Source organism: Nocardia sp. JMUB6875 (assembly GCF_041154655.1).
GTDB lineage: Bacteria > Actinomycetota > Actinomycetes > Mycobacteriales > Mycobacteriaceae > Nocardia.
Window position 1 is genome coordinate 1 of record NZ_BAAFGR010000013.1, and the last position, 56376, is coordinate 56376.

Annotated in this window: 56 protein-coding genes (1 of these 56 only partly in view); 25 read left to right on the forward strand and 31 right to left on the reverse strand. The window is 68.2% G+C overall.

Annotated elements, in window-relative coordinates; all coding sequences use genetic code 11:
- Positions 1-538 (reverse strand): TIGR03086 family metal-binding protein (locus tag ACAM49_RS05340; protein WP_369634323.1); only part of this gene is annotated, 538 nt, incomplete at its 3' end.
- A 66-nt stretch (positions 539-604) separates the two neighbouring features.
- Here ACAM49_RS05340 and ACAM49_RS05345 point away from each other — a divergent pair.
- Positions 605-1357 carry a DUF6597 domain-containing transcriptional factor gene (locus ACAM49_RS05345; protein WP_369634324.1) on the forward strand — a complete coding sequence of 251 codons (753 nt, stop codon included), beginning with the start codon at positions 605-607 and terminating at the stop codon, positions 1355-1357.
- Positions 1358-1361: 4 nt separating this feature from the next.
- Here the strand turns inward: ACAM49_RS05345 and ACAM49_RS05350 are convergent, their stop codons facing one another.
- Entirely contained in the window at positions 1362-2000 is a 639-nt protein-coding gene (locus ACAM49_RS05350; protein ID WP_369634325.1) for a hypothetical protein, read from the reverse strand.
- Positions 2001-2147: 147 nt separating this feature from the next.
- The gene (locus tag ACAM49_RS05355) at positions 2148-3599 is read right to left on the reverse strand and encodes a DUF1254 domain-containing protein (RefSeq protein WP_369634326.1); all 1452 of its coding nucleotides are present in this window, start codon (positions 3597-3599) and stop codon (positions 2148-2150) included.
- A 107-nt stretch (positions 3600-3706) separates the two neighbouring features.
- On the opposite strand from ACAM49_RS05355, the gene ACAM49_RS05360 reads away from it, so the two are divergent.
- A complete protein-coding gene (locus tag ACAM49_RS05360) occupies positions 3707-4762 on the forward strand; it encodes an AraC family transcriptional regulator ligand-binding domain-containing protein (RefSeq protein ID WP_369634327.1) in 1056 nt (351 codons plus the stop codon).
- Here the strand turns inward: ACAM49_RS05360 and ACAM49_RS05365 are convergent.
- On the reverse strand, positions 4755-5915 hold the full coding sequence (locus ACAM49_RS05365) for a hypothetical protein (RefSeq protein WP_369634328.1): 1161 nt from the start codon (positions 5913-5915) through the stop codon (positions 4755-4757). The two genes, ACAM49_RS05360 and ACAM49_RS05365, sit on opposite strands and share 8 nt — an antisense overlap.
- Before the next feature lie 22 nt (positions 5916-5937).
- A complete protein-coding gene (locus tag ACAM49_RS05370) occupies positions 5938-6990 on the reverse strand; it encodes an LLM class flavin-dependent oxidoreductase (protein ID WP_369634329.1) in 1053 nt (350 codons plus the stop codon).
- A gap of 71 nt (positions 6991-7061) precedes the next feature.
- On the opposite strand from ACAM49_RS05370, the gene ACAM49_RS05375 reads away from it, so the two are divergent.
- The gene (locus ACAM49_RS05375) at positions 7062-7382 is read left to right on the forward strand and encodes a helix-turn-helix domain-containing protein (RefSeq protein ID WP_040812392.1); all 321 of its coding nucleotides are present in this window, start codon (positions 7062-7064) and stop codon (positions 7380-7382) included.
- On the opposite strand, the gene ACAM49_RS05380 is transcribed toward ACAM49_RS05375, so the two are convergent.
- Together ACAM49_RS05380 and ACAM49_RS05385 are read right to left on the reverse strand one after the other, a co-directional pair.
- Positions 7377-8825 (reverse strand): flotillin family protein, encoded by a 1449-nt coding sequence (locus tag ACAM49_RS05380; RefSeq protein WP_369634330.1) that lies wholly within the window; start codon positions 8823-8825, stop codon positions 7377-7379. The genes ACAM49_RS05375 and ACAM49_RS05380 overlap by 6 nt on opposite strands.
- Before the next feature lie 9 nt (positions 8826-8834).
- Entirely contained in the window at positions 8835-9044 is a 210-nt protein-coding gene (locus ACAM49_RS05385) for a hypothetical protein (protein WP_369634331.1), read from the reverse strand.
- 158 nt (positions 9045-9202) lie between these two features.
- Here ACAM49_RS05385 and ACAM49_RS05390 point away from each other — a divergent pair, with 158 nt between their 5' ends.
- Positions 9203-10141 carry an ADP-ribosylglycohydrolase family protein gene (locus ACAM49_RS05390; protein ID WP_369634332.1) on the forward strand — a complete coding sequence of 313 codons (939 nt, stop codon included), beginning with the start codon at positions 9203-9205 and terminating at the stop codon, positions 10139-10141.
- Here ACAM49_RS05390 and ACAM49_RS05395 read toward each other — a convergent pair.
- Positions 10101-10661 carry a MarR family winged helix-turn-helix transcriptional regulator gene (locus ACAM49_RS05395; RefSeq protein ID WP_369634333.1) on the reverse strand — a complete coding sequence of 187 codons (561 nt, stop codon included), beginning with the start codon at positions 10659-10661 and terminating at the stop codon, positions 10101-10103. The genes ACAM49_RS05390 and ACAM49_RS05395 overlap by 41 nt on opposite strands.
- A gap of 101 nt (positions 10662-10762) precedes the next feature.
- On the opposite strand from ACAM49_RS05395, the gene ACAM49_RS05400 reads away from it, so the two are divergent.
- Entirely contained in the window at positions 10763-11680 is a 918-nt protein-coding gene (locus tag ACAM49_RS05400; protein ID WP_369634334.1) for an EamA family transporter, read from the forward strand.
- A gap of 5 nt (positions 11681-11685) precedes the next feature.
- On the opposite strand, the gene ACAM49_RS05405 is transcribed toward ACAM49_RS05400, so the two are convergent.
- The gene (locus tag ACAM49_RS05405) at positions 11686-13527 is read right to left on the reverse strand and encodes a serine/threonine-protein kinase (protein ID WP_369634335.1); all 1842 of its coding nucleotides are present in this window, start codon (positions 13525-13527) and stop codon (positions 11686-11688) included.
- 100 nt (positions 13528-13627) lie between these two features.
- Between ACAM49_RS05405 and ACAM49_RS05410 the strand changes: the two genes are divergently transcribed.
- The gene (locus ACAM49_RS05410) at positions 13628-14320 is read left to right on the forward strand and encodes a hypothetical protein (RefSeq protein ID WP_369634336.1); all 693 of its coding nucleotides are present in this window, start codon (positions 13628-13630) and stop codon (positions 14318-14320) included.
- 50 nt (positions 14321-14370) lie between these two features.
- Positions 14371-14826, forward strand: coding sequence for a VOC family protein (locus tag ACAM49_RS05415; RefSeq protein WP_369634337.1), 456 nt, complete (start codon positions 14371-14373; stop codon positions 14824-14826).
- Between the two features lie 3 nt (positions 14827-14829).
- Here the strand turns inward: ACAM49_RS05415 and ACAM49_RS05420 are convergent, their stop codons facing one another.
- The 3 genes from ACAM49_RS05420 to mca all read right to left on the reverse strand — a co-directional run bounded on the left by ACAM49_RS05420 (position 14830) and on the right by mca (position 17025).
- Complete coding sequence (locus ACAM49_RS05420; protein ID WP_369634338.1) at positions 14830-15729, reverse strand: alpha/beta hydrolase; 900 nt, start codon at positions 15727-15729, stop codon at positions 14830-14832.
- Between the two features lie 124 nt (positions 15730-15853).
- Complete coding sequence (locus tag ACAM49_RS05425; RefSeq protein WP_369634339.1) at positions 15854-16147, reverse strand: hypothetical protein; 294 nt, start codon at positions 16145-16147, stop codon at positions 15854-15856.
- Positions 16144-17025, reverse strand: coding sequence for a mycothiol conjugate amidase Mca (gene mca / locus ACAM49_RS05430; protein WP_369634389.1), 882 nt, complete (start codon positions 17023-17025; stop codon positions 16144-16146). Before mca ends, ACAM49_RS05425 begins: the two co-directional genes overlap by 4 nt.
- Positions 17026-17181: 156 nt before the next feature.
- Here mca and ACAM49_RS05435 point away from each other — a divergent pair, with 156 nt between their 5' ends.
- Together ACAM49_RS05435 and greA are read left to right on the forward strand one after the other, a co-directional pair.
- Positions 17182-17598, forward strand: a complete 417-nt coding sequence (locus ACAM49_RS05435) for a DUF4307 domain-containing protein (RefSeq protein WP_369634340.1) — start codon at positions 17182-17184, stop codon at positions 17596-17598.
- Between the two features lie 244 nt (positions 17599-17842).
- The gene (greA, locus tag ACAM49_RS05440; protein WP_369634341.1) at positions 17843-18334 is read left to right on the forward strand and encodes a transcription elongation factor GreA; all 492 of its coding nucleotides are present in this window, start codon (positions 17843-17845) and stop codon (positions 18332-18334) included.
- Between the two features lie 130 nt (positions 18335-18464).
- Here the strand turns inward: greA and ACAM49_RS05445 are convergent, their stop codons facing one another.
- Entirely contained in the window at positions 18465-19610 is a 1146-nt protein-coding gene (locus ACAM49_RS05445; RefSeq protein ID WP_369634342.1) for a cystathionine gamma-synthase, read from the reverse strand.
- Positions 19611-19700: 90 nt separating this feature from the next.
- Here ACAM49_RS05445 and ACAM49_RS05450 point away from each other — a divergent pair, with 90 nt between their 5' ends.
- Entirely contained in the window at positions 19701-20876 is a 1176-nt protein-coding gene (locus ACAM49_RS05450) for an acyl-CoA dehydrogenase family protein (RefSeq protein ID WP_369634343.1), read from the forward strand.
- 73 nt (positions 20877-20949) lie between these two features.
- Entirely contained in the window at positions 20950-21294 is a 345-nt protein-coding gene (locus ACAM49_RS05455) for a DUF6401 family natural product biosynthesis protein (protein ID WP_040812418.1), read from the forward strand.
- On the opposite strand, the gene ACAM49_RS05460 is transcribed toward ACAM49_RS05455, so the two are convergent.
- Positions 21291-22301 carry a hypothetical protein gene (locus ACAM49_RS05460; RefSeq protein WP_369634344.1) on the reverse strand — a complete coding sequence of 337 codons (1011 nt, stop codon included), beginning with the start codon at positions 22299-22301 and terminating at the stop codon, positions 21291-21293. The two genes, ACAM49_RS05455 and ACAM49_RS05460, sit on opposite strands and share 4 nt — an antisense overlap.
- A gap of 257 nt (positions 22302-22558) precedes the next feature.
- Positions 22559-23131, reverse strand: coding sequence for a transglycosylase SLT domain-containing protein (locus ACAM49_RS05465; protein ID WP_369634345.1), 573 nt, complete (start codon positions 23129-23131; stop codon positions 22559-22561).
- Between the two features lie 666 nt (positions 23132-23797).
- Between ACAM49_RS05465 and ACAM49_RS05470 the strand changes: the two genes are divergently transcribed.
- Together ACAM49_RS05470 and ACAM49_RS05475 are read left to right on the forward strand one after the other, a co-directional pair.
- A complete protein-coding gene (locus ACAM49_RS05470) occupies positions 23798-25330 on the forward strand; it encodes an HD domain-containing phosphohydrolase (protein ID WP_369634346.1) in 1533 nt (510 codons plus the stop codon).
- Between the two features lie 89 nt (positions 25331-25419).
- Entirely contained in the window at positions 25420-25845 is a 426-nt protein-coding gene (locus ACAM49_RS05475) for a nuclear transport factor 2 family protein (RefSeq protein WP_369634347.1), read from the forward strand.
- Between the two features lie 10 nt (positions 25846-25855).
- On the opposite strand, the gene ACAM49_RS05480 is transcribed toward ACAM49_RS05475, so the two are convergent.
- Together ACAM49_RS05480 and ACAM49_RS05485 are read right to left on the reverse strand one after the other, a co-directional pair.
- Positions 25856-26983 (reverse strand): AbrB family transcriptional regulator, encoded by a 1128-nt coding sequence (locus tag ACAM49_RS05480; protein ID WP_369634348.1) that lies wholly within the window; start codon positions 26981-26983, stop codon positions 25856-25858.
- A gap of 73 nt (positions 26984-27056) precedes the next feature.
- Positions 27057-28445 carry a cystathionine beta-synthase gene (locus ACAM49_RS05485; RefSeq protein ID WP_369634349.1) on the reverse strand — a complete coding sequence of 463 codons (1389 nt, stop codon included), beginning with the start codon at positions 28443-28445 and terminating at the stop codon, positions 27057-27059.
- 81 nt (positions 28446-28526) lie between these two features.
- On the opposite strand from ACAM49_RS05485, the gene ACAM49_RS05490 reads away from it, so the two are divergent.
- Together ACAM49_RS05490 and ACAM49_RS05495 are read left to right on the forward strand one after the other, a co-directional pair.
- Positions 28527-28991, forward strand: coding sequence for a hypothetical protein (locus tag ACAM49_RS05490; RefSeq protein WP_369634350.1), 465 nt, complete (start codon positions 28527-28529; stop codon positions 28989-28991).
- Between the two features lie 128 nt (positions 28992-29119).
- Entirely contained in the window at positions 29120-30337 is a 1218-nt protein-coding gene (locus ACAM49_RS05495; RefSeq protein WP_369634351.1) for an acetyl-CoA C-acetyltransferase, read from the forward strand.
- Between the two features lie 111 nt (positions 30338-30448).
- Here ACAM49_RS05495 and ACAM49_RS05500 read toward each other — a convergent pair whose 3' ends face one another.
- From ACAM49_RS05500 to ACAM49_RS05515, 4 genes are read right to left on the reverse strand one after another with little or no spacing between them, the layout of a single operon-like run.
- Positions 30449-30706, reverse strand: coding sequence for an HPr family phosphocarrier protein (locus ACAM49_RS05500; protein WP_369634352.1), 258 nt, complete (start codon positions 30704-30706; stop codon positions 30449-30451).
- Positions 30707-30735: 29 nt separating this feature from the next.
- Positions 30736-32766 carry a fructose-specific PTS transporter subunit EIIC gene (locus ACAM49_RS05505; RefSeq protein ID WP_369634353.1) on the reverse strand — a complete coding sequence of 677 codons (2031 nt, stop codon included), beginning with the start codon at positions 32764-32766 and terminating at the stop codon, positions 30736-30738.
- A 10-nt stretch (positions 32767-32776) separates the two neighbouring features.
- On the reverse strand, positions 32777-33727 hold the full coding sequence (locus ACAM49_RS05510; protein WP_369634354.1) for a 1-phosphofructokinase family hexose kinase: 951 nt from the start codon (positions 33725-33727) through the stop codon (positions 32777-32779).
- A complete protein-coding gene (locus tag ACAM49_RS05515) occupies positions 33724-34491 on the reverse strand; it encodes a DeoR/GlpR family DNA-binding transcription regulator (RefSeq protein WP_369634355.1) in 768 nt (255 codons plus the stop codon). The genes ACAM49_RS05510 and ACAM49_RS05515 overlap by 4 nt, the downstream gene beginning before the upstream one ends.
- 103 nt (positions 34492-34594) lie before the next feature.
- Between ACAM49_RS05515 and ACAM49_RS05520 the strand changes: the two genes are divergently transcribed.
- Complete coding sequence (locus ACAM49_RS05520) at positions 34595-36277, forward strand: phosphoenolpyruvate--protein phosphotransferase (protein WP_369634356.1); 1683 nt, start codon at positions 34595-34597, stop codon at positions 36275-36277.
- Here the strand turns inward: ACAM49_RS05520 and ACAM49_RS05525 are convergent.
- Positions 36270-37541, reverse strand: a complete 1272-nt coding sequence (locus ACAM49_RS05525; RefSeq protein WP_369634357.1) for an anaerobic C4-dicarboxylate transporter family protein — start codon at positions 37539-37541, stop codon at positions 36270-36272. The genes ACAM49_RS05520 and ACAM49_RS05525 overlap by 8 nt on opposite strands.
- A 170-nt stretch (positions 37542-37711) precedes the next feature.
- Between ACAM49_RS05525 and ACAM49_RS05530 the strand changes: the two genes are divergently transcribed.
- From ACAM49_RS05530 to ACAM49_RS05550, 5 genes are all read left to right on the forward strand, one after another.
- Complete coding sequence (locus ACAM49_RS05530) at positions 37712-39571, forward strand: aspartate ammonia-lyase (protein ID WP_369634390.1); 1860 nt, start codon at positions 37712-37714, stop codon at positions 39569-39571.
- Complete coding sequence (locus ACAM49_RS05535) at positions 39568-40353, forward strand: hypothetical protein (RefSeq protein WP_369634358.1); 786 nt, start codon at positions 39568-39570, stop codon at positions 40351-40353. Before ACAM49_RS05530 ends, ACAM49_RS05535 begins: the two co-directional genes overlap by 4 nt.
- Positions 40334-42244, forward strand: a complete 1911-nt coding sequence (locus tag ACAM49_RS05540; RefSeq protein ID WP_369634359.1) for a fumarate reductase/succinate dehydrogenase flavoprotein subunit — start codon at positions 40334-40336, stop codon at positions 42242-42244. Before ACAM49_RS05535 ends, ACAM49_RS05540 begins: the two co-directional genes overlap by 20 nt.
- The gene (locus tag ACAM49_RS05545; RefSeq protein WP_369634360.1) at positions 42241-43035 is read left to right on the forward strand and encodes a succinate dehydrogenase/fumarate reductase iron-sulfur subunit; all 795 of its coding nucleotides are present in this window, start codon (positions 42241-42243) and stop codon (positions 43033-43035) included. The genes ACAM49_RS05540 and ACAM49_RS05545 overlap by 4 nt, the downstream gene beginning before the upstream one ends.
- Before the next feature lie 66 nt (positions 43036-43101).
- A complete protein-coding gene (locus ACAM49_RS05550; RefSeq protein ID WP_369634361.1) occupies positions 43102-43440 on the forward strand; it encodes a DUF1330 domain-containing protein in 339 nt (112 codons plus the stop codon).
- Positions 43441-43518: 78 nt separating this feature from the next.
- Here the strand turns inward: ACAM49_RS05550 and ACAM49_RS05555 are convergent, their stop codons facing one another.
- The 6 genes from ACAM49_RS05555 to ACAM49_RS05580 form a co-directional block, all read right to left on the reverse strand.
- On the reverse strand, positions 43519-44412 hold the full coding sequence (locus ACAM49_RS05555; protein ID WP_369634362.1) for a Bax inhibitor-1/YccA family protein: 894 nt from the start codon (positions 44410-44412) through the stop codon (positions 43519-43521).
- 159 nt (positions 44413-44571) lie between these two features.
- Positions 44572-45507, reverse strand: coding sequence for an LLM class F420-dependent oxidoreductase (locus ACAM49_RS05560; protein ID WP_369634363.1), 936 nt, complete (start codon positions 45505-45507; stop codon positions 44572-44574).
- 5 nt (positions 45508-45512) lie between these two features.
- The gene (locus ACAM49_RS05565) at positions 45513-46658 is read right to left on the reverse strand and encodes a class I SAM-dependent methyltransferase (RefSeq protein WP_369634364.1); all 1146 of its coding nucleotides are present in this window, start codon (positions 46656-46658) and stop codon (positions 45513-45515) included.
- Positions 46659-46729: 71 nt separating this feature from the next.
- The gene (locus ACAM49_RS05570) at positions 46730-48148 is read right to left on the reverse strand and encodes an MDR family MFS transporter (protein WP_369634365.1); all 1419 of its coding nucleotides are present in this window, start codon (positions 48146-48148) and stop codon (positions 46730-46732) included.
- 70 nt (positions 48149-48218) lie between these two features.
- Positions 48219-49895, reverse strand: coding sequence for a DUF885 family protein (locus tag ACAM49_RS05575; RefSeq protein ID WP_369634366.1), 1677 nt, complete (start codon positions 49893-49895; stop codon positions 48219-48221).
- 46 nt (positions 49896-49941) lie between these two features.
- Positions 49942-50859, reverse strand: coding sequence for a ribonuclease Z (locus ACAM49_RS05580; protein ID WP_369634367.1), 918 nt, complete (start codon positions 50857-50859; stop codon positions 49942-49944).
- A gap of 108 nt (positions 50860-50967) precedes the next feature.
- On the opposite strand from ACAM49_RS05580, the gene ACAM49_RS05585 reads away from it, so the two are divergent.
- Both ACAM49_RS05585 and ACAM49_RS05590 read left to right on the forward strand, forming a co-directional pair.
- A complete protein-coding gene (locus ACAM49_RS05585; RefSeq protein WP_369634368.1) occupies positions 50968-51387 on the forward strand; it encodes a DUF6153 family protein in 420 nt (139 codons plus the stop codon).
- Positions 51388-51442: 55 nt separating this feature from the next.
- Positions 51443-52045, forward strand: a complete 603-nt coding sequence (locus tag ACAM49_RS05590) for a DUF305 domain-containing protein (RefSeq protein ID WP_369634369.1) — start codon at positions 51443-51445, stop codon at positions 52043-52045.
- Positions 52046-52094: 49 nt separating this feature from the next.
- Here ACAM49_RS05590 and ACAM49_RS05595 read toward each other — a convergent pair whose 3' ends face one another.
- Positions 52095-52382 (reverse strand): hypothetical protein, encoded by a 288-nt coding sequence (locus ACAM49_RS05595; RefSeq protein ID WP_187703184.1) that lies wholly within the window; start codon positions 52380-52382, stop codon positions 52095-52097.
- A gap of 146 nt (positions 52383-52528) precedes the next feature.
- Complete coding sequence (locus ACAM49_RS05600; protein WP_369634391.1) at positions 52529-54046, reverse strand: APC family permease; 1518 nt, start codon at positions 54044-54046, stop codon at positions 52529-52531.
- Positions 54047-54338: 292 nt separating this feature from the next.
- Between ACAM49_RS05600 and ACAM49_RS05605 the strand changes: the two genes are divergently transcribed.
- Positions 54339-55211: a hypothetical protein gene (locus tag ACAM49_RS05605; RefSeq protein WP_369634370.1), complete on the forward strand. Its 873-nt coding sequence runs from the start codon at positions 54339-54341 to the stop codon at positions 55209-55211.
- A gap of 9 nt (positions 55212-55220) precedes the next feature.
- Here ACAM49_RS05605 and ACAM49_RS05610 read toward each other — a convergent pair whose 3' ends face one another.
- The gene (locus ACAM49_RS05610) at positions 55221-56000 is read right to left on the reverse strand and encodes a hypothetical protein (RefSeq protein ID WP_369634371.1); all 780 of its coding nucleotides are present in this window, start codon (positions 55998-56000) and stop codon (positions 55221-55223) included.
- Between the two features lie 73 nt (positions 56001-56073).
- On the opposite strand from ACAM49_RS05610, the gene ACAM49_RS05615 reads away from it, so the two are divergent.
- Positions 56074-56376: the 5' end (the start) of an alpha/beta fold hydrolase gene (locus tag ACAM49_RS05615; protein ID WP_369634372.1), read on the forward strand. It continues 630 nt past the right edge of the window; only the first 303 of its 933 coding nucleotides appear in the window; the start codon lies at positions 56074-56076; the stop codon falls past the right edge of the window.

The window sequence follows — 56376 nt, forward strand, 5'->3', positions numbered from 1 at the left end:
CCGACACCGAGGATGATGGTGGAGTGGCGGCGGGGACGGGGACTTCGGGGCCGTAAATGCCCATTTGGCGGCCGGTTTCGGCGGTGTTCGTGACCTCCTCGTAGAGGTAGGCGAGCAGGTCCGGGTCCCAGATCGGTTGTTGGGCGGTGGCTTTCGCCAGATCCCAGCCGTGGATGACCAATTCGGTGAGGACCATGCCGCCCGCCAGGTGGGCCGGGAGTTCGCCGGTGTCGAAGGGGGCCGAACCGGTCCACGCCTCGGGGACGCTCCAGGCGGCCGCGGTGGCGGTGACTCGCGATTCGAGGGCGCGAGGCCAGTCGTCGGGGGTGTGGCCGGTCTCGGGGCCGTCGGGGGCGGGCGTGGGCTGCTTGTTACCGGCCCCTTCCAGTACGGGGCTCCAGTGCAGCAGGTGGCTGATCAGCGCGCGGACGTCGAACTCCCGGCAGGGGGTCGGAGCGTCCAGCTGATCGGGCTTGATCGCGTCGATAATGGTGACCATGGTTTGTGCGGCGCGGGCGGGAAGTTCGCTGGGGTTCATGCCTTCGAGTCAAGCAACCGCCCCGGGCCGGAGGATTGAACAAACGCGACAGAATCCGGTTCGGCGGTGAGAGATTCCCGGGAGCTGGCCGGTGCGTGGCGGCGTTCGCAACGCCACGACCGCATCGCCCCCTCACCCGATCTCGCGGCGTACGTCGATCATTTCTGGACGGTCGAGTGGCACTACGAAACCCCTTACCGTCAGCTGATCGTCCCGCTGCCCAATGTGCATCTCACCTTCGGTGACGGCGGTGCCGTCGTGAACGGTGTGCGCACCCGCTATCAGACCAGGGTCCTGGCGGGCGACGGCCAGGTCATCGGCGTCGCCTTCCGCCCGGCGTGTTTCCGCCCCTTCCTCGACGCCCCGCTCACCACCATCACCGACCGGGAATTGGCTGCGTCCCAATGCCTTCCGGCCGCTCCCCCGGAGGCACCGACCATCGCCGCGATCGAGGACTACCTCCGCGCCTGCCTGGCGGCCTCCGCCCGGCCGCAGCCGGACGGTGCGCCGATCGCCGAGGCCGCCCTGGGGGCGATCATCGGCGACCCCGGCGTCACCACCGTCGCGACCTTGGCCGACCGCTTCGGCGTGAATATCCGCACCCTGCAACGCGCCTTCGCCGAACACGTGGGCGTCCCGCCCAAATGGGTGATCCGCCGCTACCGCCTCCACGACCTGACCGAACGCCTGGCCCGCGGCGAGGAACCCCGCTGGTCGGCCCTCGCCGCCGAACTCGGCTACGCCGACCAGGCCCACCTCATCCGCGACTTCAAATCCATCTTCGGCGAATCACCGGAGTACTACCGCCAGCGGTACTAGCGGTTCAGATCGCCTCGATCTGGCGTAGGCGATGGACCGGCAGCCGACCGTCGAATCCGGTGGGCTGGACGGCCTCCAACACGCCCTGCGTGCAGCCGTTGGTGAATCCGGTCCACGCGCCGGAGAGTCCGCCCAGCGCGGCGCCGGTCACGATGCCCATCGGGCCGCCGAGCACGCCGGTCAACGCGCCGGTGATGGCGCCCACCAGCGCGGGCAGGACGGCGGCGGGCAGTCCGCGCTCCAGGCAGGCGTCACCGAGTACACCGCCCTGTCGAACCAGATCGGCGACAACGGTCGCGCCCTCGCGCAGTCCGCCCTCGACGCTTGCCGTCAATTGTCTACCGCCGCTGTCGATCACGAGTTTCAGGGCGCGGGTCTCATCGTCGACCCGCAGCGCCAATGGCAGTCGCTCGAGCCAGCGCCCCGACTCGTCCACGACATCCACGGCATGACCGGCCTGGTCCTCGACAAACCGGCCCGCGGTCAGCGCGACGACCGCCCCGGCCTGCTCGAGATTGAGCGCGAGGATCTGCGCGGCATTCGTCACCGGTCCGGCCTCGGCCAGCTCGGACGGGCCGATCGTCAGCGCGCTGACGAGCAGCGACGGCAGCATCACCGCCGGAAGCCACCGCACCTGACGCATCGCCTCCTCCGGAAAGCCCCGTGGCACGAACCGGACCCGACGCTATCGGAGATACCGGCGGATTCCGGCCCGGCGGTTCAGCGTGTCCGGAAAAATCCCGGGCCGTTCGGGCAGGAGAGGTGAGCTGCCCGAACGGCTCCCCGGGGGTCAGGTGGTTCGGGTGACGGCGGGCGGGTTCCAGGTGCCGTCGATAACAGGCTGGCCCGGCCAATAGGTGCGGAGCAGCAGGTTGAAGGGGCCGGACGCGGGGGCCGGAAGCCAGTTGGATTCCTTTGCCGGACCCGGGTTTTCGCGCTGGACGTAGATGTCCACGGAGCCGTCGGGGTTCTTGGTGAGGTGTTCGCCGCGCACGGCGTAGCGGTTGATCGGGTTGTCGATGAAGAAGCCGCGATCGTTGTACATGGTCAGCGACCAGAAACCCTGTACGGGCGGGATCTGGTCGGCGGCGAAGTGCAGGACGTATGGGTTCGCGGAATCCAGCTGGGTGTTCTTCGCGTCGACGGTGGTGGCGGGATAGATGGCGTCCTGCGGCAGGTTCGCGCCCAGACCCACCCAGTCGACGGACGCGCGGCCGGCGTAATCGGTTCCGTAGTCGCCGATTCCGCTACGGTTGATTTTCCAGCCGTTGACCTCATCCTTGCCCGGGATGACCTCGATCTGCGAAAGCGCCTTGGGCCATGCCTGTTCCCAGCGGGTGCGATCGGCGGCGGGCAGGGAGCCGAGGTCGAGTTTCTTGTCCGGCGTCCAGCCGATGGTGGCCATCTTGTCGAGGAACGGCTTGTCGTCCGGACGGGGCTGGTTGTGAGAAAGACTGTCGTAGTACAGATCCCAGTACTGCTGGGGCGTCAGGTCGTGAATGTACTTGGCGACCTCCACATCCTTCGGCCAGTCCGGGTGCGTTTCGCTGGTCTGCGGCGGCGTGTAGGCGGTGCCGTACGCGCTGAGCGGGACTATCGACATCTCCTTCTGGATGGCGACGACATTCGGGACGTCCTCAGGACCGTCGACCATGATGCGGCCGAGCATCCAGCCCGAGTCGGTGGGCAGCCGGTATTCGTGCACACCCTCGGGCAGACCGCCGTGGAAGTTCGGGCCGACGATCGCGAATTTGTAAGCGCCCACATTCGCGCCGAGCGTGCGCGAGCCCGGCGCGGCATCGACATTGGTCCACATGTCCAGCAGCGGGAACAGGTGATACCGCCCGTGCATATCGGGCACGCTGACGATCAACGGCTCCTTGGACACGTCGAAGAGCATGGACGCGTAGAGCGTGTCGACATTCGGCCGCACGACCTTGGTGAAGTTCGCGTCGGGCAGGAAGTTCAGCGGGGCAAGCTGATTCATCGGCGCGACACCCAGCGACGGGTCCGGGGCGGGCACATTGGTCTGCTGCCGCCGCGTCACCTCCATCGTCACCAGCGGATAGCTGTAGACGTAGGCCTGCACCGCCAGATCATCGGCGGACGGCGCGGCCGACGAACTCGTCGCCGAGGACGAATCCGAGGAATTCGACGAGCAGGCCGCCGTCACCGCGAGCGCGGCTACCAGTCCCACCGCCATGACCACCCGGGTCCGCCGGGCTTTCGAACTGCTGAACACGCATCCTCCTGATTGGATTCACTGTCGAGCGCAGCAAGAACAATGGTGCGAATGTCGCGATCTAGCGAACATCTAGCTACATACTGGGGCCATGGTCGGAGCTCGGCTTGACTTCAGGAGACACCTTCTTGATTCACGGGGACATCGCGCTGATTCGCGGCACCGCGCTACAGGGCTATCCGGAACTGGTCACCGAACTGGGCGCGAACCCCGACACGCTCCTGTCCGCCATGGCGATCTCCCGCACGGCGGTCGGCGACCACGACTCGTTCCTGAGTTTCCGAGCCGTCCTGGCCGCCCTGGAAGCCGCCGCCGAAACCACCCGGACCATTGATTTCGGGCGACGGCTGGCCGCCCGCCAGGGCATCGAGATCCTCGGCCCGCTGGCCGCGGCGGCCCGCACCGCACCGACCACCGGCGCCGCCTTCGCGGCCCTGAGCCGGCATCTGGCCGTCTACACCTCCGCGATCTCGGCGGGCATGACACGGCCCGCCGAAGCCTCCGCGGTGCGCTGCGAATTCCGGGTGCTCGTCGAAGGATTGCCGCCGCACCCGCAGAGCATCGAGCACGCGCTCGGCATCGCGGTGCGCACGGCCCGGACCATTATCGGCCGGACCTACACCCCGATCTCGGTGCATCTCCCCCACCGCCCGTTGGCACCCGAACACGACTATCGCGAATACTTCGGCTGCCCAGTGCGTTTCGCCGAACCCTTCAGCGGCTTCCTGATGCGCCCAGAGGACCTCCTCCGCCCACTGGCCGCCGACACCGCCGTCCGCACCGTCGTCGAGACCTACCTCGACTCGCTCACCCCGCCACCCGGCCGCAGCATCACCGGACCGGTCCGAGCACTCATCCGGCAACTCCTGCCCACCGGCACAGTGGACCGCCACCTCATCGCCGCCCAGCTGGCCGTCCACCCCCGCACCCTGCAACGCCGCCTCGCCGAGGAGGGCATCACCTTCACCCAGCTCATCGACGAGACCCGCCGCACCGAGGCCGAACGCTACCTTCGCGACACCGACCTCCCCCTGGGCCGCCTCGCCACCCTGCTGGGCTTCAGCGAACAGAGTGCCTTCTCCCGCGCCTGCCACCGCTGGTTCGGCACCTCGGCGACCAACCACCGCAACAGCATTCACACTCGACGGACGACAGCTACATGAAGCTGCTGTCCATGCTCAGGCCCAGCGCGGCGTCGCCGCCGGTGATGATGGGCTGGCAGTTGCCGTAGCCGACGCCGCCGCCCACCGGGTCGGTGACACGCACGACGGTGTCGCGGATCTGGTGCAGCCGGCGGGCATTGTCGTAGGTGGAGCAGTCGGCTATGCGCTCGCCGTCCAAATGCGTTCCGGGGCCTTGCCATTCGCCGTGGTAGCGGCCGTCGAAGCCGTGGTAGAGGCCCGCGCCGAGATGGAAGCCGGTGTCGGAGACGACCTCGATGTCGAGGGTGCGGGTGACACCCTCGACGTCGGTGGCGTGGATGCGGCCGCCGAGCAGTCGGCGATTGTCCTTGTGGAAGCGCAGTTCCGGGGTGAGGTCGCGCCAGCGCACGGTGCGGCCGTCCGGGTATTGCAGGCCGCCCATGACGGTCTTGGAGGAATAGCCGGTGACCTCGATGATCTGGTAGTGCAGGTGCATGCCGTAGCGGCTGCCGTCGGGTCGTTCCAGCAGGATCGGGGACCAGATCATGCGGAACGACACCTCCGGCGGCAGCTCCATCGCCTGCACGTCCGGGCGGGGCTGACCGACGTCGTAGCGCACACCCCACGAGTGATCACGCGTGGAAACCCAAGTGTCCGGCGTGATCTCGGTGCGCTCGCCGTCGATGTCAACCCAGCCCGAGGCGACGCCGATCTGGTGGTAGCGCACCAGATCGGCCGACACCCGGTAGCCGGTGCGCATATGCGTCCGGTCCTCCAGTTGCGGCGGCAGTTCCGCGGTGAAGGTCCAGTCGAATGCGATCGGCTGAATCTCGTTGGGCTCCAGGATGAATCGAATGCTCTTCAACGCCTCGACCACCTCGTACCGCACCGGCCCGACGACCGTGCGATCCGGTTCCGGCAGCAGTTCGCGATTGCCGCGCACGGTGATCTGCTCGACGCCGCGCGAGATCCCCGCGTACCCGTCCATGACATTGCGGTTCAGGTACTTGCCGAGCCCGAATCCCAACTGCAGACTGCCATCCCGCGCCGCCGCCATGGCGCACACCTTCTCCGTCCAGGACAGATCATTGCTGGCGACGGTGCCGAAGGTATCCGCGATCTGATGGTTGAAACCCTCATCCGCGGGAAGCAGCGGGCCGATCGATTGAGTCATGAATCGGGCTTACCGGGACGATTCACACCCGTCCACAGGCGATCCCGCTCATCGGCCGCAGCGCCGGGGCGATCTCCTCACCCAAGCGGTGCAGGGAGTCCTCGACCCATTGCCGAGGCAGGCCACCCCAGTCCACGAGCGCCTGGACGCGGTCGAAGCGCAGGACCTCGTGCAGTTCGGCGAGTTTGGCGGCGACCTGTTCGCTGGTTCCGATCATGAGGTGCTGGCCGGGCCGCAGGCCGTGCTGGAATTGCGCCGGGGTGACGGTGAATCCGCCGCCGCCGGGGTGTTTGGGGCGCAGGAAGTCGTAGTAGTAGGGGTAGGTCGCCGCGGCGGCGGCCTCGGTCGGCGCACCGAAGTAGTGGAGCGCGACGCCCAGCCGGAGCCGATCCGCGTGGCCGGACTGCTCACCCGCTTCGCGGTAGATCTCGGCGAGCGGAAGCAGTCGTTCGTACGGGCCTCCGATGTAGCCGAGAATCATTGGCAGCCCGAGCCTTCCGGCGCGAGCGGCACTCGCGGGAGTACCGCCGACACCCAGCCACACCGGTAGCGAATCCTGCACCGCACGCGGGGTGACGGCCGCGTCGTCCAGGTCGGGCCGGAATTTCCCGCGCCAGGTGATCGTCGGCTCGGATCGGATCCGCAGCAACAGGTCCAGCTTCTCGGCGAACAGTTCGTCATATCGACCCATGTCCGCGCCGAAGAGCGTGAACGGCTCCGGATAGGCGCTCCGCCCGGCAGTGATCTCGGCCCGCCCCGCGCTCAGCAGATCCAGGGTGGCGAAGTCCTGGTAGACGCGAACCGGGTCCAGCGCCCCCAGTGTTGTGACCGAGCTGGTCAGCCGAATTCGCTTGGTACGCGAAGCGATCGCGGCCAACACCACAGCGGGCGAGGACACCGCGAAGTCCTCGTTGTGATGCTCGCCAACCCCGATGTGGTCCAGCCCCAGCCGATCGGCCAGCACTCCGAGCTCCACTATCTGTTCGATCCGCTCCGCGACGGTGCGTGGCGTTCCGTCCACGGTCCTCGGTTGCACATCGCTCAGCGACGCGATCCCGATCTCTATCCGACTCATATCGACGACACTATAGATTTCATAGTGCACTATCAAGAGTGATGGTAACTACGTCATGTAAAGATGGGGGCATGAGCGAGCCGGACTTCCATTCCGCGATCGAGCTGATCGGCAAGCGCTGGACCGGCGTGATCCTGCAGCATCTGCTGGCCGGCCCCGCCCGGTTCAACGAACTGCGCGAACGCATTCCGCGCATCACCGACGCGATGCTGTCGCAGCGGCTCAAGGAGCTCGAGGCCGCGGAGGTGGTCGAGCGGCAGGTCACCGTCGCCCGGCCGGTCGAGATCCGCTACGCCCTGACACCGATCGGGACGAAGCTGGAACCCGTGCTCGCCGCCGTCCTGACCTGGAGCAAGGAATGGGCGGCGGCGCACACGCGACCGGAGCTATGAGGACAGCTTCGCCTCGCCGTTGGAGGCGGGCTCGACCTTCAGGGCGGGCAGCAGGGATTCACGCGCCATCGAGGTGAGCGTGCCCGCCTGCTGGATGATCTCGGCCAGCGCCGAGGTGACACCCTGCGCGCCATTGAGCACGGTGAACTGCCCCACGTGCTCGAACGGCTTGGCCGCCGCCGCAACGATTTCCGGCAGATTCTCCGCGACCTGCTGGGCGATCACCGCCTCCTGGTTCTTGCTCATCGCCTCGGCTCGCTGCTGGATGCCGGCCGCCTCGGCCGCCATGCGGGCGCGCACCGCCTCGGCCTCGGCCAGCCCGCGCGCCTGAATGGCGTCGGCCTCGGCCTGACCGGTGAGCCGGGTCGCCTCGGCCTGCGCGGCCGCGCGCACCTTGATGGCCTCGGCCTCGGCGATGGCCTGCATCTTCGTCTGCGCCGCAGCGGCTTCCGCGCGCAGCCGGGTCTCCTGCGCGTCCGCCTCGGCCTGGCTGATGCGGGCGTCGCGGCCCGCGGTGGCGAGCGTGGTCTGCCGGTAGGCCTCGGCGTCGGCGGGCTTGCGGATCTCGACCTGGAGCTGCTGCTCCTTCTGCTGCGCCTCCAACTGCGCGACCCGGGTCGCGACCTCGACCACCGCCTGGCGGGCGGTCGCCTCGGCGAGCGGACCCTGCTGCTGGGATTCCTTGGTGGCCCGATCCACCTCGGCCTGATATCCGGCCTTCTTGATCTGGGTGTCGCGGACGGCGAGCGCCACCTGCGCCTGGGCCGCCTGCTCCTGCGCGATGGCCTCGCGCTCGGCCTTGGCGCGCGCGATGCGGGCGTGCTGCTCGACCTCCACCTGATGCGGAACCGCCAGGTTGGCAATGTAATTCGACTCGCTGGCAATAGACTGGATCTGGAACGAGTCGATCACCAGGCCGAAGGATTCCATCTCGTGCGAGCAGCGGTCGCGGACCTGTTCGGAGAACTTGTCCTGATCGCTGATCATGTCCTCCACGGTCATCGAGCCCGCGATGGCGCGCAGGTGACCGATGAAGACGTTCTGCACCTTGGTCTCCAGCTCGTCCGCGGGCCGGTCCAGGAAGCGGCGGGCGGCATTGGCGATCGAGCCGTAATCGTCGCCGACCTTGTACATCACCACCCCGGTGAGCGCCAGATTGATCTTCTGGCGGCTCACGCACGGCACCACGATCTGGGATTCGTGCGCCTCCAACGAGATTCGCCGCACCTTGGTCAGCCCGGGGGCGACCAGGCAGCCGCGCCCGGTGACGATGCGGAACCCCATGCTCTCCCCCGAGCCGCCCGGCCCGGTCCCGGCCCGGAAGCCCGAGATGATCAGCGCCTCATCGGGTTCGGCGACCCGCCAGGCCATACGAAACAGAGTGAACAGCAATGCCAGCAAAAGGACTGCGGCCCCGACCACGACAAAGACCAGGACGTCCACGATGCACCTTCATTTCACGGGAACGACTTCGACAGTGCGACCACCCAGACTGTCGGTCACCAGCACCTGGGCATGCTTGGGAATCGTCGCTTCACTGTCGGCGGCGCGGGCCAGGAACCGTTCGGTCCCGAACCGCACCTCGATCACGACCTCGCCGAGATGGCCGGGCGTGATAGCGGCCGTAACCCGCGCGTATTTGCCGATCACGTCCGCCGCCATCAACCCCACCCCCCGGAACCGCAGATGTTCGACAACCACACGCTAGGCCCGCTCCGAACCGCCGACAACATCTTTACGAAATCCTTGCGGGCGGCCGAATTCGCACCATTCGCACCGTGATCGAATCGTGTCGGGTGCGGTGGTTAACATCGTTTTCGATGCATGCCGACCTGATGCTCGACGCACTGAACGGCCTGTCCGTGGGTGACGCGGTCGGGGCCGAATTCCCGGTGCTCCGCCGCCCGCTGACCGACCTCCACACCGGCGAGCTGCCACCCGGCCGCTGGGAGTGGACCGACGACACCGAGATGGCCTGCTCGGTCGCCGCCGAACTGCTCGAACACGGTGCGATAGACCAGGATCGGCTGGCCGCCGCCTTCGCCGAGCGCATCGACCAGCGCCGCGACTACGGCTTCATGACCGTCGATTCGCTGGGCCGTATCCGCGGTGGCGCGCCCTGGCGGGAGGTGAGCGCGGGCGCCTTCGGCGGCCAGGGTTCGTGCGGCAATGGCGCGGCCATGCGGGTCGCGCCGCTGGGCGCCTTCTACGCCGGTGACCCGGAAAGGGTTGTGGCGGAGGCGATCCGGTCCGCCGAGGTGACCCACGCCCATCTCGAGGGCCTCATCGGGGCGATCGCCGTGGCCCTGGCCGCCGCCACCGCCGCGCAGGCCCGCCTCACCGGAATCCGCCCGGCCCCGGACGAATTCATCACCACGGTCCTCGAACGCCTGCCCCGCAGCGAGACGGCCAGCCTGATCCACCGCGCCCGCGCACTACTCGGAGCCTCCGCCGAACAGGCCGCCGCCGAACTGGGCACCGGCATCCGGGTGACCGCCCAGGACACCGTCCCCTTCAGCTTGTGGGTCGCCGCAACCCATCTCGCCGATTACCGCGCCGCGATCGCCACCTGCGTGGCCGCGGGCGGCGATACCGATACCACGAGCGCCATCGTCGGCGGCATCGTCGCGACCCACACCGGCGGCCCACCGCCCACCTGGCTGGCCGCCCGAGAACCATTGCCCGACTGGCTCGAACAGGCCAGGCACCGGCGCGCCGCTACCGATCCGAAGCGGCGTTGGTGGTCACTTCGCCGGTAACGGTGCCCGTGGCGGTGTCGCGGTCGAGCTGATCGCCGAAATGTTCGCTGAGACGGCGTAGTTCGGCCGTGAAGTGCTCGTATTCGGCGGGTTCGTAGTCGGGCAGGATGCGGGCCTCGTTGGCCAGGTGCAGGCGGAAGACGCGGTCGACGACCTCCATGCCGTGGTCGGTGAGGCGGACGCGGACCGAGCGGCGGTCGCGGTCGTCGCGGACGCGTTCGACCAGGCCCTTGGCCTCCATGCGGTCGATGCGGTTGGTGACCGTGCTCGAGGTGACCATGGCCGACTTCAGCAGCGCGCCCGCGGTGAGCTCGTAGGGCGGGCCCGAGCGGCGCAGCGTGGTGAGCACATCGAACTCGAACACCTCGAGGTCGTGCTCGGCGTAGAAGTCCTTGAGCGCCTTGTCCAGGACGCGGGCCAGGCGCTGGATGCGGCCGACGATGCCGACGGGCCACAGGTCATCGGCCAGATCGGGCGATTCCGCGCGCCACAGCTCCACGATCAGGTCAACGCTGTCCATGCGATCGATCCTTATCTCGATGTCGAGAGAGTTGACATCGACATTGTTCGGATGGTTTTATCTCGACATCGAGATTACCTGATGAAGAGGAGCCGCGACACATGGTCGCCATCGCACACCCCACAGCCGCCGCACACACCACCCTCACTCCCGTCCGCGTGCCGAGCTCCGTCCGCGATATCGCCCTCACCGCGCTCGCCCCCGCCGCCTTCGGCACCGTCTACGCCGCCACCTCCGAACTGCTGCCGCCCGACCGGCCGCTGCTGGCCGGCGTCATGCGCGCCCTGCCCGCCGGACTCGTGCTGCTCGCCGTCACCCGCACCCTCCCGCGCGGCGAATGGTGTTGGAAGACAACCGTTCTCGCCATGCTCAACTTCGGCGCGTTCCTCCCCCTCATGTTCTTCGCGGCCTACCGCCTGCCCGGCGGCCTGGCCGCCACCTTCGGCGCGCTGCAGCCGCTGATCGTCGCCGGTCTCGCCCTGCCACTGCTCGGCAGCCGGACGCCCCGCGCGGTCCTGCTCGCCTCGGTCGCGGTGGTCGGCGGCGTGGGCCTGATGACCATGACCGCGAGCACCATGCCCGATCCGGTCGGCGTGGCCGCCATGCTGGCCGCGATCTCCCTGGTCGCCCTGGCCATCGTGCTCGGCAAGAAGTGGGGTTCGCCGGTCCCGCCGCTGACCATGGCCGGTTGGCAGCTGACCATCGGCGGCCTGGTGCTGGCACCGCTCACCCTGGCCATCGAGGGCCTGCCCGCCACCCTGACCGCCTCGAACATCCTGGGCTTCGCCTACATCGGCCTGTTCGCCACGGTCATCGCCTACACCCTGTGGTTCCGCGGCATCCAGCGCCTGGCTCCGACCTCGGTCTCACTGCTCTCGGCCGCCAACCCGCTGGTCGCGACCGCCATCGGCTTCCTGTTCCTGAACGAGTCCCTGACCGGTTGGCAGACCGTGGGATTCGCCGTCACCCTCGTGGCACTGGTGGCCGGGCAGACGATGCCCGCCCGGACACACCGGTAGGTCCGTCAGTGTCCGGACTTGGCCAGCGCCACGGTATTGACGACGAGCAGGCCGACCAGGGTGGCCGCGAAGGCGATGGCGGCGGTGGTCGCCGAATTGGAACCCGCGGGCACGCCGGAATCGTCGAGATGCTGTCCCTGGGAATAGAGGAAGAAGCCGATGGCCATGCCGCCGAGCGCCCAGCCCACGGTCAGGGACCGGAACAGGATGTGCGGGCGCAGGAACACGGTGAGGGCGGGCAGCGCCGCCAGCGCGGCGGCCGAGATCATCAGCCAGCCGTAGTCGTTGCGGAGGAAGTGCCAGACGTCCTGGTCCGGCAGCCGGATGAAACTCACTGCCGCGCAACCGGACAGCGACAGCAGCAGGGTCACGATCGACGAGGGGTCGCGGGGCAGCCGGAACCCGATGTCCGGTGTGTCGCCGAGCATCAGCGCGGTGGCCGCGAGGACCCCGGCGAGGGTCAGCGACGCCGCGCCGAGGGCGGCACACTCTTCTCCCGAGGCACCGCGAATCGCATCCCCGACCAGCGCGTAACTGTCGCGGGTCCACACATGGTTCAACCGCAGCAGCACGACTACGCTCCACGCCCCCGCCGCGGCCGTTCCGACGATGAGCATGGCGCTGACCTCCCGGGGCAACCCGGGAAGCAGCGTCCGCAACCCCGCCGAGGATCCGGTGATCCACCCGGCGATCACGAGGCACCACATGAAGTAATGCCCCTGGTAGATAACGTAATCCACGTTCTGATCGACCTCGTTGTATCGAACGAACGGCGCCAGCAGGCCTACCGAGGACAGCACCGCGCCGATGATCGACAGCAATCCGGCCAGCAGGATGACGAAATCCGGTACCCGCTCCCGCAATCCGCGGCGATCGGCGGCGAGCTGCGCCCGCGCGGCCCGCACTCTCGGCGGGTGCGCCGAGCGAATCGTCTTTTCCGCGTGGACATTCCGCGGTGATCCGGCATCGGCCGGCCGCGGTGTGTCGAGCGCGGCCCGCGCGGCCGCCGCGAAGGCGGCGCAGTCGGGGTAGCGGTCATCGGGGTCCTTGGCCATGGCCGTCGCGATGACCTCGTCCAAGCCCGGCGGCAGGTCCGGCCACAGTTCCGAGGGCCGCGGCGGCGGCGCGGTGAGGTGGGCCGAGATGACGGCGGCCTGATCCGAACGCGGGAACGGCACTCTGCCCGTGAGGATTTCGAAGAACGCGCAGCCCAGCGAGTAGATGTCGGCCCGATGGTCGGCGGGCGTCTCGCCGAAGCGCTCCGGTGCGGCGTAGGCGACGGTCGCGGTGGTGCCGGTGAGGGTCAGGGTGTCGTCGAAGGCGCGCGCGATCCCGAAATCGGTGAGCACCGCGCGCCCGGTCTCCCGATCCGACTGGTCCACCAGGATGTTCGCCGGTTTCACATCGCGATGCACGACGCCCTGGCGGTGCGCGTAGTCCAGCGCGCTGCCCGCGTCGGCGATCAACCGCACCGCGGCGTGCGCGTCGAGCCGTCCGCCCGCCCGTTCCATCAGCGCGGTGACATCACCGCCGTCGATGTATCGCATGCAGAGCCACGGGATTTCGTCCTCCGGCGCGCTGCGGTCGTAGATCGGCACGATGTCGGGATGCTCGAGCCGGGCCGCGAGCGCGGCCTCCCGATCGAAGCGCGCCCGCCCCTTGGAATCGAGCGGCAGGGCCGTGCCGATGGCCATCCCGCCGAACACCTTCAACGCGACATCCCGGTCCAGGCGCGGATGCCGGGCCAGGTACACCACCCCCATACCGCCCGCCCCGAGGACCCGCTCGATCCTGAATCCAGCGAAATCCGCTCCCGGATCGAGCCGCATCACCGATGCCCCTGTCACTTCGTGTCCGCCAAGCCGAATTCCCGTATACCAGCAGACCATTCGCAACGCCACCGCACCGGCCCGCACGGCCGCCCACCGCGGCGCGCATGATTGACCCATGCTTCCCACCGACCACCTGGATCGGGCGGACCCCCGCCCCGCCGTGATCGACACGCCCCTCGGCATCGTGGGGTTCTCGGTCGCGCTCGGCGACGAGCAGCTGCCGAGCGCGCCGGATACCGTGTGGCGCTTGCCGAACGGCGCGCAGCTGCACCGCTGGCAGCGCCGCGCCGCGACGGTCGATCTGCTGATCGGCAGCCTCGAACTGCCGGCCTGGGACGGCGGCGCCCCGGTCCCGATGTGGGCCGGGATCTGGCAGGTCACGGCCCACGCCGGGGTGCCCGCGCTGACGGTCGGGGCCGAGCTGACCGACCTGCCCGTCGGCGCGCACGGCGGCCCCGACTCCGCCGAATGCCTGGCCGCGGTCAGCGTCGAGAACGAGCATTTCATGGTGTCGATCGGCGGCGCGGACACCGAACTGCTGGCCATGCAGGCCGCCGACGGCCGCCTGCTGCCCGCCGACTGGGCCGACGTGCTGCCCGCCGACGGGGACGACACGCACACCGAATACGGTGTGCGCTACCGCGATCCGGCCGCCATCGCCTGGCAACTGCCCGGCCTGGCCGACGGCGAGATCGCCCGGCTGTGCGTCGCGACCGCCTGGTGCCCGCGCGACGACGACCGTCCCGCGGCCTGGTTCGCGATCGACGTTCCGCTCGACACCGTCTACCTGCACCTCACCGGTCACTGATACCCGCGCCCGGCCCACGCCGGGCGGGATCGCGCTGTAGCCTGCCACCCATGCGCATCCGCCACGTCAAACTGCCGGTCACCGATCTGGCGCGCAGTGTCGCCTTCTACTGCGACCTGCTGGATCTGCGGCTCGCCGGGGAATTCCGGGAGCAGGGCGAACTGCGCGGCGCGCAACTCATGCACCCGTCGGGCTTCGGCATCGCGGTGCGCGAGCGCGAATACTGCGCCGGGCAGCCGGATCTCGCGGGCTTCGATGTGTTCGCGCTGGAGGTGGAGTCGGTGGACGAACTGCACGCCTTCGCCGCCCGCGCCGACGAGCTGGAGTACACCCGCAGCGAGGTGTTCGACCGCGGTGAGTACGGCGCGGCGCTCGACATCATCGATCCGGACAACACGGTCGTCCGGCTGCTGGCCAACAACCCGTTCCACGCCGATCGCTTCGTCGGCGTGGACATGGACGGCAAGGGTGGTTTCACCCTCTACGACACGCCGACGCTCGGCTGACCCTCAGGCGAGGTGCTTGCGCAGGAAGGCCGCGATCTCCTCGGTGGCCGCGGCCGCCTCGGGGGTATCGCGCATCAGCGGGTAGGCGTGCGGCAGTCCCGCACCGACATTCAGCGTCACATCGACCCCCGCGGCCTGCGCGGCCACCGCAAAGCGCTCCGAATCGCTGAGGATCAGCTCGGCGGTCCCGACCTGGATCAGCTGCGGCGGCAGACCGGTGAAGTCACCGAAAAGCGGTGAGGCGGCGGGATTCCGAGGATCGGCGCCGGACAGATATCCGGCGTAGATGCCCCTGAGCATGTCCGGATTGAAGATCACGTCCTGCCCGTCGCGCTCGGTCACCGAGGCGCCGGAAGCGGTCAGATCCAGCACCGGGGAGATCAGCACCGCTGCCGCGGGCAGCGCCGCACCCGCGTCGCGCAGCTCCAGCTGCAACGCCGTGATCAGGTCGCCGCCCGCCGAATCACCGGCCAGGGCAATCGAACTCGCGGGCACGCCCTGCTCCTTGCGCAGCCACCGCCACAGCGCCCGGACATCCTCCAGGGCCGCGGGGAACGGATGCTCGGGCACCAGCCGGTATTCCGGGAACAGCACCCGCACCCCGGCCGCCCGGCCCAGCCGCGCCGCGAACTCGCCGTGGCTGGCCAGCGAGCCGATCGAGAAGCCGCCGCCGTGCACGTAGACGAGGACGCGATCCGCCGCCACACCCGGCGCGTCCACCCAGTGTGCGGGCACGCCCGCGTGCGAAACCTCGGTCACCCGAACATCTTCGGGAATGTCGTAGCGCTTCGCAGCAGGCAGGAAATTGGCCCGTAGTTCCTCGATCGACGGCCGGGTCGCGGGCCGGGCCGCCCGCTGCTGCACGAAAAGCTCGATGAACTCCTGCATCTCCGGGCTCGGCATGACGATTCCTTTTCGACTCGTTTCGTTCTCATGCTCGGAAACTTCGCGCGGCGGGCATTTGTTCCGCCCCCGGAAACGACACGACCCCGGTCATGGTGGCCGGGGTCGTGGAATGCCAAGGGAGTCAGGCGGTGCCGTTGGTGGCTTCCGGTTTGGACTCGCTGCGCGGCTCGGCGTCGTCATCGTCGTCCCGCGCGGCGACGCCGTGTTCGGTGCCCTCGTCCGCCTCCTGATCCGGTTCCGGATGCTCCGGGGAGAACTCGGCGGGCAGGTTCTTGATGTGCTTGTTCATATTGCGAACCAGCAGGATGGTGCCCGCCAGCAGCACCAGCACGATGACCAGACCCAGCGGCGAGGCCTTGCCGAACTCGGGTCCGGTGGGCGAATTGGTGCCCTGGGCGAGCAGCATCAAAGTCATCGGTCGCTGTCCTCGGTGTCTACGTCGTCGATGCCCGCGAACAGGTCGGTCTCCGGAATCGCGGTCTTGACGCGGGTCTTGGCCAGCTCGAATTCCTCGGTGGGCCACAGCCGCTGCTGCATCTCCGTCGGCACCGCGAAGAACGCGCCGTTGGGGTCGATCTGGGTGGCGTGGGCGCGCAGGGCGTCGTCCCGCTGCGGGAAGTACTTGGCGCATTCGACCTGGGTGGTGACCCGGCCCATGATGTCGCCGCGCTCGGCGGCGTACTTGCGCATGCGGTCCATCCACTCCTGCATGGGGAACGGTTCGCCGATGCGCTCGTACTCGTCGGCGAAGACCTCGAGGCGGGTGAGGCTGAAGCCGTGGTTGTAGTACAGCTTCAGCGGCTGCCACGGTTCGCCCGCGTCCGGGAACTTGTCCGGATCGCCCGCCGCTTCGAAGGCCGCGACCGAAACCTTGTGGCACATGATGTGATCGGGGTGCGGGTAGCCGCCCATCTCGTCATAGGTGGTCATCACGTGCGGCCGGAATTCGCGCACCACGCGCACCAGCGCCTCGGTCGCCTCTTCCAGCGGGACCAGCGCGAAGCTGCCCTCGGGCAGCGGCGGCAGCGGATCCCCTTCGGGCAGACCGGAATCCACGAATCCGAGCCAGGTCTGGCGCACGCCCAGCGCCTCGGCGGCGGCGGCCATCTCCTCGCGGCGGACCTCGGTGATGCGGTCCTTGACGCCGGGGGTGTCCATGGCGGGATTGAGGATGTCGCCGCGTTCTCCGCCGGTGAGGGTGACGACCAGCACGTCATTGCCTTCGGCGGCGTAGCGGGCGGTGGTGGCCGCGCCCTTGCTGGATTCGTCGTCCGGATGCGCGTGCACCGCCATGAGGCGAAGACCACTCACTTCTCGTTCACCTCACCGATCACGTTTTTCACCTCGTAGCTATTCAGCCGAGTCCAGGCACGGGCGTCAGATATGCATTCCCTATAGTTCCATCCGATCGTTGTTTGTTCCGACCTACCCCCCGGGAGCGTCCCCGAAATGAGTGAAAGACCGGCCGACCGGTACGGGATCGCGCCTCGGAAGACCCGCCGCTGGCTGCCCTACGCGCTCGGAGCGGTCGTCATTCTCGCCGGTCTCGGGGTCGCCTACCTGGGGTATCGGACCTACGGCCCGCAGGACATCGAACCGGAGCGCCTCGGCTACACGATCGTCGACGACTCCACGGTCAGTGTGGATTTCAAGGTGACGCGCAAGGATCCGGGCACCCCCGTCGTCTGCTTCGTGCGCGCCATGGACGGCGACACCGACGAGGTCGGCCGCCGCGAGGTGCTGGTCCCCGGCTCCGACTCCGGCACCGTCCGCGTGGTCACCGAGATCAAGACCACCCGCCGGGCCGGCGCGGGCAATGTGTACGGATGCACCGAGAAGGTGCCGGCATATCTGCGCGCCGGGTGAAAAGTCCGGTACACGACCCGCTTTGACGCTTCTACCTGCGCCTTTCCGAATCGTGCTAAAATGACGCGATACACGGTTCCGGAGTTCGGAGCCGTGTTTGCTGCATTGACGGCCGGCGCTGTCGGGACTCTCCCCAGGGATCGCTCTGGCTGTCCACTGCTGTCGTGCCCGTCTTCGGATGGCCACGGTAGCGGGCATCAGGGAATCCCGGCTTGCCGGGGACAACTACTAGGGAGTGATCGAGATGACTGAGACCGTGACTTGGCTGACCCCGGAGTCGCACGAGAGGCTCAAGAGCGAGCTCGACGCGCTCATCGCCAACCGTCCTGTCATCGCGGCCGAAATCAACGAACGCCGTGAAGAGGGTGACCTCAAGGAGAACGGCGGTTACCACGCGGCGCGTGAGGAGCAGGGCCAGCAGGAGGCGCGCATCCGCCAGCTGCAGGAACTGCTGAACAATGCCAAGGTCGGCGTCGCGCCGACCAAGTCCGGTGTCGCCCTGCCCGGCTCGGTCGTCAAGGTCTACTACGACGGCGACGAATCCGACACCGAAACCTTCCTCATCGCCACCCGCGAAGAGGGCCTCGGCAGCGCCGACCTCGAGACCTACTCCCCCAACTCCCCGTTGGGTGGGGCGCTCATCAACGCCAAGGTCGGCGAGACCCGCGAATACCAGCTGCCCAACGGCAACGTCATGAAGGTGACGCTGGTATCGGCGGAGCCGTACCACAGCTAGTCAGGACCCCGTCAACGCAGCGGCCCCGGTCCAGACGGATCGGGGCCGAAATGCTTGACAGGGACCAACCGGTCGCGAACGACGAAGCGCCGCACCAATTCCTTGGTGCGGCGCTTCGTGTTTCAGCCGGTCAGGCCAGCGCCCGCTCGACGTCTGCCAGCAGGTCGCTGATGTCCTCGACGCCGACCGAGAGGCGGACCAGGTCGGCCGGGACCTCGAGGGCGGAGCCCGCGGTGGAGGCGTGAGTCATGGCGCCCGGGTGCTCGATGAGCGACTCCACGCCGCCGAGGGATTCGGCCAGGGTGAAGATCTTGGTCTTCGAGCAGAAGTCGAGCGCCGCTTCCTTGCCGCCGTGGACCCGGACCGAGATCATGCCGCCGAAGCGGCGCATCTGCTTCTGGGCGACGGTGTGGCCCGGGTGCTCGGGCAGGCCCGGGTAGATGACCTGCGCGATCTTCGGGTGGTTCGCGAGGAACTCGGCGATGGTCTCGGCATTGTCGCAGTGCCGGTCCATGCGCAGGGCCAGCGTCTTGATGCCGCGCATGGTGAGGAAGGCATCCGTCGGGCCCGGAACCGCGCCCGCGCCGTTCTGCAGAAACGCGAACTTGGTGTCCAGCTCCTGGTCATTGGTGATGAGCGCGCCGCCCACCACATCGGAGTGTCCGCCCAGGTACTTGGTGGTCGAGTGCAGCACGATGTCCGCGCCCAGCAGCAGCGGCTGCTGCAGGTAGGGCGAGGCGAAGGTGTTGTCCACCACCAGCTTCGCGCCACCGGCGTGCGCCACCTCGGCCAGCGCCGCGATATCGCCGATGTTCAGCAGCGGGTTGGTCGGCGTCTCGACCCACACCAGCTTGGTGTTCGGCCGCATGGCCGCCGCCACCGCGTCCACATCCGAGACGGGCGCGACCGAGTACTCGATCCCCCACTGGGTGAACACCTTGTCGATGAGCCGGAACGTGCCGCCGTACGCGTCGTTCGGAATCACCATGTGGTCGCCGGGCCGCAGATTCGCCCGGATCGCACAGTCGGTGGCCGCCATACCCGAGGCGAAAGCCCGCCCGTAGGTACCGGATTCGAGCGCCGCGAGGTTCGCCTCCAGCGCGGTCCGGGTCGGATTCCCGGTGCGCGCGTACTCGTACCCGCCGCGCATCCCGCCCACCCCGTCCTGGGCGAACGTCGAACTCGCGTAGATCGGCACGTTCACCGCACCGGTCTGAGGGTCCGGATCGAACCCGGCGTGCACCGCCCGTGTGGAGAAACCCAGCTGATCGCTCATGCGAACAGCCTAGGGACACCGCCGCGACGTCCCCGCCCCGGGGTTTGCGGCAGCACTCCCCAGCGTCCATCGCAGAGCTATGGTGGGCCAATGGTCACCGTAGACGAGCTCTTCGCCATCGACTCCCTGCTCAATGAAGAAGAGCGCGCGATCCGGGACACCGTGCGCGCGTTCGCCGGGGAACGGTTGCGGCCGCACGTGGCGGAGTGGTTCGAGGCGGGCACGTTCCCCGCCCGGGAACTGGCTCCGGAGCTGGGGAAGCTCGGACTGCTGGGGATGCATCTCGAGGGTTATGGGTGCGCCGGAACCTCGGCGACCGCGTACGGGCTGGCCTGTTTGGAGCTCGAGGCGGTGGATTCGGGTGTGCGGAGCATGGTTTCGGTACAGGGGTCGCTGGCGATGACGGCGATCCACAAGTACGGGTCCGAGGAGCAGAAGCTGCGGTGGCTGCCGGAGATGGCGGCCGGGCGGGTGATCGGATGCTTCGGGTTGACCGAGCCGGACTTCGGATCGAATCCGGGTGGGATGCGGACCCGGGCGCGGCGCGATGGCGACGACTGGGTGCTCGACGGGTCGAAGATGTGGATCACCAACGGGTCCGTCGCGGATGTGGCGATCGTGTGGGCGCAATCCCGGGAGGGTGAGCGGGACGTGATCCGCGGCTTCGTGGTGCCCACGGACACACCGGGATTCAGCGCACGGGAGATGAAGCACAAGCTGTCGCTGCGCGCCTCGATCACGGCCGAACTGTCTCTGGATGGCGTGCGCCTGCCCGCCGACGCCCAGCTGCCCGAGGCCCGCGGCCTCGCCGCCCCGCTGGGCTGCCTGTCCGAGGCGCGCTTCGGCATCATCTTCGGCGCCCTCGGTGCGGCCCGCGACTGTCTTTCCGCCGCAATCGATTACGCCCGCACCCGCGAGGTCTTCGACAAGCCGCTGGCGGCCTACCAGCTCACCCAGGCCAAGCTGGCCGACATGGCACTGGAACTCGGCAAGGGCCAGTTGCTGGCGGTGCACCTGGGGCGATTGAAAGACCGCCATGAGATCAGCAACGAGCAGATCAGCGCGGGCAAGCTGAACAGCACCCGCGAGGCCATCAAGATCGCCCGCGAATGCCGGACCATCCTCGGCGCGAACGGAATCACCCTCGAGTACCCCGTATTGCGGCACGCCAACAATCTGGAATCGGTCCTGACCTACGAGGGCACCGCGGAGGTCCACCAACTGGTCCTCGGCGAGGCCCTCACAGGGTCGAAAGCCTTCCGCTGACCAGCACTTCCGACAATTGCGTGATATGTCACAGCGGATCCGCCGGGCACCGGTCGAGGGTTAGCATCACCGGGTGTTTGTGCCCGGCTCCGCGTTGCTCGTCGTCTCAGCGCGCAAGACCCTGAACCGCCTGCAGCGCACCCACGGAGCCCCCGCCGCGGAAGCCGCGGCGATCTTCCCCGGTGTCAGCGCGGCGATCGACCAGCACGCCGCCGCCATCCGCGACATCCTCGACATGGGCGTCGAGAACTCCAGCCAGGTCCCCACCAGCGTCCTGCTGGCAGGCTACGCCCGAGGCATCCTCGAAGACCTCCGAGACGCCGAGGCCGACTTCCCCATGTCCCTCCTCGACTGGCAAGACGCCGACTGGCTCCACCTCCGCCTAGCCGCCATCTGCGCCCTCTCCCGCCCCGCCTAGATCATTCCGCCCTGGTTGCCCGGATCCTGTTCACCGGGCCGCGGCCCGCCAGGACGCGAAGGGTGCTGACCGGGAGGCATCGGCTGCTGCGGCATCTGTCCGCCCTGCGGCGGCATCTGGCCGTATCCACCCTGCGGTCCGTATCCCGGTGCCCCGTAACCCATCTGACCGCCTTCGGGCTCCCGCCACTTGCCCGGAGGCATCTGGCCCTGCCCGGCCATCATCGGCTGCCCCATCGCCGCCCGCTGCGCCATCATGGCCTCCTGCGCCTGCCGCTGCCGAGCCGCATCCTCCCGCGCCCGCTGATAAGCCTGCGCATGCCCCTTCACCTCAGGCATCTCCCCCTCGATGGCATCCAGCCACCCCTCCCACCGCTGCTGCATCGGCCGAACCAACCCACCGCCGAACCCCACGATGAGCACACCCGCGATGGTCGCCAGCACGGTAATCAGAATCGGCATGGTCACCGAAGTCCCCACCCCGATCTGATTCAACGCCGCGATAATCCCGATCCCCCAAATGAACACGGCCGCAACACGTCCCAGCATCCGACCGTATTCCAGCCCACTCAACATGTTCGACACCATGTCCTGCACCACCCGCGCGATCGCCCCCGCGATACACACGATGACGATCCCCACCGCCAACCGCGGCAGCCAAGCCACGATCCCGTTCAGCATGGTGGACACCGGATTAGGCCCGAACACCCCGAACCCGAGCTGCAGAGTGATCAGCAATATCGCGTAGTACGCCAGCTTCGAGATGATCCCCGTCGCGTCATACCGCCCACGCGCGAGCATCTCCTTGATCCCCCCGCGCTCGACGAGCCGATCGAACCCCACCCGGTTCAGGACCCGCGTCACCAGCCGAGCCACCACCTTGGCCACGAACCACCCGATGACCAGAATCACCAGGAACCCGACAAACTTCGGCACCCAGGTCGCGACGGAACTCCACGCGTCCGAAAGCCCCTTCTGGATATCGATAGCCAATACCGCAGTGTGCATGACCCCTGCCCTTCGCTATCCGTCCCGGCCGGGTGCCGGAAACTGCCCCAAGGGGTCGTTATACGCCTAGTTGATCTTCGAATCCGACTGTTTGCGAAAGTGTTGCCAAATCGGATGCTCCGGATTAGCCACAGATACAAATGCGGCGATGGCCCACCCCTCATCAGGCAGGCCATCGCCGTCATACATCAAGCGGCTTCATCGGCGCTCGCGTTACTCGTTCGGCGCCGGGAGCCCCGGCACGCGACCGAGAGTCCTCAGTAGGCGCTCGAGACGTTGTCCATCGAGCCGTACCGGTGGGCCGCGTAGTTGCAGGCGGCCACGATGTTGGCGACCGGATCCCAGATATCGGTCGAGGTGCCTTCCACGTGGTAGGCGTTGAAGGTCGGGTCGATCACCTGGAGCAGGCCCTTGGACGGGATGCCCATGGCCGCGTTCGAGTCGTACAGGTTGATCGCCTGCGGGTTGCCACTGGATTCGCGCAGGATGTTGCGCAGAATGCCGTCGTAGCTGCCCGGGATGCCCTTCTGGGCCATGATGTCCAGCGCCTGACGGATCCAGCCGTCGAGGTTGTTCGCGTAGGCCGGGGCCGGAGCCGGCGCGGGCATGGGCGCCGGGGCCGCGGCGGCCGGAGCGGGGGCCGGGGCGGGCTGCTCGTTGGCCGGAGCGGCCTTCACACCCGGCGCGGCCGGAGCGGCGGCGGCCAGGGTGGCCTGCAGCGAGACCGGCTTGACGTCGTCGCCGTTGGCGGCGCCGGCGGCGGTGATGATGGAGCCGAAGACCCCGAGGGCGAGGGCGGCGGCGCCGGCCGTACGAGCGGCGGCTACCACCTTGCTACGTCTAGCAGGGTCACTGAGAGCAGTCATAACATTCGTGGGCATGGCGAATTTGGATTCCTGTTCGGTTTCGGGCTCGCGGGCCTGAAGAAGGCAGCGCATTACCACGCGGGCGTCTCACGACGCTCACCTGCGCACTGCGGGCTGTTGTGGTTGCTGTTGTGAAACCCGTTACGGGTCAATGGAATTGGCGTACTGCATGGAGAGCAGCGGAGACGTTCGCGGCCTCCCGGCCGCCGAGCCTCATCACACCGAGGTGGTGTCTACGTTCCGCATATGTGTTCACATCTCCTTGCGCCATCCAGACTTGTGGTCTGTTTCCGACAAGGTCACAGCTTGATTGCGCATTGTTAACACAGTCTGAACCAAAGATGAACGAACGGTGAACTGACCCGTGTGGCAACTCCGGGACCTGCATTAATACAAGCGCTGACCTGGTCATTCAATTCGAAACACAAAGTGTTTCAGATCACAGAGAAATTTAGCCCCAAGATCGCGATATACGTTTATTTGCCCGATTTCCGCACCATTCATCGGCGTTTCGCATTCCTCGAGTAACACTTCAGCAATTCACAATTGTTTACTCAAATCACATTCGTCACATTTGTCACGCGAGGTAAAGACCTGCGGTGTAACGAACCCCGGATTAGGGTGCTGACCATGGCATCTATCCGGGTCACCGAGGTATTGGCGGCCCTCTCGCTCACCACCGATCTGGCCACCGGAATGCCATTCGAGAAGGGCCTCGCGGTATGCCTGGTGGCCGACTCGGTCGCCGCGCGGCTGGGCCTGGACGAGGCCGATCGCCGGGTGGTCTTCCACGCCGCCCTGCTCGGGGCCGTCGGCTGCACCAGCCGGGCCTCGGAGAACGCCGAGGCCTACGTCGACGACATCGCCTTCCAGCGGGCCTTCCACACCCTCGATCCGGGCGATCCGGGCGTCTTCGCCGCCCAGCTGAACACCTTCGGGGACTGGGCGCCGGGCAGCCAGGTCGCGCTGGCCCGCCGCTATGCCACCGAATCACCCGCCGGCGCGCCGTTCGCGGTCCGCTCGGTGTGCGAGGTCAGCCGGGCGCTGGGACCGCGGCTGGGGCTGCCCGAGGCGGCCGTACGGGCACTCACCGAGGTCAAGGAGCGCTGGGACGGGCTGGGCGCCCCGGATCGGCGCTCCGGCGACGAGCTCTCGCTGCCGGGCCGGATCCTGCATCTGGCCGAGCAGGCCGTGCTCGCCTTCCGCGGCCGCGATCGCGGTGCCAGCCTGGCCGAGCTGCGCCGCCGCGCGGGCGGGCATCTGGATCCCGATCTGGTGGCGGTCTTCGCCGCGGATCCGGACGCCATCTGGGGAGTGCTGGAGCAGCCGGATCTGCTGGCCGCGGTGGTGAGCGCGGAACCCGGGCTGCCCACCGTCATCCGGCCCGAGGACCGCGACCACCTGTGCCGGGCGCTGGCCGTCGTCGTCGACCTGAAAGGCCGCTACCTGCTTGGGCATTCGGCGCACGTGGCCGAATTATCCGATGCGGCAGGCGAACTCGCGGGACTGTCGGCCACCGATCGGGCCAGCCTGCGCGCGGCCGCGCTGCTGCACGATATCGGCCGGGCCGCGGTGTCCAGCTCGATCTGGGATCACCCGGGTCCGGTCGGGCCCGGCGACTGGGAACGCATTCGGCTGCACAGCTATTGGACCGAACGCGTGCTGCGCCGCTGCCCCAGCCTCACCGATCTGGCCGAGGTGGCCGCGGGCCATCACGAGCGGCTCGACGGCACCGGCTACCACCGCGGCGTGCGCGTGCACGACCTCTCTCCCTCCGCGCGGCTGCTCGCCGCCGCGGACGTTTTCGCCGCCATGACCGAGGAGCGGCCGCACCGGCCCGCGCACAAGCCAGCCGAGGCCGCCGCCCACCTGTCCGCGGAGGCCGCGGCGGGCCGCCTGGACCGGGACGCCTGCGCGGCCGTGGTGGAGGCCGCAGGTCTGCGCCCACCGCGCACCGAGTACCCGTGCGGCCTCACCGAACGCGAGGTCGACGTGCTGCGCCTGGCCGCACGCGGCCTGTCCAATCGCCAGATCGCGGCGGAACTCGTTGTCTCCGAACGCACCGTGGGCCACCACCTGGCCCACATCTATGACAAGTGCGGCTATCGCACCCGCGCCGGGGCCGCGGTCTTCGCCATGGAGAACGGCCTGCTGCCGGGTTAGCGGGATAGGTCGATCGACCGATGTGAGCGGGGTGCGGGCGGAACGACCATTGACACACCCAATCGGTCGTAGCACCCAGGAGCATCCCAATGTCCCCTTCCGCCAACCCCACTCACGCCGACACCGTCGCCGCCATGTACCGCGCCTTCGAAACCGGTGACATCGCAGCGATTCTCGATCGACTCTCCGACGACGTCTCCTGGGATGCCGACTGGCCGGACAATTCCGCCCAGCTCGCCGGGGCGCCGACGCTGCAGCCCCGGCGCGGCCCGCGGGAGGTCTCCGAATTCTTCGCGCAACTGTCGGAGTGGAAGTTCCAGGAGTTCAAGGTGATCGACATCATCGGATCCACCGGGCAGGTGGTGGCCGAGATCGAGATCGACGCCGTGCTGCCCAACGGCAACCGGGTCATCGACCAGAACCTGCACCTGTGGAGCTTCGACGCGTCCGGTCAGGTCACCAGACTGCGGACCTATTGCGACACCGCCAAGATCATCACCGCCATCAGCGCGTGACGAGGGGTAATCAGCTGCCCCGCAACGCGATCGGTGCGGGGCGGCTGGTTTCGTATCTCCGGATGCGCGAGATGAGCAACGGCAGCAGGGCCATCATGACCAGCAGGCGGATGGTCTGCACGCTGGTGATGAGCGGCAGGTCGGCGTTCATCTTGTCGGCGGTCGCGAGCACGGCGTTGATGCCACCGGGCGTGGTCGCCAGGTACAGATCCGACAGTTCCAGATCCACCAGGTAGGCCAGCCCGAACGCGAGCGCGGCGACGATCGCGGACAGCCCCAGCATGGCGGCGGTCATCGCCGGGATCATCCGGGCCATCTCCCGGACCACTTCGCGGGTGAAGCGGGTGCCGACCTCGAATCCGATGAGTACGAACAGCAGATCCTTGAACAGGTGCGTCGGCGCGTAGCCGTGACTGATGCCGAGCGCGGTCACCACCGCGGCGAGCAGCATCGGACCGAGCAGCGCCGCGTTCGGCAGCCGCAGCCACCGGCCGACGCGAATTCCGATGAGGCACAGCACAACCGCGATCGACAGCCCGGCCAGCTGATCACCGCGCCCGACGATCATCCAGTACGGCAGTGAGGGATCGGTGACCGAGCCGCCGAGAGTGGCCGGGCCGTAGGAGATCCCCTCCTCCTTGTCGAGCAGGGCGGCGATCGCGGGCGCGCTCACCGCGACCAGCGCCACCCGCAGGTATTGCATGAACGCCACCCGCCGCGGATCGGCGTCGAGCTCATCGGCCGCCGCGACCACCGCCGCCGCGCCGCCGGCCAGCATCCCCAGCGTCGCCGTCGGCAGTTCGACCTTGGTGGCGCGCGCGAAAACCATTGCGATGCCGACGCTCACGACCACCGTGGCCGCGGTGACCGCGAGCACCGGCAGCAGGCTCCATCCGATCGAGGTCAGCAGCGACACCTGCAGATAGCTGCCCATCAGCACGCCGAGCATGCCCTGTACGCCCAGATTCACCTCGCGCGGCAGCGGTGCGGGCAGCCGCCCGGCCAGCGCCAGGCCCGCACCCACCACGATCGCCAGAATCATCTGCGGCGCGGGAAATCCGATCCGATCCAGCAGCGCCGCGCCCAGCAGCACGGCGGCCGACAGTGCGACCCAGGCGACCAGCTGTCTCGGCTTCATACGAGCCGATCATGCTCGACCCTCGTGAACAGCCAGTAACAGCGCAGTTATCCGCCCGGATCGCCGCTGTGATCTACGCCAGCACGCCCGTGCTCAGGTGACCCAGCAGGTCGTGACGGGTGATGACACCGACCGGCTTGCCGTCCTCGACGACCATCAGGGCGTCGGTGGATTCCAGCAACTTGGTGGCGGCGGAGACCGGCTCGCCCGCGCCGATGAGCGGGAAGGCCGGGCTCATGTGCTTGGAGACCGGATCGGTGAGCTTGGCGCGGCCCTCGAAGACGGCCGAGAGCAGATCGCGCTCGTTGACCGACCCGGCGACCTCGCCCGCCATCACCGGCGGCTCCGCGCCGACGACCGGCATCTGCGAGACGCCGTACTCGTGCAGGATCTCGATGGCGTCGCGCAGGGTCTCCTGCGGGTGGGTGTGCACCAGGTCCGGCAGCTCACCGGACTTGCCGCGCAACACCTCTCCGACATGGACCTCGTCGGTCTTGCCGTCCAGGCGCGAGCGCAGGAAGCCGTAGGAGCTCATCCACTGGTCGTTGAAGATCTTCGACAGGTAGCCGCGGCCGCCGTCGGGCAGCAGCACCACGACCACGGCATCCGGATCGCGCTCGGCGACCTTGAGCGCCGCGACCACGGCCATACCGCAGGAGCCGCCGACCAGCAGGCCCTCCTCGCGGGCCAGGCGGCGGGTCATCTCGAAGGAGTCCGCGTCGGAGACGGCGATGATCTCGTCCGGGATGGCCGGGTCGTAGGCCGAGGGCCAGAAGTCCTCGCCGACACCCTCGACCAGGTACGGGCGGCCGGTGCCGCCGGAGTAGACCGAGCCCTCCGGATCCGCGCCGATGATCTTGACCTTGCCGCCGGAGACTTCCTTGAGGTAGCGGCCGGTGCCGGTGATGGTGCCGCCGGTGCCGACGCCCGCCACGAAGTGGGTGATCTTGCCCTCGGTGTCGCGCCAGATCTCGGGACCGGTGGTCTCGTAATGGGATTCGGGGCCGCCCGGGTTGGAGTACTGGTTCGGCTTCCACGCGCCCGGGATCTCGCGGACCAGGCGGTCGGAGACGTTGTAGTAGCTGTCCGGATCCTCCGGCGCGACCGCGGTCGGGCAGACCACGACCTCGGCGCCGTAGGCGCGCAGCACGTTCCGCTTGTCCTCACTGACCTTGTCCGGGCAGACGAACACGCACTTGTAGCCGCGCTGCTGCGCGACCAGGGCGAGGCCCACACCGGTATTGCCGGAGGTCGGTTCGACGATCGTCCCGCCGGGCTTGAGCAGCCCTTCCTTCTCTGCGGCGTCGATCATCTTGACGGCGATGCGGTCCTTCGAGCTGCCGCCCGGGTTCAGGTACTCGACCTTCGCCGCCACCAGTCCCGAGTTCGGACCCACCACGGAGTTCAACCGAACGAGCGGGGTGTTTCCGATCAGATCGACGACATGGTTAGCGATGCGCATACCCCTCATCGTTGCAGAAAGGTGACACGCGCCTTCGCGCACGTCGGACATATCACGATTGCCGGAAATTACCATCGGCCCATGAGGATGCCGCCGAGCTTGCCCGCCGCCTCCCTACTACTCCCCCTCGGCACCGCGACCATGATCGTCGCCGCCGTTCCCGCGAACGCCGCGACCGTGGAATTTCCGCAGGTCCCGAGCATGTACCACGATGCCGTCGCCTGCGGCGGCAATATCCGCTCCTGGGCCGACACCGATCCGAAGTGGCCTGGGCGCGCGATCATCAACGTCCAGGCGCTGCCGGTCGGCGGCTTCGATCCGGGCGAGTACAGCTTCGCCCCGATGTGCGAAACGGTGGCCACCGTCGCCTGGCGGAACATGAACACCGGTGCCGCGGGCGAACTTCGAGTTCCGATCCTTGCGGGTTTCTACGGCAGCGAGCACTATGCGCTGTTCCAGGACACCGGGCCCGGCCACATCGTCGTCACCGTCTACACCGACATGCCGAACATCCCCGCGCAGAGCGCCTTCGACGTGCCGGGCTGACTCGCGCACATTGTGAGTGAGCGATATCCCACAGCTCAGTGGTTGGGATTCCGGCATACCGGATGTTCGTCACGCCACAGGCCCGTCGTAAATTCGAAGAGGATCACCCCAGCAAAAAAGGAGTCCTCATGGCTGAGGCCGTCATCGTTTCGTACGCCCGCTCGCCCATCGGCCGCGCTGGCAAGGGTTCTCTGGTGAGCATGCGCCCGGACGACCTCGCCGCGCAGATGGTGCAGGCCGCCCTCGACAAGGTGCCCTCGCTCGCCGTCTCCGACATCGACGACCTGCACCTGGGCTGCGGCCAGCCCGCCGGTGAGGGCGGCTTCAACATGGCGCGCGCCGTGGCCGTCCAGCTCGGCTACGACTACCTGCCCGGCGTCACCGTCAACCGCTACTGCTCGTCGTCGCTGCAGACCACCCGGATGGCCTTCCACGCCATCAAGGCCGGCGAGGGCGACGTGTACATCTCCGCCGGTGTGGAGACCGTCTCGCGCTTCCCGAAGGGCACCGCCGACGGCTGGCCCGACACCCACAACCTGAAGTTCGCCGAGGCCGAGGCCCGCACCAAGGCCACCGCCGAGTCCAACGCCACCTGGACCGACCCGCGCGAGAACGACATCCTCCCGGACGTCTACATCGCCATGGGCCAGACCGCGGAGAACGTCGCCACCTACACCGGCATCTCCCGCGAGGACCAGGACCGCTGGGGCGTGCGCTCGCAGAACCGCGCGGAGGAGGCCATCAAGTCCGGCTTCTTCGAGCGGGAGATCACCCCGGTGACCCTGCCCGACGGCACCATCGTCACCACCGACGACGGGCCGCGCGCCGGCACCACCTACGAGAAGATCTCGCAGCTGAAGCCGGTCTTCCGTCCGGACGGCACCATCACCGCCGGTAACGCCTGTCCGCTGAACGACGGTGCGGCGGCGCTGGTCGTCATGTCCGACACCAAGGCTCGCGAGCTGGGTCTGACCCCGCTGGCCCGCATCGTGGCCACCGGCGTCTCGGGTCTGTCGCCGGAGATCATGGGCCTCGGCCCGATCCAGGCCGTGCGCAACACCCTGAAGAACGCGGGTATGACCATCAACGATCTCGACCTGTACGAGATCAACGAGGCCTTCGCCGTTCAGGTGCTGGGTTCCGCCCGTGAGCTGAACATGGACGAGGACAAGTTGAACGTGTCCGGTGGCGCGATCGCCCTCGGCCACCCGTTCGGCATGACCGGTGCCCGCATCACCGCGACCCTGATCAACAACCTCCAGACCCACGACAAGCAGTTCGGTCTCGAGACTATGTGCGTCGGCGGCGGCCAGGGCATGGCGATGATCATCGAGCGCCTGAGCTGACGCTCAGACACTGAATTGGGCCGTACGACCTAAGGGTCGTGCGGCCCAAGTTGTTTGGGGGGAAGGTGGGGATTCCCCACACCCCAAGTGGGGGCAAGCCCCTACACCCCCTCAAGCGTCGAGGTCGGAGCTGACCAGGTCGGCGATCTTGTCGAGGGTGGCCTGATCATCGCTGGTGACGATGACCTCGGTGCCCTGGGTCGCACCCAAGGTCATGATCATGAGGCCGGAGGCCGCGTTCACGGGGGCGCCGCCGACCAGCGAGAGGGTGACGGGAACGCCTGCGGCCGCGGCGGTTTCAGCGATGATGGCGGCCGGGCGGGCGTGGAGGCCGACGGACGAACCGACTGTGACGGTCTTGCTGGGCATGATCGACTCCTTCTTTGTGGGAGGGGTGGTTACGCGGCGGCGAGCGCCGCGGGGGTTTCGGTGGTGACCGGGGTCTTGCGGAGTTGCTTTGCGGCGGTGACGCATACGGCGCCGATGACGGTGCCGGCCGCGAGGGCGATGAGGAATCCGGCGATGCCGCCGACGGCGAAGAAGACGAAGATGCCGCCGTGGGGAGCGCTGAGGGTGGTGCCGAAGGCCATGACCAGGGCGCCGGTGACGGCGCCGCCCGCCATCATGGAGGGGATGACGCGCAGCGGGTCGGCGGCCGCGAACGGGATGGCGCCCTCGGAGATGAACGAGGCGCCGAGCAGCCATGCGGCCTTGCCGTTTTCGCGTTCGGCGGTGGTGAACAGCTTGGGACGCAGGGTGGTCGCGAGCGCCATGGCCAGCGGCGGCACCATGCCCGCCGCCATGACCGCGGCCATGATCTTCAGCGAGGCGGTGTCATTGACATTGAGCCCGGCGACGGCGAACGAGTAGGCGGCCTTGTTGACCGGCCCGCCCAGGTCGAAGCACATCATGAGGCCCAGGATGATGCCGAGCAGGATGGCCGAGGTGCCCGAGAGGCTGTTGAGCCAGTGGGTGAGTCCGCTGGTGATGGCCGCGAGCGGCTTGCCGAGCAGCACGAACATGATCACGCCGACGATCAGCGACGCGAACAGCGGGATCACCACCACCGGCATGAGGCCGCGCGCCCATTGCGGGACACCGAGTTTGGCGATCCACAGCGCGGCGAAACCGGCGATGAGACCGCCGACCAGGCCACCCAGGAAGCCCGCGCCGACGAAGACCGCGACCGCACCGGCGGTGAAACCCGGTGCGAGACCGGGCCGGTCGGCAATGGCGTAGGCGATGTATCCGGCCAGCGCCGGGACCAGGAAGCTGAAGGCGAGCGAACCGATCTGGAACAGCACCGCGCCCAGGTAGGTCGCCAGACCGCCCGCGGGCAGATCGGTCAGGGAGTTGTCGAGCACGATGGTCTTGGCGGTGCCCGCGATCTCGTAGCCGCCGAGCAGGAAGCCGAGCGCGATGAGCAGGCCGCCCGCCGCGACGAACGGAATCATGTAGCTGACGCCGGTCAGCAGGATCTGGCGGAGTCGCGTACCCCAGCCGAGCGAACCGGAATCCGGTGCGGCGGAACCCGTCTCGGCCTTCGCGGCCCCGGACACGACGCGAGCGCCGGGATCGTTCGCGGCTTCGAGGGCCTCGGCGACCATGGCATCGGGCTCGTTGATGGCCCGCTTGACGCCCGATTCGATGACGGGCTTACCCGCGAAGCGTTCCCGGCCTTTGACCCCGACGTCGGTCGCGAAGATGACCGCGTCGGCGAGATCGATCTCCGCAGCGCTCAAAGGCGTACTGCCACTGGAACCTTGGGTCTCCACCCGCACCGTGATCCCGGCGCGCTTCCCGGCCGCGACCAGGGAATCGGCCGCCATGTAGGTGTGCGCGATGCCGGTGGGGCAGGCGGTGATCGCGACGATGGTCCGCGGCGTCGTCGACTCCGGTGCCGAATCCGCTTGCGGAGCGGCCGGTTCGGACACAGCGTTTGCCGGAGTGTCGGCGGCCGGTACGGGGGCCTGCGCCGGTTCGATGACCTCCCCCACCAGCTCGACAATCTCATCCGGCGTGGCGGCCGACCGCAGCGCGTCCAGGAATTCGGGCCTGACGAGTGCTCGGGCGAGAGCCGACAGCAGCTTCATGTGCTCGGCGGCCGCGCCGTCCGGGGCCGCGATGAGGAAGACGAGATCGGCCGGGCCGTCGGGCGCCCCGAAGTCGACCTTGCGGCCGAGGCGGGCGAAGGCGAGCGACGGCTTCTTGACCGCGCCGCTGCGGCAGTGCGGGATGGCGATGCCGCCGGGAAGCCCGGTGGCCGACTGGCTTTCGCGGGTCAGGGCGGCGTCGCGCAGCGCCACGGCCGAGGTGGCGCGCCCCGCGCCGGCGAGGCGCTGGGCCAGCGCCTCGATCACGTCGGCTTTCTCGCCGCCGAGGTCGGCGTCGAGCGCGATCAGGTCGCTGGTGATGATCGGGTCGGACATCGCGGGTCCTTCAGTGGTGGGGCTGGAAGTCCAGGGCCGTGACGGCCACGGCGCTCGGGTCGGTGTGGTGCGGGCCCGGCAGGCCGGTCCCCGGGAGGGCGGCCGCGGCACTGCCGTAGGCGACCGCGCGACGCAACCGGTCTTCCGGTGCGGCGCCGTCCAAGTCGGCGAGCAGGTACCCGCCGAGCGACGAGTCACCGGCGCCCACGGTGCTGCGGGCGGTGATGGCGGGCGCGGTGGCGTGCCAGGCTCCGTCGGCGGTGACCAGCACGGCTCCGGCCGCGCCGAGCGTGGCCAGCACGGTCTCGACGCCGCGCGCCACCAGCGCCGACGCCGCGCGTGCGGCCGCGGCCGGATCGTGCAGCGCCTCCGGATCCGCGCCGGTCAGCTGTGCCAGCTCCTCGGCGTTCGGTTTGATCAATTGCGGTGCGGCGGACTCGAATTGCCCGGCCATGGCGAGCAGCGGTCCGTCGGAGGTGTCGACCGCGACCCGGGTTCCGGGCAGCAGCCGCAGCAGCTCCACATACCAGTCGGTGGGCACGGCGGGCGGCAGTGAGCCGGACAGCACCACCCAGGCGGCGTCGCGCGCGAGCTCGACCAGCAAGTCCGCCAGCGCCTTCCGTTCGGCGGCGGTCAGCGGCGTGCCCGGTTCATTGATTTTCGTTGTGGTGCCGTCGGTCTCGGTGATGGTGAGGTTGGTGCGCGCGGGACCGCCGCACGGCACCGCGCGGTAGTCCAGGCCGGTCTCGGTGAGCGCGCGCAGCAGCGGATCGCCCGGGCTGCCCGGGAGCACCGCGATGGTGGCCGCGCCCGCGCCCGCCAGCACGCGAGAGACATTGACGCCCTTGCCACCCGGATACGAGGTGGCCGCGCGGGCGCGCTGCAGATCGCCGCGGCGCAGCGGTTCGGACAGCGCGACGGTGTGGTCGATGCTGGGATTGGCCGTCAATGTGACGATCATGCGGTCACCACCTCGATACCGAACTCGGACAGTTCATTTCGCACCGCGGGCAGCAGCTGATCATCGCTGACCAGCACGTCGATATCCGCGATGGCGGCGAAGCGGATCAGATCCTCGCGCCCGATCTTGGTGGAGTCGGCCACCACCACGACGCGATGCGCGCTGGCGACCATGGCCCGCTTGACCGCGGCTTCATCAGGATCCGGCGTGGACAGGCCGTGCCCGATCGTCAGCGCGTTGGTTCCGATGAAGGCCACATCGACCCGGAAATCGGCGAGCATGTGCAGCGTATCCGCGCCGACGGCGGCCTGGGTGACGCCACGCACGCGCCCGCCCAGGATGTGGGTGCGGACGCCCGCCGAGCCGCCCAGCCGGACCGCGATGGGCAGGGAATTGGTGACGGCCACCAGTTCCCGGTCGCCGGGCAGCGCCGCCGCGATGCGGGCCGTCGTGGTGCCCGCGTCGAAGAGCACGCTGCCGCCGGTGGGCGGCAGGAAGGCCAGGGCGGCCTTGGCGATCCGGTCCTTCTCGGCGGCGCGGGTGTGCTCGCGCTCGCCGGTGCCGAGCTCGATGGCGGTCAGGGCGGCGGCCGGGACCGCGCCGCCGTGGACTCGGCGGATCAGGCCCAGGCGATCCAGGGCGGCCAGGTCGCGGCGCACCGTCTCGGTGGTGACCTCGAACTGTTCGGCCAGTTCGATCACCGATACGCGGCCGCGTTGCTCGGCCAGCGCGGCAATGGCTTGCTGCCGCTCCTCGGCGTACATCCGAACCTCCCTGGTCGTTGTTGACTTATGTTGTTTTATGCCTGAATGTGTTGTTTTGTCAAGAACGACGCGTAGCCTGGGTCACAGTCGGAGGAGAAGTTTCATGACGCGATCACTCTCGGAGAATGCCGTATCGACCGTGCTCAACGGCACTCCCGCGGTGCCCGGCGTGGTCGCCGCCCCGGCGATCCGGCCGGTGCCCAGGGTCCGCATCGACACCGAAACCCACACATCAGTGCCCGATCGGGCATCGGAGTCGGAGGCCCTGCGGGGGGCCGCGGCGGCCGTCGCGCAGCGATTGCGGGAGCGCGCGGCGAGCACGACCGGCGCGGCCGCCGAGGTGCTGTCGGCGAACGCGGCCATGGCGGCCGATCCGGGGTGGCTGGCCGTCACGGAGCAATCCATCGCCGAGGGCGACTCCGCGGTCGCCGCGGCGCTGGCCGCGACCGAGCGGTTCACGACCATGTTCACCGGCCTGGGCGGACTGATGGCCGAGCGGGTGACGGACCTGCGGGACGTGTGCGACCGGATCGTGGCCGAATTGCTGGGCGCGCCGGAGCCCGGAATCCCCACTCCGGCACGGCCTTCGATCCTGCTCGCCACCGATCTGGCACCCGCCGACACGGCCGGGCTGGACCCGAATCTCATTGTCGGCCTGGCCATGTCGCTCGGCGGGCCGACCAGCCACACCGCCATCATCGCCCGCCAGCTCGGGATTCCCTGCGCGGTCGGGGTCGAGGGCCTCGACGAGGTAGCGGCCGGAACCGACCTCCTGCTCGACGGCGCGGCCGGCCGCGTCCTGGTCTGCCCCGAACCCGAGGCCATCGCCACGGCCCTCACCGGCTACCGCGCGGCGGCCGAGCGGGCCGCGGGCTGGACCGGGCCGGGCGCCACCGCCGACGGCCATCGCGTCGAGGTGCTCGCCAATGTGCAGGACGGCGCCGGAGCCCGCGCCGCGAGCGGCGGCCCGGCCGAGGGAGTCGGCCTGTTCCGCACCGAATTGTGTTTCCTGGACCGGGAATCCGAGCCCACGATCGCCGAACAGGCCGCGCTCTACGCGGAGGTCCTCGATGCCTACCCGGACGCCAAGGTGGTCGTGCGCACCCTCGACGCCGGGTCCGACAAGCCCTTGCGCTTCGCCCCGCACGCCGACGAACCGAATCCGGCACTCGGCGTGCGCGGCATCCGAATCACCGCGCGCGACACCGGCATCCTGGACCGCCAGCTCGATGCCGTGGTCGCCGCCGCGCAGGGCCGCCGCCACGCCCCGTGGGTGATGGCGCCCATGATTTCCACTGCGGCGGAGGCGAAGTCGTTCGGCGCGCGGGTCCGCGCCCGGGGCCTGGTGCCCGGCGTCATGATCGAGGTTCCGGCCGCCGCTCTGCTGGCCGCGGCGATCCTCGAGCACGTCGACTTCGTCTCGATCGGCACCAATGATCTGGCGCAGTACACCATGGCCGCCGACCGCATGTCCCCGCAGCTGGCCGCCCTCACCGATCCGTGGCAGCCCGCGGTGCTGCGTCTGGTGGCGGCGACCGCCGCGGCCGGACAGCGGCTCGGCAAGCCGGTGGGCGTGTGCGGTGAGGCCGCCGCCGATCCGCTGTTGGCCTGTGTCCTGGCCGGTTTCGGCGTCACGTCCCTGTCCGCGGCGGCCCCGGCGGTGCCCGCGGTAGGGGCGCGACTGGCAGCCGTCACCATGGCGGATTGCCGCCGCGCCGCCGCGGCCGTGCTGACCACGACCGATCCGCGATCGGCCCGCGAGGCGGCGGCGCGAATCCTCAGCTGACCAGTGCGGCAAGCGGATACCCCACGGCCACGGCCACGGCGGTGGTGACGAGGCCCGGCAGCATGAAGCTGTGGTTCAGCACCAGTTTGCCGAATTTCGTTGTGCCGGAGAGGTCGAAGTTCACCGCCGCGATGCTGGTCGGGTAGACCGGCAGGATGAACAGCGCGCACAACGCCGGAAGCATCGCGACCAGGTGCGGCGCCGAGATCCCCAGGGCCAGGCCGAGCGGCAGCATGATCTTGGTGGCCGAGGCCTGGCTCAGCACCAGCGCCGAGACCAGGGCGAGGACCACCGCGAAGAGCCAGGTGTGCTGCTTGGCCAGATCGCCCAGGTTGCCCACGATCATGTCCTGGTTGGATTTGATGAAACTGTCACCGAGCCAGGCCAATCCGAAGACGCCGACCAGGGCCACCAGGCCCGCCTTGGCCACCGGCGTGCCCGGAATCTTCGGGGCCGAGACCTTGCAGACCAGCATGATGACCGCCGAGGTCGAGAGCATCAGCACCTCGATGGTTTCGGGCATGCTCAGCGCCTTGCCGTCCGCACCCGGGGGACGCAGGTCCGGGAACGCGCCCGAGATCACCACGGCAAGCACGCCGAGCAGGAAGATGAGCGCGGAAAGCTTTGCGGTACGCGGCAATTCGGGACGCTCGACCTTGTCCGTATCGACCGGCGGAAGATCCTTACCGCGACGGCAGACCGAGAGCGAGCCCGCGATCAGGCCGATCAGCACCGACGGGACGGTCACGGCCAGGATCTTCACCATGCTCCAGCCGTCGGGCCCGAGCACCACGACCGTGGCGGCCATGGCGGCCGAGACCGGGCTGGCGCAGATAGCGGATTGACTTGCGATGGCGGACATGGAGATCGGCCGTTCCGGTCGCACGCCGCCCTCACGCGCCACCTCGTGGATCACCGGCAGCAGCGGATAGAGCAGGTGGCCGGTGCCCGCGCCGACCGTGAACAGAAACACCACCACGGGCGCGACAAAGGTAATGCGCTTGGGGTTCTTGCGAATCAAGCGTTCGGCGATGCGGACCATGTAATCCACGCCGCCCGCCGCCTCCATGGTGGCCGCCGCGACCACCACCGCCAGGATGATGAGCAGCACGTCGACCGGTGGTGACGTGGGTGCGACCCGAAACACACTGGCGAGCGCGACCACGCCCACCGCACCCCATACACCGAGTCCGATGCCGCCCACGCGCGATCCGATCAGGATCGCGGCGAGCACCACCGCTAACTCGAGAAGCATCTGAATCATCGGAGAAACCGCCTCGGTACTTATCTGTCATCGTCATGAGTCCCAGGACAAATGCCCTGACTATCGGCCTCTGACTCGCTATGACAGATCTATCTGATCAATAATTTTGCTGACGGTTCGCTCCCGTTGAGAAGACTAGCCCCACCGATCCAGGAGTCAACGTGGACACCATGCAAGACATGATCGAGGCCACCTCGATCGCCACCGGAATCGGCGTGCAGGACCTACAGGCCCTCACCGCCGTCGCCCAGTACCGCGAATACCCCGCGGGCGCAGTGCTTTTCCACGAGTCCACGCCGCGCGACTGGTTCGGCATCGTCCTGAACGGCCGGATCGAGATGGTCACCGGACTGGCCGGGCACGAGACCGCGCTCGGCACCGTCCGCGCGGGCGGCATGATCGCGGAGATGACGTTGCTGGACGGTGGCACGCACATGGCCACCGCCCGCACCACCGGCGGCGCGACCATCCTGCTCGTCACCCGCGAGGCCATCGAGGAGCTGTCGGCCCGGGAGCCCGAGCGTTATCACCGCATCGTGGCCCGCGTCGCCCAGCTGGTGGCCGCGCGGCTGCAGGCGGTGTCGAGCCGGCTGGCCGAGGCCGTGGTGTCCCAGCACGCGGTGGGAGGCATTCGGCGCGAACATGATTCGCTCGGCGAGCGGGAGGTCCCGGCCGAGGCGTACTACGGCGTGCAGACCCTGCGCGCCATCGAGAACTTCCAGATCTCGGGCATCAAGCTGCGCAAATTCGGGCATCTGGTGGATGCGCTGGCCTACGTGAAAAAGGCTGCCGCGCTGGCCAATTACGAGCTCGGCGCACTGGATGTCGAGAAGGCGGAGGCCATCACGCTGGCCTGCGACGAGATCCTGGCCGGAAAACTGCACGGTGACTTCATCGTCGACATGGTGCAGGGCGGCGCGGGCACCTCGACCAATATGAACGCCAACGAGGTGATCGCCAATCGCGGCCTCGAGATCATGGGACACGGCAAGGGCCAGTACCAGTTCCTGCACCCGAACGACGATGTGAACTGCTCGCAGTCGACCAATGACGTCTACCCGACCGCGGTGAAGCTGGGCGTGTACCTCTCGCTCCAGGACGCCGCCGAGGCCATGGCGGAGCTGCAGAAAGCCTTGCAGGCCAAGGCCGCCGAGTTCAGCGACGTCATCAAGATGGGCCGCACCCAGCTGCAGGACGCCGTCCCGATGACCCTGGGCCAGGAGTTCGGCGCGTACGGCGTCATGGTCGGCGAGGCCATCGCGCATCTGAAGCGCATTTCCGAGGACCTGCTCGTCACCAACATGGGTGCCACCGCCATCGGCACCGGCATCACCAGCCCGCCCGGCTACGCCGAGCTCTGCGCGAACAAGCTGGCCATCGTGACCGGCCTGCCCATCCGCCCGGCCGTGGATCTGGTTGAGGCCACCCAGGATTCGGGTGATTTCGTGGCGGTCTCGGCCACCATGAAGCGCGCCGCGGTGCAGCTGTCGAAGATCTGCAATGACCTGCGCCTGCTGTCGATGGGTCCGCGCGCGGGGCTGGCGGAGATCAATCTGCCCGCCATGCAGCCGGGTTCGTCGATCATGCCCGGCAAGGTGAATCCGGTTATCCCCGAGGTGGTTTCGCAGGTCTGCTTCCAGCTCATTGGCTACGACATGACCGTCACCATGGCGGCGGAGGCCAGCCAGCTGGAGCTGAACATGGCCGAGCCGATCATGGCCTACGACCTGCTCATGGGCACGCTCATGCTGCGCAATGCCGCCGTGACGCTGACCAACCGCTGCATCACCGGCATCACCGCCAACCGCGAGCGCTGCAAGGAACTGGTCAACAACAGCATCGGCCTGGTCACCGCGCTCGTCCCCGCGCTGGGCTATGAGGAGGCGGCCTCGATCGCCAAGGAGGCGTTGCGGACCGGCGGCAGCGTCTACGACCTGGTGCTCCAGCGCGGCGCGCTCACCCAGGAGGCCCTGGACGAGCTGCTGAGCCCGGAGAAGATGACGGCCCCGCGGGCCCGCACGCTGCTGTGACGGCCGCACCGGAGCGGGAACGGACCCGCGCACAGATTCCGCAACGCACACTGCGACTGGACAATTGGCTGGCGCAGCCGATCGTGACGGCCTCGATCCTGACGGCGTTCATCGTCTACGCGGCCTACGTCATCCTGGCCAACGACCACTACGCGTCCGGCCCGTACCTGTCGCCGTTCTACTCTCCCAACCTCACCGATGTCGGCATGCACGGCTGGGGCTGGGTGAGCTGGCCCGCCTGGATCACCCCGTCGATCCTGATCATCTGGATTCCCATGGGATTCCGGTTCACCTGCTACTACTACCGCAAGGCCTACTACCGGGCCTTCTGGCAGTCGCCGACGGCGTGCGCGGTGAGCGAACCGCACAAGAAGTACACCGGCGAATCGAAGTTCCCGCTCGTGTTCATCCAGAACATGCACCGGTACTTCTTCTGGCTGGCAGCACTGTTGAACGTGGTGCTGACCTACGACGCCGTGATCGCCTTCCGCGATTACGACGGTCGTTGGGGCCACATGGGATTGGGCACGGTCGTGCTGATCGTGAACGCCGCGCTGCTGTGGATGTACACCCTGTCCTGCCACGCCTGCCGCCACGCCATCGGCGGCCGGCTCAAGCACTTCTCCAACCATCCGATCCGGTACCGGCTGTGGACCTGGGTGAGCCGGATCAACCCGCACCACCAGCGCATGGCGTGGATCTCGCTGATCTGGGTGGCGTTCACGGACGTCTACGTCCGCCTGCTCTCGATGGGAGTCATCGGTGATCTTCGATTCTTCTGACCAGCCGATTCACCACGACTACGACGTGGTGGTGATCGGCGCGGGCGGTGCGGGCCTGCGCGCGGCCATCGAGGCCCGCAGCCGCGGTCTCAAGACCGCCGTCATCACCAAAACCCTGCTCGGCAAGGCGCATACGGTCATGGCCGAGGGCGGCGCCGCCGCGGCCATGGGCAATGGCAATCCGAAAGACAACTGGCAGGTGCATTTCCGCGACACGATGCGGGGCGGAAAATTCCTGAACGACTGGCGGATGGCCGAATTGCACGCCAAGGAGGCGCCCACCCGCATCTGGGAGCTCGAGCACTGGGGTGCGCTGTTCGACCGCACCAAGGACGGCCTGATCTCCCAGCGCAACTTCGGCGGCCACGAGTACCCGCGGCTGGCGCATGTCGGCGACCGCACCGGGCTCGAGGTGATCCGCACCCTGCAGCAGCGCCTGGTCGCGCTGCAGCGCGCCGACGCCGAGGAGTACGGCGATCCCGAGGCCATGCTGAAGGTGTTCGACGAGACCACCATCACCCGCCTGCTCACCGATGACGGCCGGATCTCCGGTGCGTTCGGATACGTCAGGCAGACAGGCGATTTCGTGGTGCTGGCCGCGCCGACGGTCATTCTGGCGACCGGCGGGCTGGGCAAGATGTACACGGTCACCTCGAACTCCTGGGACTACACCGCCGACGGCCACGCCCTGGCCCTGCGCGCGGGCGCGGAACTGGTGAACATGGAGTTCATCCAGTTCCACCCCACCGGCATGGTGTGGCCGCCGTCGGTGCGCGGCGTGCTGGTCACCGAGGGCGTGCGTGGCGACGGCGGCGTGCTGCGCAACAGCGAGGGCCGGCGCTTCATGTTCGACTACGTCCCCGAGGTGTTCCGGTCGATATACGCCGAGACCGAGGAGGAGGCCGACCGCTGGTACACCGATCCCGAGAACAACCGGCGGCCACCGGAATTGCTGCCGCGCGACGAGGTGGCGCGGGCCATCAACTCGGAGGTGAAGGCGGGCCGGGGGTCGCCGCACGGCGGTGTCTTCCTCGATGTCTCCACCCGCATGTCGCCCGAGGAGATCCGTCGGCGGCTGCCCGCCATGCACCATCAGTTCGCGGAGCTGGCCGGGGTCGACATCACCGAGGAGCCGATGGAGGTCGGGCCGACCGCGCACTACGTCATGGGTGGCATGCGCGTCGACCCCGACACCACCGCCACCACCCTGCCCGGACTCTTCGCGGCCGGGGAGTGCGCCAGCGGCATGCACGGTTCCAACCGGCTCGGCGGCAATTCGCTGTCCGACCTGTTCATCTTCGGCGCCCGCGCCGGAGCGGGAGCCCACGAATACCTGCAAACCCTGGGCGATTCCAGACCGGTCGTGCACGGGAACGCCGTCGAGGAGGCGCTCGCGGAGGCCCTCGCACCGTACGAGCGCGAGGACGGTGAGAACCCCTACGAGGTGCATCAGGCCCTGCAGCGGGTGATGACCGAACTGGTCGGCATCGTCCGCGATGGCGACGAGCTCGCCAAGGCGCTCGGCGAGCTGGAGCTACTGCGTCAGCGCGCGGAACACGTTGGGGTGACCGGTGATCGGCTGTACCACACCGGCTGGCACCTCACCTTCGACCTGCGCAATATGGCCCTCATCGCCGAATGCGTGGCGCGATCGGCCCTGGAACGCAACGAATCTCGCGGCGGACACACCCGCGGCGACTTCCCCGCCATGGATCCGTCCTGGCGCGGCGTCGTGCTGACCTGCCGCGACTTCGACGGCCGCGTGCACCTGTCGCGGCGGATCATGCCGCCCATGCGCGCGGACCTGGTGGCGCTGTTCGAGCCGGACGAGCTGCGCAAGTACTTCACCGAATCCGAACTGGCCCAGCTGGGTGTGGGAGCGTCCCGATGAAAAAGACAGTGACCGTGCGGGTTTGGCGCGGCGACGGCGGGCGCGGCGCGCTCGAGGACTATCAGGTCGAGGTGAGCGAGGGCGAGGTCGTGCTCGACGTCGTGCACCGGCTGCAGGCCACCCAGTGCCCGGATCTGTCGGTGCGCTGGAACTGCAAGGCGGGCAAGTGCGGCTCCTGCTCGGCGGAGATCAACGGCTTCCCCAAGCTCATGTGCATGAGCCAGGCGGCGCAGGCGGTGGTGGGCGATGCCATCACCATCACCCCGCTGCGCGCCTTCCCGGTGATCCGCGATCTGGTGACCGATGTGTCGTTCAACTACATCAAGGCGCGCGAGGTGCCGCCGTTCCAGCCCGAAGCGGGCATGCGACCCGGCGAATACCGGATGATGCAGGAGGACGTGCAACGCAGCCAGGAATTCCGCAAATGCATCGAATGCTTCCTGTGCCAGAACACCTGTCACGCCATTCGTGACCACGAGGAGAACATGACCGCCTTCGCCGGTCCGCGTTTCCTCATGCGGGTGGCGGAATTGCAGATGCATCCCGCCGACGTCCTGGACCGCCGCAAGCTGGCGCAGGACGATCTGGGACTGGGCTACTGCAATATCACCAAGTGCTGCACCGAGGTCTGCCCCGAGCACATCAAGATCACCGACAATGCCCTGATTCCCCTGAAGGAGCAGGTCATTTCCCGGAAATACGATCCGCTGGTGTGGCTGGGCAGCAAGCTGCTGCGCCGTGAGCACCTGGAGGCGAAGCATATTCCGGGCACGGTATTACCAGAGAGGTAATCGACTTCGTTCCCGGCAGCCGGAAATATCGAGGGCAGCACAGCAATTCCGGAAGAGGAGCTCGAAATGCCCGCTTACGCAATCGCCCACCTGTGGGATGTCGACGTCAATGCCGAGATCGTCGAATACCTGGAGCGCATCGACGGAACCCTCGCCCCGTTCGGCGGGAAGTTCCTGGTCCACGGCAACCCGCAGCGCCGCGGCGAGGGGCCGGAGAGCGCGATCGCGATCGTCATCGAATTCCCGGACTACCAGGCCGTCAACGACTGGTACGACTCGGCCGCATACCAGGAGATCCTGCCGCTGCGGCTGAACAACTGTTCCAGCGTCGCGACCCTCGCCCCCTTCTGCGGTGAGGATCACGTCGCCACCGACGTCCTGAAGGAGGTGGTGAGTAGCGATTGATTGCTCTCAGGCTTGGCTACAAAGCAATGGGCGGGCATCGGAATCCGATGCCCGCCCATTCATTTGGGGTTCGGGAGGTTACCTATCGCCCTGGAAGTAGCTCAGCAGGCGCAGGATCTCGAGGTACAGCCAGACCAGGGTGACGGTCAGGCCGAACGCCACGCCCCAGGCCGCCTTCTCCGGAGCCTGGGCCCGGATGAGCTGATCGGCGGCGTCGAAGTCCAGCAGGAAGCTGAAGGCCGCGACAGCGATGACCACGAGGCTGAAGACGATCGCCAGCGGGCCGCCGTCGCGCAGGCCGAAGCCGCCCGAGGTGAAGATCGCGGCGACCGCGTTGCCGAGCATGAGCACCAGCACGCCGATCATGGCGCCGACGACCATGCGGGTCAGGCGCGGGGTGACGCGGATCGCGCCGGTCTTGTAGACCACGAGCATGCCGAAGAAGACACCGAAGGTGCCGAGCACGGCCTGCGCGATGAGACCCGAACCGCCCACGCCGCCGAAGGCGACATTGGTGAACAGGAACGAGAACGCGCCCAGCATCAGGCCTTCCAGCGCCGCGTAGCTGAGCACCAGCGCCGGGTTGTCCTGCTTGCGGCCGAAGGTCATGATCATCGCCAGCACGAAGCCGCCGAGACCGCCGACCAGCACGAACGGCAGCGCGAGGCCGTGGTTGCCCGCGGTCAGCGCGTAGGACACGATCGCGCCCAGAATGGTGACACCGAGGGTGATGCCGGTCTTCTGGACGACATCGTCGATGGTCATCGGGCGGGTGGTCGGCACCGCCGGCTGGTAGGGCTGCTGGTAGCCGCCCGGGTACTGCGGCGGCTGCTGGCCGTACTGATACTGCGAGGCCTGCTGACCGTACGGGTCGTTGGCGTACTGACCGGCTCCAGGTGCCTGACCGAAGCCGGCGTAGCCACCCTGCTGCGGCTGCAAGTTCCGGAAAACCGGGTTGGATGTGGAGCGCACTGTGCGTCCCTTTCTGGAGTCGCGGCTCACGTAGGTCGTGGCCTGTGAAGCTACTCGTCCAACGTGTGATGGGGGCCGGATAGTTCCCGAACCCCCATAGATCGGACTGAACAGACTTTACCTGAGCTTTACTGAACGCGCCGTCCGCTCGCCGGTGCGTCAGCCCAGCTGACTCATCACGCGATGGGCGATGAGCTCGAGATGATCCAGGTCCGACAGGTCCAGCAGCTGCAGGTAGACGCGGCTGGTACCGGCGATCTCGGCGTAGCGGCCGATCTTGTCGACCACCTCGTCCGGGCTGCCCGCCAGGCCGTTGGCCTTCAGCTCGTCCACCTCGCGGCCGATGGCCGCCGCGCGCTTGGCCACCTCGGCATCGTTCGCGCCGACACAGGCGACCAGCGCGTTGGAGAAGGTGATGTCCTGCGGGTCGCGACCGGCGTCCTTGGCGGCCTTGCGAACTCGCTCGAACTGCTCGGCGCTGGCCTCGGCCGACTGGAACGGCACATTGAACTCGGTGGCGTACTTCGCGGCCAGGCGCGGGGTGCGCTTGGCGCCCATGCCGCCGATGATGACCGGCATCCGCTCCTGCGCGGGCTTGGGCAGCGCCGGGGAATCCTGCAGCGTGTAGTGCTCGCCGTCGAAGGAGAACGTCTCGCCGACCGGCGTCCGCCACAGGCCGGTGACGATGGCCAGCTGCTCCTCGAAGCGCGGGAACTTCTCGGCCGGGAACGGAATGCCGTAGGCCTTGTGCTCGGCCTCGAACCAGCCCGCGCCGAAACCGAATTCGACGCGGCCGCCGGACATGGCGTCGACCTGGGCCACCTCGATGGCCAGCACGCCCGGGTGGCGGAAGGTGGCGGAGGTGACCAGGGTGCCCAGGCGGATGCGGCGGGTCTCGCGGGCCAGCCCGGCCAGGGTGATCCAGGCGTCGGTCGGGCCGGGCAGGCCGTCCGCGTCGCCCATCTTCAGGTAGTGGTCGGAACGGAAGAAGGCGTCGTAGCCGAGGTCCTCGGCGGTCTTGGCGACGGTGCGCAGGGTGTCGTAGGACGCGCCCTGCTGGGGTTCGGTGAAGACTCGAAGATCAATTCGTCCCATGCGTCCTATTGTTCGGCGTCGTGCAGACCGCGCACCGAGCGGGTCACAGTGAACTTGCGATTGCGGCCCATCACATCGGTTTTGCCGACCATGCGCTCCATGACGCCCCGGTAGTTGAGGTGCGTGTTGTAGACCGTCCAGAGTTCGCCGCCGGGTCGCAGGACGCGGCCGGTCTGCTGGAACATCTTGATGGCCGAACCGGTGTGCACGGCCGCGCCGACGTGGAAGGGCGGATTGCACAGGACCAGATCGGCGCTGTTGTCGGGAGCCGAGGACATGGCGTCGTCCTGGAGCACGGTCACCTGGTCGGCCACGCCATTGGCGGCGACGGTGGCGCGGGTGGAGGCCACCGCGGCGGCGGACTGGTCGGTCGCGGTGACGCGCAGGCCGGGACGGGCTTTGGCCAGGGCCACCGCGAGAATGCCGGTGCCGCAACCCAGATCGATGGCGTCACGGGCATCGGGCTTCATACGCTTCAGGTAATCGAGCAGGAAGCGGGTGCCGATATCCAGGCGCGGGCCGGAGAAGGCGGCCCCGTGGGCGACCACCTCGAGGTCGCGGTCGTCGAGCCGGTTGCGGACCGGGAAGCGGGGCTCACCAATCGGTTTCGGGTCCGAGGCCAGCAGGATGCGGGACTTCTGGCGGCCGCGGCTGGCGCGCACCGAGCCGAAGGATTCGGCGAGCACCTCGTTCATGGCGGGGGTCAGGTATTTGTCGCGGCCGCCCGCGAAGACCTCGACCTCGGGGGCGGCGTAGCGGGCGATGGCCTCGGCGGTCTCGGCGAGGCCGGACAGGGCGCGCGGCAGCCGCCACAGCACCACGCGCACGTCGCCGAGCAATTCCGGACCCAATTCGTGGGTGGTGAATCGATCAGAAAATCCGACAATTCGGGCATTGTTGGCGAGGGCCAATTCACCGGTCAGTAAATCCTGATGCACCCGAACCCCGCGCAGATCGTGTGCGGCGATGGCGCCGAGAGTCAGTGCGCCGTAGCCGTCATCGATCACCGCGACCCGGCCGTCGGCGCCTGCCAGCGAATCCGCGGCGACATCCAGCATGAACCGGTCCGCGGCATCGACCGCGTACAGGTTCACCGCTTCTACATCTGGATACCGCCGCAGCCGGCGCAATACGTCCTCGACCTCAACCACACCTACAGTGTGCTAGATCATTGCCGCACCACTCCATTCGGCTCGGCCGATCCGATTTTCGCGGAATTGAATTAATTTGCCGCACCGCCGTCGCCGCGGTGCGGCATGACCGCGGACGCGCCGATGAGGACCACCGTCATGGCGGCCACCCCGAGGAAGACCAGATGCACGGCGGGCGCGAGATCGGCGGCGGCCGGATGGTCGACGTCGCCGAGGCGGGCGTTGACCAGTGCGCCGAACACCGCCACCCCGACCGCGCTGCCCAGCGAGCGCGTGAACATATTGGTCGCGGTCACCACGCCGCGCTCGGACCATTCGGCGCTGGCCTGCGCGGCGATCAGGGTGGGGCTGGCCACCAGGCCCATACCCATCCCGACGATGAAACAGCCGATCGCCACCCGCAGCAGGCTCGAATGCGCGTCTACCAGCAGCAGCGAGCCCGCGCCGACCACCGCCAGCACACTCCCGATCACGGCGGTGGCGCGGAAACCGATGCGCAGGTACACCTTTCCGGCCTGCGACGCCGACACCGGCCAGCCCAGCGTCAGCGCGCCCACGGTGAGACCCGCGATCAGCGCCCCGCTGCCGAGCACGCCCTGCGCGAAGGTCGGCACATACGAGGTGAGGCCCAGCAGGATCGCGCCCACCAGCAGCGAGGCCAGGCTGCTGGCCACCACGATGCGCCGGGTGAAAACCCACAGCGGCAGAATCGGATTCGCGGCCCGCCGCGCCACCAGCCCGAACGCGATCAGCACGAGGCCGCCGCCGATGAACAGCGCCAGACTCGCAGGCGAGGTCCACGCCCACGCCTGCCCGCCCTCCAGCAGCGCCAGAATCAGCGCGCCCGCCCCGACGGTGAGCAGCCCCGCGCCCAGGTAGTCGATCCGATGGCTCTGCCGCGGAGTGCATTCGGTGAACTTCCGCAGGATCATCCACCCGGCCAGCGCCGCCAGCGGCAGGTTGATCAGGAAAATCCAACGCCAGCTGACATATTCGGAGAACACCCCGCCCAACAGCGGCCCCAGCACCGACGACGCGGCCCACACGCTGGCCAGATACGCCTGCACCTTGGCCCGCTCCTGCACGGTGTAGATATCCCCTGCGATGGTCATCGACATCGGGCTGACCGCTCCGGCCCCGATCCCCTGCACCGCCCGGAACACGATCAAACCGATCATGCTGGTGGCCAGCCCGCACAGCAGCGACCCGAGCGCGAACACCCCGATCCCGAACAGCATCACCGGCTTCCGCCCGACCATGTCGGCGAGCTTTCCGTAGATCGGCACGGTCACCGCCTGCGCCAGCAGATAAATACTGAAAAGCCATGGGAACTGCGCGAACCCACCGAGCTGATCGGTAATGGTGAGCACCGCGGTCGCAATGATGGTGGAATCCAACGCAACCAGCGAGGTCGACAGCATGATCGCCACCAGAATCGGCCCGCGCTCGGACCTGAGACCAATGGACGACTTCACATCCGTAGCCGTCACCGGCGACCCCTCTCGTTAGCCCAACTCACTAGATGAGTCGAACACACGGGAGGGGCCGCTATTCCACCGGCTACAGCGATGCCGCCAGATCGCGGAGGACGGGCAGGCTGACGGAGCCGGAGCCGAGGATCTTGTCGTGGAAGGACTTGATGTCGAAGGCGGTTCCGAGACGCTCGGTGACCTGCGCGCGCTGGCGGCGGATTTCGAGTTGGCCGACCTTGTAGGCGACGGCCTGGCCGGGCATGGCGATGTAGCGGTCGATTTCGGCTCGGATCTCTTCGAGGCCGACCGGGACGCTCGCGTACATGAAGTCGATGGCCTGCTGGCGGGTCCAGCCCTTGGCGTGCAGGCCGGTGTCCACGACCAGGCGGCAGGAGCGCCACGAGTCGGCGGCGAGCATGCCGATTCGGGTGAGATCGTCGGGGTACAGGCCCATTTCGTCGGCGAGGCGTTCGGTGTAGAGGGCCCAGCCCTCGACGAAGGCGGTGTTGGAGAACGACATTCGCTGGAAGCGGGGCAGATGGTCCAGCTCATTGGCAATGGTCAGCTGCAGGTGGTGGCCGGGAATGGCCTCGTGGTAGGCGACCGCCGCGGTCTCGTAGCGGTTGCGGGTCTTGGGCTCGCGCAGGTTGACGTAGTACGCGCCGGGGCGGGTTCCGTCGGCGGCGGGCGGGAAGTAGTAGGCGGCGGGTGCGTCGGCGGCCAGGAAGTCGGGGACCGGAAAGATGCCGCAGGCCTCGCGGGGCAGGCGGCCGAACCAGTTGCCCATCTCGGCCTGGGCGGCGGCCAGGCAGGCGCGGGCGTCGGCCATGATCTCCTCGCCCTCGGCGTAGCGCAGGGCGGTGTCCTCGCGCAGCCGGGCGAAGATGGCGGTCTGGTCGGTGAGGCCGAAGTGGCGGCCGCCGATCTCCTGGTATTCGGCGCGCAGCTTGGCCAATTCGTCCAGGCCCAGCTGGTGGATCTCGTCCGCGCCGAGGTCGGGGAGGGTGGTGTGGCGGCGCAGCAGGCGCCCGTAGATGTCGGCGCCGTCGTCGCCGAGCCAGCACAGGCCGGGCTTGTCGTCGGGGCGGGCGGCGGGCTCGAGTTCGGCGGCCAGCACCTCGCGGTAGGCGGCGAAGGCGGGGCGGATGACGTCGCGGGCGACCTCGGACAGTTCAGCGCGCCAAGCGGTCTCGCCGTCCCAATCGGCCGGGCCGGACATGGTGGCGAACGGGTCGTCCTTCAAGTCGGAAGCCAGGTAGCCGTCGAGTTGATTGAGCGAGCGCGCGATGGTGATGTGCGCGGGCGTGCGCCCGGCCGCCAGACCGGCGCGGAAGCGTTCGACGGCCTGATTCATCAGCGTGCCGAACTGCCGGTAGCGCTCCACCAGTTTCCGCGCGTGCTCCGGTTCGGGCGCGTTCACCTGGGGCGCCGCGGTCAGCATCCCGGCGTGCACGCCGGTCATCTGGTCGGAGGCCATCTCGATCGGCCGCCACTCCAGATACGAGACGGCGGAGGCCAATTCGGTGTGCAGCAGGCTGCGGGTGGTGCGGTCCTCCTCGCTCAGCCGCGCCGGGTCGAGCCGTTCCACCTCGGCGAGCAACCCCCGCCATGTCCCCAGCAGACCCTCCTCGGCCTGCAGCGACAGATCCTCGATCCGATCGTCGAATCGCCTGTCCCCCAACAGCGTCGCCTCACTCGGCGCGGACTCCATCATGGCGTCCCAGTAGCGGTCGGCGAGTGCGATGAGTTCCTCGTGCGCGTCCATGCCGACCATCATGCCCGTCCGGGCGCGGCCATCCGGGTGAAGCGGCTCAGCGGCGGGGCGGAACCGGGATGCGCATGAGATCCTCGGCCACCACGATCTCGCCGTCGAATTGTGCTTTGGCGTCGGCCAAATGCTGGTCGAGGGTGCGGTAGCGCTGCGAGTAGTGGGTGAGGACCAGCGTGCGCACGCCCGCCCGGGCGGCGACCCGGCCCGCCTGGCCCGCGGTGAGATGGCCGTATTCGACGGCCAGCTTCTCGTCCTCGTCGATGAAGGTGGATTCGATGACCAGCATGTCGACATCCTGCGCGAGCTCGTAGACGCCGTCGCAGAGGCGGGTGTCCATGACGAACGCGAAGCTCTGACCGGGCCGCGCCTCGCTCACCTCGTCGAGAGTGACGGTGCGGCCGCCGAATTCGACCTCGCCGCGGCGCTGCAATTCGCCGACCAGCGGACCGGACAGCCCCAGTTCCCGCAGCCGCTCGGGCACGAAGCGGCGGCTGTCGGGTTCGTCGAGGCGGTAGCCGAAGGTCTCCACCGGATGCGACAACCGCGCCGCGCGCAGCGTGAAATCGGCTCCGGGCGGCGGCAATTCGCCATTATCGGTGATCGGATGCGGTTCCAGCTCGACCTGGCGATTGTGTGCCGAGGAGTCGATGAGCCGCTCGTAGTAGACCTCCCCCGAGGCCGGGAAGTAGACGTCCACCGGATGCAGCGCGCCGTCGAGACTGATGCGGCCGAGCACCCCGGGCAGGCCGAAACAGTGGTCGCCGTGGAAGTGGGTGATGCAGATGCGGGTGATCCCGCTGGCGGCCACGCCCGCGAAACTCATCTGCCGCTGGGTGCCCTCCCCCGGGTCGAACAGCAGCCCCTCCCGATCCCAGCGCAAGAGATAGCCGTTGTGATTGCGCTGCTTGGTCGGGACTTGGCTGGCCGTTCCCAGAATGACCAGTTCGCGCTGTGACACGGCCGCCAGGCTACCGCCCGGGTGGGTGATCCTCGCGGTGGCGAGCCGGGCGCGTCCGCGGCAAATACCGACAGGGGGTATCCGAGGCGGCCGGGTAGGATGTCCACCGTGGTCGAACAGCAGCTGCGCGGCACCCGGTTCATCCGGGCGTTCGGGCTGCTCGCGCTCATGGCCGGGATCGTGGCCATGCACGCGCTGGTCGTGGGCATGAGCCACGAGGATTCCGGCCACGGCACGCATGCGGCGCACGCGATGGCCGCTCCGGCCGCGATGGCGCCGGACCAGAGTCATGACATGTCGATGCCCGGCTGCGGCGGCGACTGCGACAACGGGCACGCCGGAATGCACGGCTGTCTGTTCGTGCTCACCGGACTACTGCTCGCACTCGGCTTGGCCTTGCTCGCCTGGGTCGGAATCGGCCGTCGCGATGCGGCCACCTCGAAGCTGTTCCATCAGCGTGTACACCGGGCCCGTCCCCCACCGTGGACGGTCCTCTCCTTGGCCGAATTGGCGATTCTGCGGATCTGATGGGCACCCCCATGCCCATTTCACGAAACCTCAGCAATCCCCAAGGAGTACAAGCATGTTCAGCACCCGTATCAAACTCGCCCTGATCGCCGCCACCTCCGCCACCGCCCTGCTGGCCGCGGGCTGTAGCAGCAGCGACGACGGCAGCATGCCCGGCATGGATCACGGCAAGTCCAGCACGTCGGCGCAGCCGGCAACCCGGACCGATTTCAACAACGCCGACATCACCTTCCTGGACATGATGTATCCCCATCACGCCCAAGCCGTGGAGATGGCGAAGCTGGTCCCGAGCCGCTCCCAGAACCAGCGGCTGATCACCCTCGCCACGGCGGTCGAACAGGCGCAGGCCCCGGAGATGCAGCAGATCACCACGCTGCTGGCGAGTTTCGGTAAGCCCGCGCCGATGACCGGAATGAATCACGACATGCCCGGCATGATGACCAAGGATCAAATGTCCAAGCTGGAATCCCTGTCCGGCACGGACTTCGACAAGCAGTGGATGCAGATGATGATCGAGCACCACAAGGGCGCGATCGACATGGCGAACACCGAACTGAAGCAGGGCACCAACGCCGACGCGAAGGCCCTGGCGCAGTCCATCGTGACCGCGCAGCAGCAGGAAATCGATCAGATGAACGGCATGCTCGGCCAGAGCTGAGCCGAAACGCGAACGGGTGCGCCGGTTTCCGGCGCACCCGTCTCGTAAATCAGCTGCCGATCACGGCATTCATGATCGTGCCCGCGCTGGTGGCGGTCGCGCCGCCGATCATGGCTCCCGCCACCATCTTCGGTGATTCGAGCCCGCCGCCGCTCCACTTCTCCCAGGCGAACCGGCCGCCACCGTAGGTGATGGCCGTTACCCCCGACAGCATGGTGAACCAGGTGAAGTAGCGGACCAGCTTCATCAGCTTGTCCGCCACCGGCGGCGTCTCCGGAGTCGGGTTGCCGATCTGCGCGACAACCGTGTTGTAGGCGTCATGCACTGCGAGGAGCATGCTCACGATCGGTTCCTCTCGGGATGCTGGAACGGTGCTGATGGGCGGATCAAGTGGCACAACTCTCACTATTCAGAGCAATTGAACCGCATTCCACGGGGTGTCATCGCGACGACACACCACCAGCACCGAACTCGAGCAGCCGATCAGCTACCGGTTTTGTCTCCCCGGAGCGCCAGCAGCGAGTGCCGGCGACCGTAGACGAAGTACACGACCATGCCGATCGCCATCCAGATGACGAACCGCAGCCAGGTCTCCACCGACAGGTTGAACATCAGCCACGCGCACGCGATCACCGACAGGATCGGGATGAACGGCACCAGCGGCACCCGGAAGCCGCGCGGCAGATCCGGACGCGACTTGCGCAGCACGATCACGCCGATGGACACCAGCACGAACGCGAACAGCGTGCCGATATTGACCATCTCCTCGAGCGTGCCGAAGTCCACGAACCCGGCCAGCAGCGCGCAGATGACGCCGACGATGGCGGTGATCCGCACCGGCGTGCCCTTGGATCCGGTGTGCGCCAGTTGGCGCGGCATCAGCCCGTCGCGGGACATGGCGAACAGCACGCGGGTCTGCCCCAGGAACAGCACCATGACGACGGTGGTCAGACCGGCCAGCGCGCCGATGGAGATGAGGTTCTTGGCCCAGGTCACCCCGTGCAGCGCGAAAGCCGTTGCGAGCGTGGCGTCGTCGCCCTGCAGGTCCTTGTAGGACACCATGCCGGTGAGCACCAGCGACACCGCCACGTACAGCACGGTCACGATGGCCAGCGAGCCCAGGATGCCGCGCGGCACATTGCGCTGCGGGTTCTTGGTCTCCTCGGCCGCGGTGGCGACCACGTCGAAGCCGATGAAGGCGAAGAACACGATGGAGGCCGCGGCCAGCAGGCCGTACCAGCCGAAGTGGCTGTTGCCGCCGCCGGTGACCAGCTGGAACAGGGTCTGGTGCAGCTTGCCCGCACCGCCGGAGTCGGCATTGGGGACCGATTCCGGAATGAACGGCTTCAGGTTCGAGGCCTTGAAGTAGGTGGCGCCGACCACGACCACCAACGCGATGACGGCCAGCTTGATGGCCACCGCCACGGCCGACACCCGCGAGGACAGCTTGGTGCCCAGCGCCAGCAGCACGCCCAGGATGGCGATCAGCACGACCGCGCCCCAGTCGAACTTGACCGATCCGAAGTGCCAGATCGGCTGGCGACCGCCCATGACCACGCCCAGGTACTGCGACCAGCCCTTGGCCACGACCGAGGTGCCGAGCGCGAATTCCAGGATCAGGTCCCAGCCGATGATCCAGGCGATGACCTCGCCGAAGGTGGCGTAGGAGAAGGTGTACGCGCTACCCGCGACCGGCACGGTCGAGGCGAATTCGGCGTAGCAGAGCGCGGCCAGGCCGCAGGCCACCGCGGCGAACACGAAGGCCAGCGAGACCGCGGGTCCGGCCATGTTGCCCGCGGTACGCGCGGTGAGGGTGAAGATGCCCGCGCCGACCACGACCGCGACGCCGAAGACCGTGAGGTCCCAGGAGGTCAGGTCCTTGCGGAGCTTGGCATCGGGATCGTCGGTGTCCCGGATCGACTGTTCGACGCTCTTGGTGCGGAACAGTCCGGTGGTGCGCGGGGCAGCGGGACCGGAAGCGTCCCGCTGGGAGTCCGATATCGCCACGGTCTCTCCTATATCTGGCTTTCTCGGCAACAATGCAGTTTTCACCGGTCAGCCACAGTCCAGCTCCCGGTTGGTGCACTTTCGCTGGTGGCCTGCAGAAAGACTCGCTGGTTCCAGCCCCGTCACTGCGATCGGACCCCGATGGGGGTCCGAGTTGTCGGCGTCACACGGAACCGTATCACCAGGTGGTACGTACCAGTTCAGCAACCTTCTGGACACCGGAAACGCGTCCGCGCGCCGCGGCGACGCCACGCCGGGGACCGGCGGGTCGGATTAGTGTTTCCGTATGGCTTTCGGGGGAGCGTCCGCCGGCGGTGATCGCGGCGCGCTGGATCGGGTGCTGGCGCACGCGCACGGCGTCCGGGTCCGCGAGATGCCCGGGCCCGCGCCGGTCCTGCTGGAGGAGCGCGACCCGATTGCCGTGCGGGCGCTGCGGGACGCGCTCGCCGTGGCGGACCTACCCGGATTCGTGTGCATGTGCTGGGGCGATGTGACCCTGGATTTCCTCGGCGCGCAGGACCGCGTCCTCACGACCGTGACGCTGCACCACGGGTATTCGATCCGCTGGGAGGGCTGGCCGCAGGACGCGCTGCTGGCCGACGGCGTCCGCCCCCTGGAATGGCTTGCCGTGCGCGGGGTCTCGGGCCCGCTGCGCGAGTACCGCGCGGCCGAGCAGCGCCAGGCCGAGAGCGACCGCACCGCGCGACTGTGGGTGGCCGAGATCCCCGAACCCCTCATCCCCTACGCCAGCCTCTTCCTCGATACTTCCACCACGGGCGGCGGCCTCACCGAACCCCAGGTGTCCGAGGTCCGCGCCCTACTGTTGGCGGCTTACCCGAATCCGGTGGACCGAATCCTGCGCCTGTGCACCTGGTTCGCCGCGGGCACCGGCGCCTACTCCGGCCACCCCACCCACGAACGCATCCCGGCCCAATTCCTCGACCTGGAAACCGGACCCGACTTCGCCCGCGCCGTCGACCTGGCCGACGACACCGCCACCGCCGGCGCGGTCCGCTACCTGCTCAGCTGGGACACCCGAAAACGCCTGGCCCGCCTGCTGTCGGCGCTCTCCCCCACCGCCCGCCGCAAGATCCTGCTGCACGCCCGGGACGCCGAATCCCGCCGCTGGCTCCAACGCCGCATCACCGGGTTGCAGTAGGGCGGTAGATCAGTGCACCGGCTCGGCGCGGGCGTACTTCTCGCCGCAGAACTTCCGGGCCACCTCGTCGGCACTCATCCCCGAATTCGGATGATTCCCTTCATCATTGGCCTTGCAGGTGGAGCTGCCGTCCGCCTTGTAGGTCTCGATGATCGCGGCGACCGGCGCCAGCGTAGAACCGTCGAATCGCCAGAAGTCGAGGTATTTGTCGGCGGGACCGCTCTTTGACGAGCCGACGATGTAGCCGTTCGTCGAGCGGTTCACCCCGAACAATCCGCCGATCTCCCCGGCGCGCACGAAGTCCGGGTCGGAATCGGTCGCGCGATAGACGGCCAGGGTCGCGTTCCCATTGGCGGCGATCGAGAGCGGAACCACCAGTTGGTCGCGATCGTCGGCGGCGAGCTGCGCCAACTGGGGTTCACCGAAGGTCTGGGTCCCCGGCTCGGAAAGCGTCTGCCGCACAGCGCCATCGCGGCCGATCACCTCGATGGTGACGTCCGCCCGCTGGCGGTACGCCCCCGGGGTGGGCGTCGGTACCCGGTGGCGCACCACGAACGTGAGCCCGGCCCGGTCGCGCGATACCAGGCGACAGTCCGGCGGCGGGTCGCCCTCGGTGCGCACGTTGGTGCACAGCGGCAGGCCCGCGGGGTCCGCCGCCGAGGTCGGTGCTGCCGCGGTGGACGCCGCGGGTGTAGTCGTCGAATCGCCGTGGGCATTGTCGCTGTGCCCGCAGGCGGCGGTGATCAATACACCCAGTGCGACGGCCGCTGTCGGCCAATATCGGCCCATGCCGCGGAGATTAGCGCGGCGGCCGGTCACTCCGGTGGATTTGGATGTCGGCGCGGCGGATTAGCCTGGAGGCATGGTCGAGTTTCCCGAGAGCAACGTGGGGCCGAAGTTCAAGGGCAGGCGGGTCGGGTACTTCCGCGAGACGGCGGGGTATCGGCGGTATGCGGCGGCGTATCGGGACGGGTTCGAGAACCTGCCGCCGGTGCGTGAAACGCTCGATGTGGCAACCAGTTTCGGGACCGTGCGGGCGTATCGGTTCGGGGAGGGGGAGGCGACGCCGCTGGTGCTGCTGCCCGGGCGGCAGGCCGCGACGCCGATGTGGGCGGCGAATCTGCCGGGTTTGCTGGCGGTGCGGCCGGTGATCACGCTGGATCTG

Coding starts and splice junctions, on each gene's coding strand:
- ACAM49_RS05460 (WP_369634344.1), bottom strand. CDS start 22,301: ATGCACACTGCGGTATTGGCTATCGATATCCAGAAGGGGCTTTCGGAC.
- ACAM49_RS05385 (WP_369634331.1), bottom strand. CDS start 9,044: ATGGCGGCGGACGTGATCGGCAAATACGCGCGGGTTACGGCCGCTATC.
- ACAM49_RS05435 (WP_369634340.1), top strand. CDS start 17,182: ATGAGTGAAAGACCGGCCGACCGGTACGGGATCGCGCCTCGGAAGACC.
- ACAM49_RS05525 (WP_369634357.1), bottom strand. CDS start 37,541: ATGATTCAGATGCTTCTCGAGTTAGCGGTGGTGCTCGCCGCGATCCTG.
- ACAM49_RS05595 (WP_187703184.1), bottom strand. CDS start 52,382: ATGCTCCTCGCAGTGCATGACGCCTACAACACGGTTGTCGCGCAGATC.
- ACAM49_RS05500 (WP_369634352.1), bottom strand. CDS start 30,706: ATGCCCAGCAAGACCGTCACAGTCGGTTCGTCCGTCGGCCTCCACGCC.
- ACAM49_RS05490 (WP_369634350.1), top strand. CDS start 28,527: ATGAGGATGCCGCCGAGCTTGCCCGCCGCCTCCCTACTACTCCCCCTC.
- ACAM49_RS05495 (WP_369634351.1), top strand. CDS start 29,120: ATGGCTGAGGCCGTCATCGTTTCGTACGCCCGCTCGCCCATCGGCCGC.
- ACAM49_RS05425 (WP_369634339.1), bottom strand. CDS start 16,147: ATGACTTTGATGCTGCTCGCCCAGGGCACCAATTCGCCCACCGGACCC.
- ACAM49_RS05395 (WP_369634333.1), bottom strand. CDS start 10,661: ATGGACAGCGTTGACCTGATCGTGGAGCTGTGGCGCGCGGAATCGCCC.
- ACAM49_RS05470 (WP_369634346.1), top strand. CDS start 23,798: ATGGCATCTATCCGGGTCACCGAGGTATTGGCGGCCCTCTCGCTCACC.
- ACAM49_RS05520 (WP_369634356.1), top strand. CDS start 34,595: ATGACGCGATCACTCTCGGAGAATGCCGTATCGACCGTGCTCAACGGC.
- ACAM49_RS05350 (WP_369634325.1), bottom strand. CDS start 2,000: ATGCGTCAGGTGCGGTGGCTTCCGGCGGTGATGCTGCCGTCGCTGCTC.
- ACAM49_RS05390 (WP_369634332.1), top strand. CDS start 9,203: ATGCATGCCGACCTGATGCTCGACGCACTGAACGGCCTGTCCGTGGGT.
- ACAM49_RS05550 (WP_369634361.1), top strand. CDS start 43,102: ATGCCCGCTTACGCAATCGCCCACCTGTGGGATGTCGACGTCAATGCC.
- ACAM49_RS05400 (WP_369634334.1), top strand. CDS start 10,763: ATGGTCGCCATCGCACACCCCACAGCCGCCGCACACACCACCCTCACT.
- ACAM49_RS05530 (WP_369634390.1), top strand. CDS start 37,712: ATGCAAGACATGATCGAGGCCACCTCGATCGCCACCGGAATCGGCGTG.
- ACAM49_RS05510 (WP_369634354.1), bottom strand. CDS start 33,727: ATGATCGTCACATTGACGGCCAATCCCAGCATCGACCACACCGTCGCG.
- ACAM49_RS05545 (WP_369634360.1), top strand. CDS start 42,241: ATGAAAAAGACAGTGACCGTGCGGGTTTGGCGCGGCGACGGCGGGCGC.
- ACAM49_RS05475 (WP_369634347.1), top strand. CDS start 25,420: ATGTCCCCTTCCGCCAACCCCACTCACGCCGACACCGTCGCCGCCATG.
- ACAM49_RS05610 (WP_369634371.1), bottom strand. CDS start 56,000: ATGGGCCGATATTGGCCGACAGCGGCCGTCGCACTGGGTGTATTGATC.
- greA (WP_369634341.1), top strand. CDS start 17,843: ATGACTGAGACCGTGACTTGGCTGACCCCGGAGTCGCACGAGAGGCTC.
- ACAM49_RS05450 (WP_369634343.1), top strand. CDS start 19,701: ATGGTCACCGTAGACGAGCTCTTCGCCATCGACTCCCTGCTCAATGAA.
- ACAM49_RS05375 (WP_040812392.1), top strand. CDS start 7,062: ATGAGCGAGCCGGACTTCCATTCCGCGATCGAGCTGATCGGCAAGCGC.
- ACAM49_RS05605 (WP_369634370.1), top strand. CDS start 54,339: ATGGCTTTCGGGGGAGCGTCCGCCGGCGGTGATCGCGGCGCGCTGGAT.
- ACAM49_RS05445 (WP_369634342.1), bottom strand. CDS start 19,610: ATGAGCGATCAGCTGGGTTTCTCCACACGGGCGGTGCACGCCGGGTTC.
- ACAM49_RS05420 (WP_369634338.1), bottom strand. CDS start 15,729: ATGCCGAGCCCGGAGATGCAGGAGTTCATCGAGCTTTTCGTGCAGCAG.
- ACAM49_RS05575 (WP_369634366.1), bottom strand. CDS start 49,895: ATGGACGCGCACGAGGAACTCATCGCACTCGCCGACCGCTACTGGGAC.
- ACAM49_RS05590 (WP_369634369.1), top strand. CDS start 51,443: ATGTTCAGCACCCGTATCAAACTCGCCCTGATCGCCGCCACCTCCGCC.
- ACAM49_RS05485 (WP_369634349.1), bottom strand. CDS start 28,445: ATGCGCATCGCTAACCATGTCGTCGATCTGATCGGAAACACCCCGCTC.
- ACAM49_RS05505 (WP_369634353.1), bottom strand. CDS start 32,766: ATGTCCGACCCGATCATCACCAGCGACCTGATCGCGCTCGACGCCGAC.
- ACAM49_RS05365 (WP_369634328.1), bottom strand. CDS start 5,915: ATGACTCAATCGATCGGCCCGCTGCTTCCCGCGGATGAGGGTTTCAAC.
- ACAM49_RS05410 (WP_369634336.1), top strand. CDS start 13,628: ATGCTTCCCACCGACCACCTGGATCGGGCGGACCCCCGCCCCGCCGTG.
- ACAM49_RS05370 (WP_369634329.1), bottom strand. CDS start 6,990: ATGAGTCGGATAGAGATCGGGATCGCGTCGCTGAGCGATGTGCAACCG.
- ACAM49_RS05515 (WP_369634355.1), bottom strand. CDS start 34,491: ATGTACGCCGAGGAGCGGCAGCAAGCCATTGCCGCGCTGGCCGAGCAA.
- ACAM49_RS05560 (WP_369634363.1), bottom strand. CDS start 45,507: ATGGGACGAATTGATCTTCGAGTCTTCACCGAACCCCAGCAGGGCGCG.
- ACAM49_RS05480 (WP_369634348.1), bottom strand. CDS start 26,983: ATGAAGCCGAGACAGCTGGTCGCCTGGGTCGCACTGTCGGCCGCCGTG.
- mca (WP_369634389.1), bottom strand. CDS start 17,025: ATGGCGGTGCACGCGCATCCGGACGACGAATCCAGCAAGGGCGCGGCC.
- ACAM49_RS05415 (WP_369634337.1), top strand. CDS start 14,371: ATGCGCATCCGCCACGTCAAACTGCCGGTCACCGATCTGGCGCGCAGT.